Here is a 55,373-nt window from a genome sequence, read left to right as displayed (position 1 = left end):
CGCAGGTGCCGCGGTCGTTCCAGTCCAGCATCCGGGTCAGGGTTTCGGCGCCGATCACCAGCGCGGTTTTCGCCGCGCCGGAACGGATGAACTTGTCGGCGATGGTCAGCCCGTAGATGAAACCGGAGCAGGCGGCGTTGACGTCGAACGCCGGGCAGCCGGCCACGCCCAGCTTGTGCTGGATCAGGCAGGCGGTGGACGGGAAGATGAGGTCGGGCGTGGTGGTGCCGACCACGATCAGATCCAGCTCACTGGCAGCGACGCCGGCAGCCTCCAGCGCGCGCAGCGCGGCCTGGTAGCCGAGGTCGCTGGTGGTCTGGCCTTCCGCCGCGACATGGCGCTCGCGGATGCCGGTGCGTGCGGCGATCCACTCGTCGCTGGTGTCCACCATCTTCGCCAGGTCGTCGTTGGTCAGGACCTTCTCGGGCAGGTAGCTGCCGGTGCCGGCGATGCGGGCGTAGATGCGGCTTTCGGTCTGGCTCATGCGGACGGCAACTCCCCTGATCAAGCGGACAAGATTAGCCGATGCGGGGCGCGGGCGCGGCCGAAGCCATCGCCGCGGCCGCCGCCATCGGGATTGCGGGCGCAGAAACGCCAACGGCCGCGCCATGAGGCGCGGCCGGGCGTGGTGCGTCGTGGCGCCGGCCTTGCGGCCGACGGATCACTCTTCGTCAGCCACCTTGGTCTTCGGCACGATGACCTGCTTGCCGCGGTAGTAGCCGTCGGCGGTCACGTGGTGGCGCAGGTGGGTCTCGCCGCTGGTCGGATCGGTGGCCAGCTGCTTGGCGGACAGGGCGTCGTGGGCGCGGCGCATGCCGCGGCGGGACGGGGAAACGCGGGACTTCTGGACAGCCATCGGACAACTCCAAGAAAAACGTATGTGACGCGCGATGCGGCGATTATCGCACTATTCCTTCTTCCACCCGGCCAACGCCGCGAACGGGTTGGCCTGGGCGGTTTCCTCCACGGTGGGCGCGAAGTCGCGCTCGACCGTCTCGGCATCGGGCGAGACCGGCACCACCGGCAACGCCAGAATCAATTCGTCCTCGACCAGCTCGGCCGGCCGCAGCATGCCGTCGGCGGGCACCAGCAGCGGATCGTAATCCGGCGGCAGGGCCGCTTCGTCGGCCTCGTCACGGATCAAGCCCAGCCGCTGCACCAGCCGCACCGGCTGCACGAACCGCTGCAGGCTGCGCTGGCATTCCAGCGGCAGTTCCGCATCGATCCGCAGCTCGACGTGGGGCACCTTCAGGCTGTCGGTATCGAAGGCCAGCATGTAGCGGACCTCGCCTTCGGCATCGACCAGACTGCCGCGCAGCCGCGTCATCGCCGCCAGCGGAATCCTGCCTTCGAACTCGCGCCGCGCCGCCACCATGCGCCAGGCATCCAAGACTTCTGGCACCCGGCTTGTCGGCTGTTCGGACATAAGCCGCAAAATGCTACGCGTCGCCCCGACCGCTGTCAAATCCATCCGCGCGCGGGCCGCAGCAGCATCCTCGCCGGTTTGCGGGCCCGGGCGGGCTCGCGCAGACTGCGCCGATGGAAATCCTGCTCCCATTGCTCTTCCTCGCGCTCGCTGGCTGCGCGTCCTGGCTGGCGCTGCGCCTGCGCCGCGGCAGCCGTGGCCGCCAACAGGCGATCTCGCAGCTGCTGGACGCGGCCGATGCGCTGGAGTCGCGCCTGCGGGCGGCGCGCGCAGAGATCGAGGCGGTGGCCGGCAGCGACGAGAACCCGGTGCGCACGGCCATGCAGGAGTTGCTGCGGCAGCGGCTGTGGCTGCAGGAAAACGCCGAGCGCGCCAGCCTGGAGCAGCTGCACGGCGTGCGCGATGCGCTGGACGCCGCCCGCGCCAGCATCGAGCGGCAGCTGCAGCAGGTCGATCGCGCCCGCGCCGGGACAGCCTGACCGATGCCCCGGCTGACCCTCGCCTCGACCTCGCGCTACCGCCGCGAATTGCTGGAACGGCTGCGCCTGCCGTTCGACGTCGCGAGACCGGATGTGGATGAAACCGCCCTGACCGGCGAAACCCCGCTGACGCTGGCGACGCGCCTGGCCGAAGCCAAGGCGCAGGCGGTGGCGCGCACCCTGACCGGCGACAGCTGGGCGCTGGGCTCGGATCAGGTCGCCGACCTCGGTGGCCGGCCGCTGGGCAAGCCGGGCGGCCGCGACGCCGCCATCGCCCAGCTGCGGGCGATGTCCGGCGGCGTGGTGCATTTCCATACCGCGCTGTGCCTTGCCCATGCCGACGGCCGCGCGCTTGCCGCCATCGACCTCACCGAAGTGCGTTTCCGCGCGTTGACCGACGCCGAGATCGAACGCTACGTGGATGCCGAACAGCCGTTCGACTGCGCCGGCAGCTTCAAGTCGGAGGGCCTGGGCATCACCCTGTTCAAGTCCATCGACAACCGCGACCCGACCGCGCTGATCGGACTGCCATTGATCGCCACCTGCGCGCTGCTGCGGCAGGCGGGTTTCACCCTGCCTTGAGTGGACGCGGGCACCGTCAGTCGGCGTCGGCGCGGTCGAACGGGGCGAAACCCCATTGCCGCAGCAGCGCCAGCCGCTGCCGCGCGGCGGCGGCGCGGTCGCCGTAGGCCTGCGCCAGCAGCGCGTCGTCCAGCTGCGGCCAATCCGCGCGGATCTGCGCGGCGAACGCGACCGCGCGCTGGTGCGTGGTCCGGGCCTTCTTCGCCAGATGCGCGCCATTCACCGCCGCGAACAGCAGCGTGACAATCAACAGCGGTCGCACCCAGCGCCAGGCCGTCGCGACATCGCGCCAGGCCAGCACCATCAGGCCCAGCCAGCCGATCCAGAACAACAGCGCGAAGCTGGCATAACGGGTCACGAACGCATGGTCCGTGCCGAAGCTGCCGACGCGCCCCAGCGCCGTGAGCAGGGCGCAGCCCAACGCGAACGCCATCAGCGCCAGCCACGGCCGGGCCTGCGCCTGCCGGCGGCAGCGCCCGGCGGCGGGGATCGCCAGCACCAGGGCCAACAACGTCCACCACGGCGCGATGTTTTCGGCGAACCGCAGCACCCCGCCGCCAAGGTAGTTGAGCGCGTACAGCGCCAGCACGCCGGCGCCGGGCAGCGTCACCGGCTGGCCGCGCGCCGCCAGCAGCCATGCCACCAGGGCGCCGCCGGCCAGCAGCCATGGCAGTGCAAAGGCGATGCGCCGCGACCACGGCCACTCGCCGCGCAGCGCCACCAGCGCCAGCGCCACCGGGAACACCGCCAGGGTGGTGGAAAACCCCAGCACGCCGACGATCGCCAGCACCACGCCAGCGAGGTTCAGCACCAGCGTAGGGCGTTCCAGCGTCAGCCAGTGGATCGGCGCCACCGCCCCCAGCAGGCTGATGAACACCGCCACCTGCCAGCCCCACTGCAGGTTGGCCAGATGGCCCGGGTGGGCGATCAGCAGCAGCATCGCCCACCACCAGCCGCGCCCCTCCCGGCCGCCGCGCCAGCCGTTGCCGACCAGCCGCCACAGCGTCCACGCCAGCAGCGCGTAGAACCCCCAACCGGCCACGCAGTCCAGCCACGCCCGCCCACCCGACAGCCAGGTGGTGGCCAGCAGCACCGCATAGGCCGCGGAATGGAAATGGCTGCCGTCGTGGATGCGCCAGAACTGCGAGGCGGCAAGCGCGCCGCGCTGCCAGGCGTCGTAGATCGGGACCAGATCGATGTGGTCCCACAGCATCAATGGCAGCTGCAGCTGCAGGGTGGCGGCCAGCAGCAGGCACAGGGCCAGCGGCAGCGCCGCGGCCGGCAGCGGGGAAAGGCGGGAGGCGGTGGGCATGGGCAGGCTCAACGCAGCTCGACGGGTTGTTCGGGGCCGTCCTCGACCGCGCCGTCGCCGCCGGTCACGCGCAGGCCCAGCCAGTGCGTGCCGGTCGGCAGCGCGCGCGCGTCCACCTCGGCGCTGAACTGCACCTGCGGCACGGCCGGATCAAGCGAGCGGCCCTGCAGGAAGTCGTCGACCACCCATGGGTTGGCGCCGGCGCGTTGCGCCGTGCCTATCACCCGCCCATCCAGCAGCACTTCCAGCCTGCGCACCCCCGCCACGTCCTTGGCCGCCCACGCCGTCACCCTGAAGCGCCGCCCGACCTGCGCACCGGCTGCAGGCGCATCGATATTGGCCAGCGCCGGCGTCACGCACGCCCCGTCGCCGCGCCGTGCCGGCAATGCGAACAACAGGAAGCGCTGGCGGCCGTGGTCGATGTTCAAGACCCGCGGCGGCGGCAGCGGACCGACCTGTTCGCACAGCTGCTGGAAATACGCCAGCTGATCGCGGAACTTCACGTCGGTGGCGGCGGCCACCAGCAGCATCGGCGCATCACGGGCACCGTCGTGCTGCAGCCCCCACAGCGCCAGCTGCGGCGCGCGGCCGTGGTGGTGGTTGAGCGGATGGTCGAGCACGGCGATGCGCGGGTCGGCTAGCAGGAATCCGAGTTCGGCGCCGATCTTGAAATCGCCGGCCAGCAACCGCGTGCCGGCCGGCATGGCGGCACGCTCGGCGCGTACCGCCTCCTCCAGCGCGTTCCAGCCGGCGAAGTTGGCCGGATACAGGCGATGCCCCGCGGTCTGCTCGCGCCATGCCGGCACCGAGGCCATGAGGAAGAAGCCCAGCACCACCGCCAGTCCCGCCGCCGCGGTGGCCAGCGTGGCGATGCGCCAGCCGCGCGGCCAGCCGGCCAGCACCGCCGGCAGCAGCGGCAGCAGCGCGACGAAGCCGGGCAGCGGCCAGTGGAAGCTGACCCGCTCGCGATCGGCGAAGAATCCCAGCAGCAGGAAACCCAGCACGATGCCGCTGCCGCACAGCGCCAGATAGCGCGCGGCCGGGCGTCCCCCGCGCAGGCCGCGCCATGCAGCCACCGCCATCGCCCCCAGCAGCAGTGGCGTGGCCGGCAGGAGCTGCAGTAGGCCCAGCAGCAGGCCGTCGCCACCGAAGTGCCAGGGATGCCGGTCCACCAGCTGGAAGCGCAGGCCGGCATCGGCGTTTCGCAGGTTCCACAGCAGCAGCGGCAGCCAGGCCAGCGCGCCGATGGCCACCGCAAGCCACGGTGCAGGATGGCGCAGCGCGCGGCGACCGTCGCGCAGCATCAACAGCGCGGCAAACCCCATCGCGATCACCGCAACGAAGCGGTAATGGGTCAAACCGCCCAGCAGCAGGCCCAGCGCCAGTTCGCCGACCGCGAATCCATCGTCACCGCGCAGCAGCCGCAACCCAGCATCCAGGCACAACAGCGTGGCCAGCAGCAACGGAACATCGGGCAACCCCAGGATTCCCAGGCTGCCGGCCAACGGCATCAACAGCGCCAGCAGCCCGGCCTGCCAGCCGGTGTTCGCATCGAATTCGCGCGCCGCCATCCGCACCACCAGCCACGGGATCGCCGCGCCGATCAGCAGGAACGGCAGCCGCAGGCCCAGCGCATGCTGGCCGAACACCTCCACGCCCAGCCGCGCCAGCCACGCGGTCAGCGCCGGCAGGTCGGAATAGGCCCAGGCCGGATGCTGACCCTCCTGCCAGTAGAAGGCCTCGTCGACGAACAGCGGCAGCCGCACCGCCAGCGCCAGCTTGAGCACGCACAGCAACAACCAGCAGGCAATGAACCCGCGCCGCGCCGCCGCGCTTCTCGCATCCTGCATTCCCGGCGTCCTCGCTACACTCGTTGCCACTTCCGAGAACCGATGCCCAACGACATGTCCGCGATCCCGGTACCGGCGCCGATGCTAACCGATGAGCTGCAGCAAGCCCTGCGCGACGCGCAGGCGCAGGTGAACACGCTGGTGCTGGGCAAGCCGGTGCAGGTCCGGCTTGCCTTCGTCGCCCTGCTGGCGGGCGGCCACCTGCTGATCGAGGACCTGCCCGGGCTCGGCAAGACCACCCTGGCGCATGCGCTGGCGGCCACGCTGGGGCTGGATTTCAGCCGCGTGCAGTTCACCTCCGACCTGCTGCCGTCGGACATCCTCGGCGTATCGGTGTACGAGGCACAGGCACGCCGCTTCGAGTTCCATCCTGGCCCGGTATTCACCCACGTGCTGCTGGCCGACGAGATCAACCGCGCCCCGCCGCGCACCCAGAGCGCGCTGCTGGAGGCGATGGCCGAACACCAGGTCAGCATCGACGGCCAGACCCGCGCCCTGCCCGATCCCTTCCTGGTCATCGCCACCCAGAACCCGGTGGACCTGTCCGGCACCTACCCGTTGCCGGATTCTCAGCTGGATCGCTTCCTGCTGCGGCTGGCGCTCGGCTATCCCGATGCGGCGGCGGAACGCGCGCTGCTGGCCGGCAGCGACCGCCGCGAACTGATCGCGAACATAGCGCCGGTGCTGGACGCGCCGCGCATCCTCGCGCTGCGCCGCGCGGTGCCGCAGGTGCATGCCGCCGAGCCGCTGCTGGACTACGTGCAGGCACTGATCGCGCGCAGCCGCCAGCAGCCCGGCGTGCGGGTGGGCCTGTCGCCGCGGGCCGGGCTGGCGCTGCTGCGCGCGGCGCGCGCGCATGCGCTGCTGCTGGGCCGCGGCCACGTGGTGCCCGAGGACGTGCAGGCGCTGTTCCCGGCGGTGGCCGAGCACCGGCTGGTGGCGGATGCCGACACCCCGGCTGCCAGCCTGGCCAAGGCGATCCTGCACGCGGTCGCGGTGGACTGAGGTGATCGCCGCGCTGCGCAGGCGCACGCGGGCGTGGATGCGCCCGCGCGCCCCGGAAACGCTGCCGGCGCAGCTCACGCGCCACCGCATCTACGTGCTGCCCACCGCCAGCGGGCTGTTCTTCGGCCTGCTGCTGGGGGCGATGTTGCTGGGCGCACTCAACTTCAACAACAACCCGGCGCTGCTGCTGGCCCTGCTGCTGGCCGGCGCAGCGCAGGCCAGCCTGATCGCCGCGCACATGCAGCTGTCCGGGCTGCGGGTGGACGCGGTGGCGGCCGAACCGGTGGCGGCCGGCGAGGACCTGCATCTGCGTATCGCCCTGGGCGCGACCGATGCACGCCAGCGCCGCGGCCTGCGGGTGGCGATGGGCAGACACGCCACCCATATCGCGCTGGACGCCAGCGGCGCCTCCGCCGAACTGCGCTTGCCCACCACGCACCGCGGGCTGCTGCCGCTACCGCGACTGGAACTGTCCAGCGTGCAGCCGCTGGGGCTGGCGCGGGCCTGGGGCTATGCCTGGCCGGCGCAATCGCTGCTGGTCTACCCGGCGCTGGAAACCCAGGCGCCGCCACTGCCGGTGCCCGCCGGCGGGCAGGACCATGCGCAGGCCGCGCGCTCCGGCGACGACCCGCACCATCTGCGCGGCTACCGCCCCGGCGATCCGCCGCGCACGGTGGCGTGGAAGGCCTCCGCCCGCCACGACAGCCTGCTGGTGCGCGACTACGAACAGCAGCGCGGCGGGGAACTGCTGCTGGACTGGCAGCAGACCGCCGGCCTGCCCTACGAGCAGCGCATCCGCCGGTTGGCGCGCTGGGTCGACGATGCCGAGCGCGACGGCCGCCGCTACGGCCTGCAGCTGCCGGCGCAGCCGCCCATCGCCAGCGACCGCGGGCCGCCGCACCGGCACCGCTGCCTGCGCGCGCTGGCGCTGCTGCCGCATGACCCGCCGGCGTCGGAGCCTGCGCATGGCTGAGCACGCATCGCCGCCGATGACGCCCCGCGCCCGCATGCAGGTGCTGCTGGCGGCCGCCGCCTGCCTGCTGCCGCTGCTGCTGCAGCTGTCGGCCTGGCTGGGGCCGGCCTTCGGCGTCGGCGCGCTGGCGGTGGCCGCGGCTTCGTGGCGGCGGCCGATGCCGGCGCTGCTGCGGCTGCTGCTCAGCGCCTGCGCGCTGCTGGCGGTGGCGGTGGTGGCGCCGGGCATCGGCCGCGACACCGCGTGCGCGGTGCTGGCGGCGATGCTGGCGCTCAAGCCGGCCGAAACCTTCAGCCTGCGCGACGGCCGCAGCCTGGTTGGCTTCGGCCTGTTCGCACCGTTCGCCACCTTCCTGCTCGATCAAGGTCCGGCCAGTCTGGCGCTGGCGCTGCTGGCGGTGCTGCTCGCGCTGCTGGCGCTGCAGCAGCTAGCCGCGGACGAGGGCGAAGTCGCGCAGCCCGCCGGGCGCGGCGCTGCGACCTTCGGCGTGCTGCGCCTGTTCGCGCTCGGGCTGCCACTGGCGCTGGCGGCGTTCTGGCTGTTCCCGCGCCTGCCTTCGCCGCTGTGGGGGCTGCCGCACCGCAGCGTCGCCACGCCGGGCCTGTCCGACACGATGACCCCGGGCAGCATGGCCGAACTTCTGCTGGACGACAGCCCGGCCGCCCGCGTGCAGTTCTTCGGTGCCACTCCCGCGCCGCAGCAGATGTACTGGCGCGGGCCGGTGCTGTGGGATTTCGATGGCCGCAGCTGGCGCCAGGCGCGCGACCTGCAGCGCTTCCCCGCTGCACCGATGCAGCCGGCCGGCGCGGGCTGGGATTACCGTATCGACCTCGAGCCAACCGAGGACCGCCAGCTGGTCGCGCTGGACCTGCCCACCCTGCTGCCGGACGGCGCCTACGCCAGCCGCGACTACACGCCGTGGGCGGAAACCGCGCAGTACAACGTGTCGCGCTGGCGCATGCATTCGGCGCCGCCGGCTGCGTTCGAGACCGAACTCCCGCCGCCGCTGCGCGCGCGCGCACTGGCGCTGCCGCGGGGCTACAACCCGCGCACAGTCGCACTGGGCCGGCAGTGGCGGCACGAAGCCGGCAGCGACGCGCAGGGCCGCAGCGACGACGCCATCATCGGCCGCGCGCTGGCGATGATCCGCCGCGACTTCGCCTACACCCTCAACGTGCCGCTGGCCGGCCGCAACGAGGTCGACGACTTCCTGTTCGACCGCAGGGAAGGCTATTGCGAGCACTTCAGCTCCGCATTCGTGGTGCTGATGCGCGCCGCCGGTATTCCCGCGCGGGTGGTCACCGGCTATGCAGGCGCCTATCGCAATCCCATCGGCGACTACTGGCTGGTGCGCAAGTCGGACGCCCATGCCTGGGCCGAAGTCTGGTTGCCGGCGCGCGGCTGGGTGCGCGTGGATCCCACCGCCGCGGTCGCGCCCGAACGCGTCTACGACACCATCGCCGACCGCCAGCCGGGCCGCATTGCCGGGCTCGACGCGCTGGTGCCGATGTTCAACGCCAGCGACTGGCTGCGCCGCGGCTGGAACGACTTCGTGCTGGGCTTCAACGCGCAGCGCCAGCAAAGCCTGCTCAAGCCGCTGGGGCTGGACCGGCTGGGCGCGGGCGCACTGGTCGCGCTGTTCGCCGCCATCGCCGCGCTGGCGCTGGCATGGATGGCCTGGCTGATCGCCCGCGGCGAACGCCAGCGCGATCCGCTGCTGCGCGCCTGGCACGCGCTGGAAGCGCGCTACCGCAGGCTCGGCCGCGGCCGCGCGGCGCACGAACCGGCGCTGGCCTGGGCCACGCGGGTGGCGGCGGACAGCCCCCGCGCCGGCCAGCACCTGGCCACGCTGGCCGCGCGCTTCAACCAGGCGCGCTATGCGCCGGCAGGCAACCGCGCGGCACTGCAGGCGCTGCTGCGCGACCTGCGCGTGCATCGCCCCTGAGGCACGGCGGGCCGGGCCAGCCCGTCGAAATCATGCCGACCGCTGATCGAGATGCACCGGCCGGCCGCTTCCGCGTGCCCACCTGGATGAAGGCGCGACGGTCGCCCCCCTACTTCTGCGGCGTACCGAAACGCCCCAGCGGCGCCCCGGCCAGCAAATGCAGGTGGATCTGGAACACCGTCTGGCCACCTTCGCCATTGCAGTTCATCACGATCCGGTAGCCGTCTTCGGCGAAGCCCTGCGCCTTTGCATAGCGCGCCGCGGCAGTGGCGAGCCGGCCGATCACCACCGCATCTCCTTCGGGTACGTCATTGAGCGTGGCGAAATCCTGCTTCGGCACAAACAGCACGTGTACCGGCGCCTGCGGCGCGATGTCGCGGAACGCGATCAGCTGTTCGTCCTCGAACACGATGTCGGCGGGAATTTCGCGGCGGATGATCTTGTGGAACAGGGTGTCGGACATGGCGGGCTCCTGTCGGAATTACCGTGCATTGTAGGAGCGCAGCACAGGCCCGATGCCCCTTGTCGATCCACACGCAACGCAACGCGCCGCGCGCTGCGTTGCTACGGGATTTCGCTGCGGCTGCCGAACGCGTGCGAAAGAGTGCCGCGGTCCACGTATTCCAGCTCGCCGCCCAGCGGCACGCCGTGCGCCAGCCGGCTGGGCGCAACCCCGCGCGCGCGCGCCAGCTGCGCCAGGTAGTGCGCGGTCGCCTCACCCTCCACGGTGGGATTGGTGGCGACGATCAGTTCGCGCACTTCGCCCTGCTCCAGCCGCTGCGCGAGCTGGTCCAGGCCCAGCTCGCGCGGGCCGATGCCGTCGAGCGGGCTCAACCGCCCCTGCAGCACGAAATACAGGCCGCGGAAGCCGGTGGCCTGCTCGATCGCCAGGCGGTCGGCCGGGGTTTCCACCACACAGAGCAGCTGCGCGTCGCGGGCGCTGTTGGCGCAAGTGGGGCAGACCTCGGCCTCGCTGAAATCGCGGCAGCGGCTGCAGTGGCGGATCCGCTCCATCGCTTCGGCCAGCGCATCGGCCAGCCGCCGGCCGCCGTCGCGCTGGCGCTCCAGCAGGTGGTAGGCCATCCGCTGCGCGGATTTCTGGCCCACGCCAGGCAGCACCCGCAAGGCGTCGATCAGTTGTTCGAGGAGGGAAACTGTCATGTGTTCTTGATCGTCATTCCCGCGAAGGCGGGAATGACGGCGGGGACTCAGAACGGCAGCTTGAAGCCCGGCGGCAGCTGCATGCCGGCGGTGGCGCCGGCCATCTTTTCCTGCGAGGCGGCATTGATCTTGTTGACCGCGTCGTTGAAGGCGGCGGCCACCAGGTCCTCGGCCATTTCCGGGTCGGAGAACACGGTCGGATCGATGCGCACCTTGCGGCAGTCCATGCGCCCGCCAAGGGTCACGCTGACCATGCCGCCGCCGGCGCTGCCGGTGGCTTCCAGCGCCGCCACCTCTTCCTGCGCGCGCGCCATGTTTTCCTGCATCTGCTGCGCCTGCTGCATCAGCTGGGCGATGTTTCCACGCATGTCGTTCTTCCGTAGTTGCGATGTTGATTTCAGTTCGCGCCGAGCGGGCGGATCGAGTCCGGCACGATCTGCGCGCCGTGCTGCTGGACCAGCCGCTGGATGCCGGGGTCGGCAGCGAAGCCGCTCTCCGCTCCAGCCTGGCGCGCGTCGCGCTCGCGTGCGTTGCGGGCGTTCGCGGTTTCGCCGCGCGGCTGGCCGATCTCGAAGCGGACCTGCACCTCGCCACCAAGCTGCCGACCCACCGCATCGCACAGCTGCAGCACCAGGCTGGGTGACTTCAGGTGCTCCTGCTCGGACGCCAGCGAGAGCCGCAGCACGCCATCGGCATGGCCGACGAAGCCCGCGTTCTCCGCCAGCAGCTTGGCCGGGCCGCGCAGGCCGCAGCCCGCGACCAGCTCCAGCCAGTGCTCCGAATCGGTGACCAGCAGCGCACTGCCCGCAGATGCGTAGGCGTTGCTGGCGGGCACGACGTCCGCCACGCGCGGCTTGGGCGCGGGTAGTATCTCCGCGGGCGCGGAAGCTGGCGCGGGCGGCGGCGGTGCCGGCACCACTTCGGCCATGGCCGCACGCGCCCGGGCGGCGGCATCGGTGCGTGCTTGCGAAGACTGCGGTACGGCCTGCGCGGCAGCGGCCGGCTGCGGCCGCGGGGCCGCCAGCTGCGCGGCGGCATCCGGCCGGAACGCCAGCATCCGCAGCAGGGTCATTTCGAAGCCGCTGCGCGGGCTGGGCGCGTGGCCGAGGTCGCGGCGGCCGTTGAGCGCCATCTGGTACCACAGCTGCACCAGCTCGGGCCGCAGCTGCGCGGCCAGCCTTTCGACGTCGATGGCATCGCTGCCGACATCCACCGACGGCACCAGCTGCTTCACCTGGATGCGGTGCAGCGCATGCGCGAAGGCATCGAGGATGCTCGCCCAGTCCGGGGAGAACTCCGCCAGCTGTGCGGCCTCGTCCAGCAGGCGCTCGCCATCGGCGTCGGCCAGCGCGGCCAGCAGCGCCTGCACGCGGCTGCGGTCCACCGTGCCCAGCATCGCGGCCACGGTCACCCCGTCCAGCCGGCCGCCGGCGTAGGCGATGGCCTGGTCCAGCAGCGACAGGCCGTCGCGCAGGCTGCCGTCGGCGGCACGCGCCAGCTGCGCCACCGCGTCGTCGTCGGCCTCGATGCCCTCGGCGCCAAGGATCTTGACGATCTGGCCGTGGATCTGCGCCTCGTCCAGCCGCTTGAGGTTGAACTGCAGGCAGCGGCTGAGCACCGTGACCAGCAGCTTTTCCGGGTCGGTGGTGGCGAACAGGAACTTGACGTGCCCGGGCGGCTCTTCCAGCGTCTTCAGCAGCGCGTTGAACGCCGGCTTCGACAGCATGTGCACTTCGTCGATCAGGTAGACCTTGTACTTGCCGCGGCTGGGCATGTACTGCGCGTTTTCGATCAGCTCGCGGACGTTGTCCACGCCGGTGTTCGAGGCGGCGTCGATCTCCAGCAGGTCGATGTAGCGGCCGGCGTCGATGGCCAGGCAGGTCTCGCACTCGCCGCAGGGATCGCTCGACGTACCGCGCTCGCAGTTGAGCGATTTGGCGAAAATGCGCGCGATGGTGGTCTTGCCGACGCCGCGGGTGCCGGTGAACAGGAATGCGTGGTGGACGCGCCCGGTTTCCAGTGCGTTGGTCAGCGCACGCACCACGTGTTCCTGGCCGACCAGTTCGGCGAAACGCCGGGGACGCCACTTGCGGGCAAGCACGAGATAGGACATGCCGTCATTGTGGCATGGGCCGCCGGCGCGTCGATGCCCCTGCCCAGGGTTCTGTTGTGGAACGGCCGGGCCACCGCTAGAATGCGCGGTTCCGGAGAGGTGTCCGAGTGGTTGAAGGAGCACGCCTGGAAAGTGTGTAAGCGTCTAAACCGCGCTTCGGGGGTTCGAATCCCCCTCTCTCCGCCAGGTTTCAGGGCAGCGCGCTGCGCGGCCCACGTCTATGGTGGCCCCGTCGGCCCCTCGCGACGCTAGGTCGAAAACTCCGCCAGGGCCGGAAGGCAGCAACGGTATCGACTGACGCGGGCGCCGAGGTCAGCCGGCGGGGTCACCGCCTTTTCGGGCTTTGCCATGAATCCGAAGTCTGCTTCGCAAGCCTTGGGCCGCAGGCTCGTCGTTTCCAATCCCCCGCTCGCTGCGCGAGCCGCCCCTTGCAAAGTGGGCTGAAGCAATCGCTTCGGCCTGCTGCAAAGATTCAGTAACCGCGATCCCACGTTACCGCGTAGGCGGCGCGCAGACGGGCGAAGTCGGCATCCACCTCCTCCGCGCTGCGCATGCCGCGCAGCTTGCGCAGCGAGCGGTGCAGGCGTTCGAGATTGGCTTCGCGCCAGGCGGTGGCGGGAATGCGCAGGCGCGACTGATCGAGGTCGATGAACCAGCCGCGCCCCTGCCCATCGAACAGGATGTTGTGCGCGTTCAGATCGGCATGGTCCAGCCCGGCCCGATGGAACTTCGCAATCAGCTGACCCGCGGCCTCCCAAGGCGCGATGCCGTCGGCCGCCAGCGCGGCCAGCGGGCGCACGTCCTGCAGGCGCTGCATCAGGATCGCCGCGCGGTAATGCACCCCCTCCCGGTGGTACCAGGCGGCAAACGGCAGCGGCACCGGCAGCTTCTTCGCCCGCAGGGTGCGCAGCAGACGGAACTCGGCAAAGCTGCGCACCCGCTGGATGCCGCGCCACAGGTGGCGGTCGCGGTTGAAGCGGGCGACCAGGCCGCCGCGCAGGTAGTGCCGCAGCAGCGCATCGCCTTGGCCGAAATCGATGAACCAGGCGCCGCCGCGGCCGCCTTCAGCCACCCGCTGGGCGGCCATGCCCCAGTGTTCCGGGTCGAACCAGTCCGGCTCGGGTTGCCGCAGCTGCGTGCGGTCGAACAGAATCGCGCCATAGCCGCGCGCGTCGCGGAACGGCGTCAGATGTTCGTTGGCGTCGAAGCCCGTCATTCTTCCGAGTGTAACAACCGCGTGCAAAAACCCCATGCCCCGCGTTCGATCTGCCTGCTGCGACTGTCCGCGCTGGGCGATGTCACCCACGTGCTGCCGCTGGTGCGCACGCTGCAAGCGGGCCTGCCCGGGGTCGAGCTGACCTGGGTCATCGGCCGCGGCGAGCACCGCCTGCTGGACGGCCTGCCCGGCGTGCGCTTCGTCGAATACGACAAGAAGGCCGGGCTGGCCGGGATGCGCGCGCTGCGCCGCGAACTGGCCCAACGCTTCGATGCGCTGCTGCAGCTGCAGGTCTCCGCGCGCGCGAACCTGCTGTCGGCGTTCGTGCCGGCGCGGCGTCGGATCGGCTACGACAGATCGCGCAGCAAGGAAGGCCACGGCCTGTTCGTCAGCGAGCGCATCCCCGACCACGGCGACATCCACGTGCTGGACGCCATCGGCAGCTTCTGCGAACCGCTGGGGCTGGTGCGCGACGAAGTGGTCTGGAATCTGCCGGTGCCGGATGACGCCCATGCATGGGCGCGCGCGCAATGGCAGCACGACGGCCGCCGCACGCTGATGATCTCGCCCTGCTCCAGCCACGCCCTGCGCAACTGGCGCGCCGAGCGCTACGCCGCACTGGCCGACCACGCCGCGGCGCAGGGCTGGCGGATCCTGCTGTGCGGCGGGCGCAGCGAACTGGAACGTAGCACCGGCAACGCGATCCTGGGCGCGATGACCGCGCGCGACGGCGTGCTGGACCTGATCGGCAAGGACACCCTCAAGCAGCTGCCGGCCCTGCTGGCCCGTGCCGACCTGCTGGTCACGCCGGACTCCGGCCCGATGCACATCGCCAATGCAATGGGTACGAAGGTGCTGGGCCTGCACGCCGCCACCAACCCGCACCGCAGCGGGCCGTATTCCGACCGCCGCTGGTGCGTGGACCGCTATGACGATGCCGCGCGCAGGTTCCGCGGCAAGCCGGCGGCGGAACTGAAGTGGGGAACGAAGATCGAGGCCGAGGGCGTGATGGACCTGATCGGCGTGGCCGATGCCATCGGCGCCTTCGAGCGCTTCCGCACGACCTTCGGTTGAGGGCTCAGGCGCCCTGCCCGCTGCCGTAGTCCTGGTAGGACTTTTCCTCGACGTAGGCCGAGCCCAGCGCCAGGTTGATGTCCTTCTTCACCCGCGCGCGGATGTCGTTCTGGAAGTAGACCGAACGGGCCAGCTGGATGAACTCCTCGTCGAAGGCCTGGGCCTTTTCCTTCAGGCGGATGTCGTCCTCGATCACCCACAGGCGCTCGTTGACCGCCTTCAGCTCGGCCCGCAGCGTGACGATGTCCCGACCGGCGGCGGGATGGGCCATCCAGGTCTTCTCCAGCGCGGACAGCTCGGCACGGACGTTGGCCAGCTTGGCCGGGTCCGTCATGCGCTCGGACTTGATCTGCAGGATGGCGATCTTGTCCAGCAGCTCGCCGAACGACACGGGCACCAGGATTTCGGACATCGGGACGCAGCCTCCGGAGGGGCGGCCAGTGTAACGCCTTGCCGACAGGCAGCTGGCCCCGTATCATCTGCGGCCCACTTCCGGAGAGGTGGCAGAGCGGTTGAATGTACCTGACTCGAAATCAGGCGTAGGTTTATAGCCTACCGAGGGTTCGAATCCCTCCCTCTCCGCCAGACATGAAAGCGCCCCCGTCAGGGGGCGTTTTCATGTCTGCGGGGACGCGACGTACGAGCACCCGCGCAGGGTTCGACTGCTCGGCAGGATTGCCGCCGCAGGCTGCCCGCAGGACGAGGGCCATGGATGACCCGAGTCCATCCCTCCCACCGCGACCGACCCAAACGCCGCCCCACGCCAGACTTCCGGCACAGGCGCCCCGTCGCGCCCTCCACAATCATTGCCCAACGGCAGCGCAAATCCGCATTGCCGTCACGTCCGGTTCCTGCGCATGATTCCGTTACTTCCCATGACACCCGGACAAATGCCGCGCGCATGATCGAATTCGGACATCTGACCCATGTCGGCCTGCGGCGCGAGCTGAACGAAGACACCTATTACGGCGACAGCGACCTGGGGCTGTGGCTGGTCGCCGACGGCATGGGCGGCCACGAGTACGGCGAGGTCGCCAGCGCCCTGGCGCGGGAAACCATCGTCCGCCAGGTGCGCGCCGGCAGCACTCTGGCCGAGGCCATCCGCATCGCCGACGAGGAAATCATCCGTTGCTCCCGGCGCCGCGGCGACAGCCTGCCGATGGGCACCACGGTGGTGGTGGCCCGGGTCAACGGCAATCGCTTCGAAGTGGCCTGGGTCGGCGACAGCCGGGTCTACCTCTGGCGGGACAGCACCCTGACCCAGATCTCGCACGACCATAGCTACGTGCAGGAACTGATCGCCCAGGGCGCCATCAGCGCCGACCAGGCCCGCAGCCACCCGCATCGCAACGTGGTGACCCAGGCGCTGGGCGTGACCGCGCCGGAACAGCTCAACGTGGAAACACTCGCGGGCGAGCTGCGCCCGGGCATGCAGCTGCTGCTGTGCAGCGACGGGCTGACCGAGGAAGTGGATGACCGTCACATCGCGCAGGTGCTCGCGCACCGCGAATGCAGCGCGCAGGAATGCGTCGATGGCCTGGTCGCGGCGGCGCTGGATGGCGGCGGCTCGGACAACGTGACGGTGGTGCTGGTTCGGCGGCACTGAGCCGCGATCCGCAACCACCGCCGGGCTTGTCGGCACTGAATCGCTAAGCGGCGCCCGCTTCGGCTTCCGCTTCCAGCTCCAGCCATACGCAGCGCCCGGCCTTCTTGGCCAGGCCGGCCAGCCGCGCGGCGTGGGCTTCGGCCTCCTCGGCGCTGACATGCACCCGTGGGCGCGGCGCAGCTTCGCCCAGCTCCACCACGAACGCCACCTCGGCCGCTGCCTGCGGCGCCGCCTCGCTGTCGAAGCCGATCTCGCCCTGGCCCGAGGTCAGCGCCAGGTACACATCCATCAGGATCTGGGCGTCGAGCAGCGCGCCGTGCAGCTGGCGCTGCGAGTTGTCCACGCCCAGCCGCTTGCACAGCGCGTCCAGCGAGTTGCGCTGGCCGGGATAGCGCTGGCGCGCCATCAACAGGGTGTCTTCCACCGTGCAGCGATCCTGGATGCGTCCCAGACCGTCCAGGCGCGCCAGCTCGGCATTGAGGAAGCCAAGATCGAAAGCGGCGTTGTGGATGACTAGCTCGGCGCCGTCGATGAAGTCCAGGAATTCGCCGGCGACCTCGGCGAAGCGGGGCTTGTCGGCAAGGAACTCGAGGGTCAGGCCGGTGACTTCCTGCGCACCGGGCTCGAACTCGCGATCCGGCTTCAGGTAGCGATGGAAGGTGCGCCCGGTCGGCCGCCGTTCCAGCATTTCCACGCAGCCGATTTCGACCACGCGGTTGCCTTTCTGCCATTCCAGGCCGGTGGTTTCGGTATCGAGGATGACCTGCCGCATCAGCCCGTGTACTCCTTGTGCTTGAGCGCCTGCAGACGTGCCAGCTGATCGACGCGCTCGTTCTCGGGATGCCCGGCGTGCCCCTTGACCCAGCGCCAGTCGACCGCATGCCGGCTGGCGGCCGCATGCAGTCGTTCCCACAGGTCGCGGTTCTTGACCGGATCGCCGCCTGAAGTTTTCCAGCCACGCCGGATCCAGCCGGCCATCCATTCGGTGATGCCTTGGCGGACGTACTGCGAATCGGTGGTCAGCACCACGTTGCAGGGCTCCTTCAGGGTCTCCAGCGCGGCGATCGCCGCCATCAGCTCCATCCGGTTGTTGGTGGTGGCCGCTTCGCCACCGGACAGTTCGCGCTCGACGCCGCGCCAACACAGCAGCGCGGCCCAGCCACCCGGGCCGGGATTGCCCAGGCAGGCGCCGTCGGTATGGATGTCCACGTGCTTGCGTGCAGGACTCACGCCGTCGTCCCCGCCTGCAGCGCCAGCGGCCGCGGCTTGCGCAACGGGGTCATCGGCAGCCTGCGCTTCTCGGCGCGCAACAGGAACGCGGCGCGCAGGCCCACGCCGTCCTGCAGGCGCGCATCCGCGGCGATCTCCCAGACCGGGCCGATCCCCTGGGTCAGCGAATCCGGCGACAGTCCGGCCGCGCGCAGGCGCTTGCGCCAGGTGACCGGCTCGCGCGCATGCAGCCCCTGCCCCCACCAGCGCAGCCGGTAGGGCGACAGCGGGTTCAACGCCAGCAGCCACAGCCAGCCACCGGGCAACAGCACTCGCGCGCATTCGGCCAGCAGCTGGTCCTGGTCGCAGCCGGAGGCGTCGCCATGCTGGACGATGACCACCGCGCAGGATTCGCTGGCCAGCGGCAGCGGCAGGCCGCAGCGCAGGTCGCCGTGGAAGGCGGCGCCGTCCAGGTTCAGGCGCAGCGGCAGCGGGCCGTCGGCAGCCTCCGGCAGCGGCGCAGCCGCTGGCCCCAACCACAGCGCGGCCTGGCCTGGGCGCTGCTGCAGCGCGGCGCCCACGCAGTCGGCTTCGCTATCCAGCAACACCTGCCCCATCGCCCCCGCAAACCAGGCAGCGGCGGCGGGATCGGGTTGTGGGCGGAACGGCGACAGCGGCATGATCGGGATTCTGCGGGAAAGCCCGCATCACGTCACGGCTGGACAAATGCACGCGCTGCCGCTCCCGGCGTTCGACGACAATTACATTTGGCTGCTGCGCGATGGCACCGGCCGCGCGCTGGTGGTCGATCCCGGTGATGCGGCCCCGGTGCTGGCCGCGCTGGGCGATGGCCCGCCGCCGCATGCGATCCTGCTGACCCACCATCACGGCGACCATATCGGCGGCGTCGACGAGCTGCTGGCGCGCTGGCCGGGCACGCCGGTGTTCGCGCCGCGGGACGAGCGCATCGCCAGCGCCAGCCAATGGGTGGAGAGTGGAGACGAGGTGGCCGTCGGGCCGTGGCGCTTCCGCGTGCTGGCCGTCCCCGGCCACACCCGCAGCCACGTGGCCTACCACGGCGAGGGCCTGCTGTTCTGCGGCGATACCCTGTTCAGCCTTGGCTGCGGGCGGATGTTCGAGGGCACGGCTGCGCAGATGCACGCCTCGCTGGCGCGCCTGGCTGCGCTGCCAGGCGACACGAAGGTCTGCTGCGCGCACGAATACACGCTGGCCAACGCGGCGTTCGCACTGGCGGTCGATCCCGAAAATCCGGCGCTGCAGGCGCGGGCGGACGCAATCCGCAGCCTGCGCGCGGCAGGCCAGCCCACGCTGCCGACCCGGCTGGGCGAAGAGCGCGCCTGCAACCCGTTCCTGCGCTGCGCCGAACCGGCCGTGCGCGCGGCGGCGCAGCGCCATGCGGGCCGGCCGCTGGCCAACGACGCCGAGGTGTTCGGCGCGCTGCGCGTATGGAAGGACGGCTTCCGCGCCTGATCCGCTCCGTACGGGCGCGAACACTGGCCGCAGCCCCGCGCGCAGGGCACACTAGAGCATTCGCTCGACGCGCCCCACGCGCACATTCAAGGAGACACCATGGGATTCCTGCAGGGCAAGCGCGCGCTGGTCACCGGCATCGCCAGCCAGCGTTCGATCGCCACCGGCATCGCCGACGCCTTCCACCGCCAAGGCGCCGAGCTGGCGCTGACCTACCAGAACGAAAAACTCAAGTCGCGCGTCGAGGACGCCGCCGCTGGCTACGGCAGCAACATCGTGCTGCCGCTGGACGTGGCCGATGACGCCCAGATCGACAACTGCTTCGCCGAGCTGGGCAAGCACTGGAGCGACGGCTTCGACATCCTCGTCCATTGCATCGCGTTCGCACCGCGCGAGGCGATCGAGGGCGACTTCCTCGACGGCATCAACCGCGAGCGCTACCACATCGCCCACGACATCAGCGCCTACTCGCTGGCCGCGCTGGGCAAGGCCGCGCGCCCGCTGATGAAGGGCCGCAACGGCAGCGTCCTCACCCTGTCCTACCTCGGCGCCGAGCGCGCGCTGGCCAACTACAACACGATGGGCGTGGCCAAGGCCTCGCTGGAAGCCACCGTCCGCTACATGGCGATGGCGCTGGGTCCGGAGGGCACCCGCGTCAATGCGATCTCGGCCGGCCCGATCCGCACGCTGGCCGCATCGGGCGTCGCCAATTTCCGCAAGATGCTGAGCAGCTTCGAAGCCGCCGCACCGCTGCGTCGTGCGGTCACCATCGAGGACGTGGGCAATACCGCCGCGTTCCTGTGCTCGGATCTGGCCAGCGGCATCACCGGCGAGATCACCTACGTCGACGCCGGCTACAACATCATGGGCATGAGCGGGATCGACTGATCGCACTCCGCCGCAACAAAAAACGCCCGGCATTGCCGGGCGTTTTCACATCCGGGCGATGGCGGCGCGATCCACCGCGCCGCCCGCCACGCGTCAGAGCCGGTCTTCCGCCACCTTGATGGTGTACTTGGCGCGCGCCGCGCGGATGAAGGCGTCCTGTGCCTGCATGCCGTGCGCCGCCGACATCTGCTTGCGTAGGGTGTCGCGCTCCTGCGGCGTGACCTGACCGATGTCCGCATCGCGCACCGCGCGCACCGCGAACACCACGTACTGGCCACCTGCCAACACCTTGTTGACCGAAGCCTGCCCGGCCTGCGGACGCGGCTCGTTGAAGAACGCCTGCGCCGCCTGCGGCGACGGCACCGGCATGCCGCGGGTGATGTCGTTCAGGTCCGCCACGGCCAGCCCGGCCTCCTGCGCAGCTGCCGCCAGGCCCTTGGCCTTCGCCGCCTTCACCAGCGCGTCCGCCGCGGCCTCAGCCGCCTTGCGCTGGCGATCCGCACGGATCGCCGCCACCACCGCGTCGCGCACCTGCGCCAGCGGCAGCGCCTTCTCGGCCTCGTGTTCGATTACCCGGACCAGCACCGTGCGCTCCGGGCCCAGCTCGATCGGATCGCTGGCGGTGCCGTCCTGCAGCATGGTCTCGGAGAACGCCACCCGCAGTACCTTCTGGTCGCTGGCAATGCCCGGGCCACCGGCGCGGGTAAACGCCGGCGTGGTCTGCAGCGGCAGGCCCAGCGCCTTGGCGGCCGGCTCCAGCGAGGTCGGCGTGCGGTAGGCCGCGTCCACCAGCTTGCCGGTCAGCTCGTTGAAGGCGCGCTCGCGCGAGCCTTCCTGCAGCTCCTTCTCCAGGTCCGCGCGCACGTCCTCGAACGGCCGCTGCACCGCCGGCTGGACGGCGTTGACCTTGATGATGTGCCAGCCGAAATCGGTCTTCACCGGCCCACGCACTTCGCCCGCCTGCATCGCGAAGGCGGTGTCGTCGAAGGCGCCCGGCATGCCGCCCTTGGCGATCAGGCCCAAGCTGCCGCCGCCGGCCTTGGAGCCGGCGTCGTCCGAGTTGGCGCGCGCCAGCGCGGCGAAGTCCGCACCAGGCGCCTTCGCCTCGGCGGCCAGCTTCTTGGCCTTGGCTTCCGCGGCTTTCTTGTCTGCGTCGCTGGCATTCGCGGCCACGGTCACCAGGATATGCGCGACGTCGCGCTTCTCGGTCGAGGAATACTTGCCGATCTGCTCCTGATAGCGCTTGTGCAGCGCGGCCTCGTCCACCGCCGCGGCCGGCACCGCGCTGCCGTCGACCTCGACGTACTCCAGCCGCACCGTTTCCGGCTTGCGGTATTCGGACTTGTGGGCCTGGTACCACGCATCGATCTGCGCTGCAGTCACTTCGCCGGCATCCGGCGCGACCGGCGGCAGGGCCACGAAGCCGACGTCGCGATGCTCGCCCAGCAGGCGCATCAGGCGATCCAGCTCGGCATCGGTGACGAACGCGGAGCGGGCGATGCCGGACGGAATCAGTTCGTTCTTCAGGCTGTCGCGGATTCGTGCTTCGAAGTCGCGCGGGCTCATCGGCGGGTTCTGCGACGCCAGCAGCAGCTGGTAACGGTCGGCGTTGAACGCGCCGTCCACCTGGAAATCGGGGAACTTGCGGATCGACTCGCGCACTTCGGCGTCGCTGATGACGATGCCGTCGCGTTCGGCGGCCAGCTTCATCAGCTGTTCGTCGATCAGCGCATCGAGGATCCGGCGCTTGTTCTCGACCGACTCGAACGCCTTCGGGTCGAAGTTCTCGCCCTGCTGCTCGCGCATGTTCATGCGGACCATTTCCAGGCGCTCGCGATAGACCTGCGAATCGATGTCGTGGAACGTCCACAGGTAGCTAACCGGCCATACCTGCGGCGCCGACTTCCACCACGAGGGCGGCTGCGCGATGCGCGCGGCGTAGTTGTCCACCTGCTGCGACATGTATGACTCCATGCCGAAGAAGGCGAACGGGACGATCAGCAGGCCGAGGATCACGGTGGCGATCCAACCGGAAGTCTTATCGCGAAGTTTCTGCAGCATGGGCGAACCGGCAGTGAGACGTAGCCGGTTAGTCTAACCCGAGCGAAGCGGCCGACACGCGCGGCGCGACCGGCGCACAGCAAAAAGCCCTGCATCGCTGCAGGGCTCTTGCTTCAAACTGGCGGAGTGGACGGGACTCGAACCCGCGACCTCCGGCGTGACAGGCCAGCATTCTAACCGACTGAACTACCACTCCGCTGTGAGCCCGCAATCATACCTACATTTTTCGTAGGCGCAACACTTTTCTTTCGCGACCTGGTGGGCACTGAGGGGATCGAACCCCCGACCCGCTCCGTGTAAAGGAGCCGCTCTACCGCTGAGCTAAGTGCCCAGGCCGGTGATTATCGCAGCAGGCGCCGCGCAACGGAACCTTTGCGCCGGTTCCAGCCACGAAAAAGCCCGGCTTGCGGCCGGGCTTTTCGAAGATCCCTGAGGGAAACGGTCAGTTGACCGCGTCCTTCAGCGCCTTGCCGGCCTTGAACGCCGGGTTCTTGGAGGCCTTGATCTTGATGGTGTCGCCGGTGCGCGGGTTGCGGCCGGTACGGGCGCCACGCTTGCGGACCGAGAAGGTGCCGAAGCCCACGAGGGTCACGGTGTCGCCCTTCTTGAGGGCCTTGGTGATGGCGGCGACCATCGCATCAACAGCGCGACCGGCATCGGCCTTGGTCAGTTCGGCATTGTCGGCGACGGCTTCGACGAATTCGGCTTTGTTCATTTGCTTGTTGGCTCCGTTGCGGAAAGTGACGCGGAGAATTCTCGTTGACCGGAACCGCGGCGCTCCCCTGCCTTGGTTCCGGGCTTGCCGCGACGCCAGGTCAGACCGCCGCGGTTGCCAACCTTATACCAGCGCCGTTTCCGGCGCGCAACACGAAAGCGAGCAGTGGTGCGGCTTTCAGACACATGTCGGCAATCATGCGCGCATCTTCGCGTGCGGGGCTCAATGCTGCACGGCGGGACGGCTGCCCGCCTTGCCCCTGGATTTGCCCTTCGATGCCGCCGCCGGCTTGCCGCCGCCGCGCGTCTGCGCCGGCAACGGCCGCTCCAGCGCCAGATCCAGCACCTCGTCGATCCACTTCACCGGCACTATCTTCATGTGCTTGGTCACCGTCGCCGGGATGTCGGCCAGGTCCTTGCGGTTCTCGTCCGGGATGATCACCGTGCGGATGCCGCCGCGCAGCGCCGCCAGCAGCTTCTCCTTCAGCCCGCCGATCGCGGTGACCTTGCCGCGCAGGGTGATCTCGCCGGTCATCGCCACGTCGTGGCGCACCGGGATCTTCGTGAGCATCGATACCAGCGCAGTGGCCATCGCGATGCCGGCGCTGGGGCCATCCTTCGGCGTCGCGCCGTCCGGCACGTGCACGTGCACGTCGTGCTTCTGCAGGAAGTCCAGGTCGATGCCGAGCTGTTCGGTGCGCGCACGCACCACCGACAGCGCTGCCGATGCCGACTCCTTCATCACGTCGCCGAGCTGGCCGGTCAGGATCAGCGCGCCCTTGCCAGGCACCAGCGTGGATTCGATCTGCAAAAGGTCGCCGCCGACTTCGGTCCAAGCCAGGCCGGTGACCAGGCCGACCTCGTTTTCAGCCTCGGCACGGCCGAAGTCGTAGCGCTGTACGCCCAGGTACTTGTCGAGGTTCTTGTCGGTGACGGCCACCGTCTTCGGTTTCGCCGGCTTGCCCTTCTTCGGCGCCGGCTGCGGGCCCTTCAGCGCGATGTCCTTGACCACCTTGCGGGCGATCTTGGCGATTTCGCGCTCGAGGCTGCGCACGCCGGATTCGCGCGTGTAGTAGCGCACGATGCCGGTGATCGCGCTCTCGTCGATGCGCAGCTCGCCCTCGCGCAGGCCGTTGGCCTTGAGCTGCTTGGGCACCAGGTAGCGCATCGCGATGTTGAGCTTCTCCTCCTCGGTGTAACCGGGGATGCGGATCACTTCCATGCGATCCAGCAACGGGCCGGGAATGTTCAGCGAATTGGAGGTAGCGACGAACATCACCTCGGACAGGTCGAGGTCGACCTCCAGGTAATGGTCGTTGAAGGTGTGGTTCTGCTCGGGATCGAGCACTTCCAGCAACGCCGAGGACGGATCGCCGCGGAAGTCCATCGACATCTTGTCGATCTCGTCCAGCATGAACAGCGGGTTGCGGGTGCCGACCTTGTTGAGGTTCTGCACGATCCGGCCCGGCATCGAGCCGACGTAGGTGCGGCGATGGCCGCGGATCTCGGCCTCGTCGCGCACGCCGCCCAGCGCCATCCGCACGAACTTGCGGTTGGTCGCTTTCGCAATGCTCTGCCCCAGCGAAGTCTTGCCCACGCCAGGCGGGCCGACCAGGCACAGGATCGGGCCCTTCATCTTGGCCACGCGCGACTGCACGGCCAGGTATTCGAGGATGCGGTCCTTGACCTTCTCCAGCCCGTAGTGGTCGGCATCCAGGGTTTCCTGCGCGCCCTTGAGATCCTTGCGCACCTTGCTGCGCTTCTTCCACGGCACGCCCAGCAGCCAGTCGAGGTAGTTGCGCACCACCCCGGCCTCGGCCGACATCGGCGACATCTGCTTGAGCTTGGCGAACTCGGTGCGCGCCTTGGTTTCCACCGCCTTCGGCATGCCGGCGTTGGCAATGCGGCGGGCGATCTCGTCAAGGTCGTTGGGCGCGTCGTCGAGCTCGCCCAGCTCCTTCTGGATCGCCTTCATCTGCTCGTTGAGGTAGTACTCGCGCTGGCTCTTCTCCATCTGCGTCTTGACCCGGCCGCGGATGCGCTTTTCCATCTGCTGAACGTCGATTTCGCCGTCGACCAGCCCCACCAGCAGCTCCAGCCGGCCGGCGGTGTCCAGCGTTTCCAGCAGCTTCTGCTTGTCGGCCAGGCGCACGCCCAGGTGCGCGGCGATGGTATCTGCCAGGCGGTCGGGTTCTTCGATGCCGGAGAGGGTCTGCAACAGTTCCGGCGGCAGCTTGCGGTTGGTCTTGATGTACTGCTCGAACAGCGACAGCAGGGTGCGCACGATCGCCTGCACCTCGCGCGGCTCGCGCTCGTCGCCCGACGCCACTTCGTGCGCGCTCGCGAACAGCGCGCCATCCTGTGCATGCACTTTTTCGGCGCGCGCGCGCGACAGGCCTTCCACCAGTACCTTGATGGTGCCGTCCGGCAGCTTCAGCAGCTGCAGCACCTGCGCCATCGTGCCGATCTCGTGGAGATCGCCGGCCTCCGGGTCGTCGGTGTCGGCGGCCTTCTGCGCCACCAGCAGGATGCGCTTGTCGCCTTCCACGGCGATGTCCAGCGCGCGGATCGACTTCTCGCGACCCACGAACAGCGGGATCACCATGTGCGGGAATACCACCACGTCGCGCAGCGGCAGCACCGGCAGCACGGGGGATTCGGATCGGGTCGGGGCAGCCATGTGGGGGACTCCGTTGCGGCCGCGGCGCGCCTGCGCCGCCATGCTTCGTTTATGGGGATGTTGCGCCCGGGTTGCAAGCGATCTCCGCCATGAGCGCGCAATCCCAGCCGAATCAATGCGTTGCGGACGCATTACCCGACCCGGACGGGCGTATCTTCCCGCTGAAACGCGAAAGCCGCCCGAAGGCGGCTTTCCACGCATCCGCGGCGGAAGGGGCTCAGTCCGCGGCCGCGGCCTTGGCCGGCGCCGGCACGGTCTGGTAGATCAGGTACGGCTCGGACTTGTGGTCGATCACCGACTCGTCCACCACCACCTTGCTGACGTTCTCCAGCGACGGCAGTTCATACATCGTGTCCAGCAGCACCGACTCGACGATGGTGCGCAGGCCGCGTGCGCCGGTCTTGCGCTTGATCGCCTGCTTGGCGATCGCCGCCAGCGCGTCGGGGCGGATTTCCAGCTCCACGCCTTCCATCTCGAACAGCTTCTTGAACTGCTTGGTGATGGCGTTTCTCGGCTCGGTCAGGATCCTGATCAGCGCCGCCTCGTCCAGCTCTTCCAGGGTGGCGACCACCGGCAGGCGGCCGACGAACTCCGGGATCAGGCCGTACTTGATCAGGTCTTCGGGCTCGACCCGCGCCAGCACCTGGCCGATGTCGGCCTTGCGCTCGGCGCTCTTCACCTTGGCACCGAAGCCGATCCCGCCGGAATCGCTGGAACGCTGCTGGATCACCTTGTCCAGGCCGGCGAACGCGCCGCCGACGATGAACAGGATGTTGCGGGTATCGACCTGCAGGAACTCCTGCTGCGGATGCTTGCGCCCGCCCTGCGGCGGCACGCTGGCAAGGGTGCCTTCGATCAGCTTCAACAGCGCCTGCTGCACGCCTTCGCCGGACACGTCGCGGGTGATCGACGGGTTCTCGGACTTGCGGCTGATCTTGTCGATCTCGTCGATGTAGACGATGCCGTGCTGCGCCTTCTCGACGTCGTAGTCGCACTTCTGCAGCAGCTTCTGGATGATGTTTTCCACGTCCTCGCCGACGTAGCCGGCTTCGGTCAGCGTGGTGGCGTCGGCCATCGTGAACGGCACGTTGAGCATGCGCGCCAGCGTTTCCGCCAGCAGCGTCTTGCCCGAGCCGGTCGGGCCGACCAGCAGGATGTTGGACTTGGCGAGCTCGATGTCGTCCGACTTCTGCCGGCTCTCGATGCGCTTGTAGTGGTTGTAGACGGCCACCGCCAGCGTCTTCTTCGCCCGCTGCTGGCCGATCACGTACTGATCCAGCACTTCGAGGATCTCGCGCGGCTTCGGCAGCGAACTGCGGTTGGACTGCGCCTTCTCCTCGAGTTCCTCGCGGATGATGTCGTTGCAGAGCTCCACGCACTCGTCGCAGATGAACACGCTGGGCCCGGCGATCAGCTTGCGCACCTCATGCTGGCTCTTCCCGCAGAAGGAGCAGTAAAGGATCTTGCTGTTGTCGCCGGTGTTGCGTCCCTGACGGTCTTCGCTCATTCGCCACTCGCTCGCCGCGCAGTGCGGCTTCGGCCCGAGAATACCATACGCCCCCGCCGGGCCCAGCCGGGGCGGTTCTTCGTTGTACGCCAGTTATCGGCCGGCGGGCGGAATCCGTGAGTCCACGGCCCGCCGCACGGTTCAGCTGGTCTGGATCGATTCTTCCGGACGCCGGCTGAGCACTTCGTCGACCAGGCCGTAGTCGCGGGCGGCCTCTGCGCTCTTGAAGTTGTCGCGCTCGGTGTCGCGGGCGATCACGTCGATGGCCTGGCCGGTATGGCGGGCCAGGATCTCGTTCAGGCGCTCGCGCATCGCCAGGATCTCGCGCGCCTGGATGTCGATATCGGTGGCCTGGCCCTGCGCGCCGCCCAGCGGCTGGTGGATCATGACCCGCGAATTCGGCAGCGCGTAGCGCTTGCCGGCGGCACCCGCCGCCAGCAGCACCGCGCCCATCGAGCAGGCCTGGCCGACGCAGATGGTGCTCACGTCCGGCTTGATGTACTGCATGGTGTCGTAGATCGCCATGCCGGCGGTGACGATCCCGCCGGGCGAGTTGATGTACAGGCTGATGTCCTTCTCGGGGTTTTCCGCCTCGAGGAACAGCATCTGCGCGACGACCACGTTGGCCACGTGGTCGTCGATGCCGCCGACCAGGAAGATCACCCGCTCCTTCAGCAGGCGCGAATAGATGTCGTACGCGCGCTCGCCGCGGCTGGTCTGTTCGACCACCATCGGCACCAGGTTGAGGTTCTTGATCGGATCCATTGGTTGCTCGCTCGGCGTTTCCGCCTGTTGAAGTTACTGGTTGATCGCTTCCTGGAAGCTCAGCGCATTTTCGGTGTGCTGGGCACGCTCGGCGATCCAGTCGGTGACCTGCTCTTCCATCACGCGGTTCTGCAGGCCCTGCATCAACTGGGGGTCGTTGCGGTACAGATCAATGACCTGCTGCGGCTGTTCGTAGGTGGAAGCGATCAGGCGCATGGTTTCGTTCAGGCGCTCCGGCTCCAGGCGCAGGTCGTTGCGACGGGCCACTTCGCCCACCAGCAGCGCCACCAGCACGCGCTTGCGCGCCGCTTCCTGGAACGCCTCGGGCGCGGCGGCCAGCTGCTGGCCCTGGCGGCGGGCCTGCTCGGCGGCGTTGGCCATCAGCGCCTGCGCCTCGTTCTCGACCAGGCGCGGCGGCAGCTCGACGTCCTTGTAGACGGTCGCCAGCTGCTCGCCGACTTCGCGGCGCAGGCGGTTCATCAGCGCACCCTTGAGCTCGCGCTCGAGGTTGCTGCGGATGTCGGCCTTGAACTGCTCCAGGTCGCCGCTCTTGACGCCGAAGCTGCGGATGAACGCGGCATCGACTTCCGGCAGCACCTGTTCGGCCACGTCGACCAGCTTGAAGGTCGAGGTGATGGTCTTGCCGGCGAACTGCGCGGCGTGCCAGTCGGCCGGCAGGGTCACGTCGAGGGTCTTCTCCTCGCCCGGCTGCATGCCGGCGATGGCGGATTCGACCTCGGGGTAGATCGCGGCGGAGCCCAGCACGGTGCTGGTGCGCTCGGCGCCTTCGGCCGGCATGCGGGTGCCGTCGACGGTGCTGCTGGTTTCCAGGTTCACCAGGTCGCCGGCCTTGGCGGCGCGGGTGACCTGGGTCCAGCTGGCGCGCTGCTGGCGCAGGTTCTCGAGCATGCGCTCGACGTCGGCATCGGTGACTTCCGCGGTGTGGCGCACGACTTCCAGCTTGCTCATGTCGAGCTCACCGAAGTCCGGCGCCAGCTCCACCGAAGCCACGTACTTCAGCTCGCCCTCGGCGGCGTCTTCACCCGGCATCATCTGCGGCGCGCCGACAACGTTCAGCTCGTTTTCGCGCACCGCCTTGCCCAGCCCCTCGCGCAGCAGGCCGTCGAGGATTTCGGCGCGGACCTGGCCGCCGTAACGCTGCTCGACCACCTTGGTCGGTACCTTGCCCGGGCGGAAGCCCTTGATCCGCACCGTGTGCGCAATCTCGCGCAGGCGGCTGCCGATCTGCGCCTCGACGTCGCCGGCGGGCAGGCTGAGGATGACGCGGCGCTCGAGGTTGCCGATGGATTCGACCGAGACTTGCATGATGCGATGACTCCTGGACGGGTTCGCGAGAACCCGGAATTGTGCGGATGGATGCGGTTACCGGAACAGCCGTCCCGGGCGCGGCCACGACCGCGCGGAACTTGCTAGTTTCCCCGATTTCCGCCCGCCTCGCCACCCATCTGGCGATGACGCGTTGACAGACGGCGCGCGCAGTCGGACAATGCCCGGCCTTTCGTTGCGCTGGCGTGCTCGGAAGACAGTGATCGCAGCAACCGGGCGGGCGCTGGAATGAAATCGGTTCCATCGGGCGGGGTATAGCGCAGTCTGGTAGCGCGCCTGCTTTGGGAGCAGGATGTCGGGGGTTCGAATCCCTCTACCCCGACCATTCCGGTGTCGCCTGGTTCAAGTTCCGGCCCGGGCGCCCGTAGCTCAACCGGATAGAGCACCGGCCTTCTAAGCCGGTGGTTGCAGGTTCGATTCCTGCCGGGCGCGCCAAACAGCGGGACAGTTTTCGGTGGTGGCTGTAGCTCAGTTGGTTAGAGTCCTGGATTGTGATTCCAGTTGTCGAGGGTTCGAGTCCCTTCAGCCACCCCACCCTTTGATGAACGATCGACCGCGGGTATTTGCAGTTGATCGAGTGTTTGCTACAATTTCGCTTCTTCGGGGCCGTTAGCTCAGTTGGTAGAGCAGTTGACTCTTAATCAATAGGTCCAAGGTTCGAATCCTTGACGGCCCACCAAACCCCGAAACGCCCGGCCACAAGCCGGGCGTTTTCTTTTGCCCGACGCGCCAGCGCGGATTCGAACCGGCGGTTCGCCCGCGGTGCCAGCCGGCGCCGCTACAATGCCGGCGCGCGAAAGTGGCGGAATTGGTAGACGCCCTGGATTTAGGTTCCAGTGCCGCAAGGCGTGCGGGTTCGAGTCCCGCCTTTCGCACCATCCTGCAACGGCTGTTATCCTCGCCGCATCCCGGCAGCAGCCGACCAAGCACAGGATGATCCCCATGCGCAGCGGCAATCCCGCACTCAAGGACAACACCTTCCTCGACCTCGGCAGCGGCACCCTGGTGCAGGGCGACGCGGGGGCGATGACGCTCAACGGCGCGGTCAACAAGACCGCCATCCTGCTGGTGCTGACGCTGGCCGGCGCGCTGTTCACTTGGGCGCAGTTCTCCGCCGCGATGGCCGCCGGCAACCCGGGCGCGGTGATGCCCTACGTCTGGGGCGGCGCGATCGGCGGCTTCATCGTCGCGCTGGTGACGATCTTCAAGAAGACCTGGTCGCCCTATACCGCCCCCGCCTACGCGGTGCTGGAAGGGCTGTTCCTCGGTGCGGTGTCGGCGATGTTCGAACTGCGCTTCCCGGGCATCGTGATGCAGGCGGTGGGCCTGACCTTCGGCACCCTGGCCGCGCTGCTGCTGGCCTATCGCAGCGGCCTGATCAAGGCGACCGAGAACTTCAAGCTCGGCGTGGTGGCGGCCACCGGCGGCATCGCCCTGCTCTACCTCGTCCAGATCGGACTGGGCCTGTTCGGCTTCAAGGGCATGAGCTTCATCCACGACAGCAGCCTGATCGGCATCGCGTTTTCCGGCTTCGTGGTGGTGATTGCCGCGCTGAACCTGGTGCTGGACTTCGACTTCATCGAACAGGGCGTGGAACATGGCGCGCCGAAGTACATGGAGTGGTACGCCGCGTTCGGCCTGCTGGTGACGCTGGTGTGGCTGTATCTGGAACTGTTGCGCCTGCTCAGCAAGCTGCAGTCGCGCAACTGATTGCCGATCATTGCCGGACATGAAAAAGGGCACCGCAGGGTGCCCTTTTTCGTTGCGATGCCGGCATTGGCGCCGGCGCGCGATGGATCGCTTACAGGCGTGACGCGATCGCCTTGGCGAACGACATCGTGGTGCCCTCGCCGCCCAGGTCCGGGGTCAGCGAATCCTTGGCTTCCAGGGTGGCGATGATGGCTTCGCGCAGGCGGGCGGCCTGATCCGGCTTGGCCAGGTGGTCGAGCATCTGCGCCGCGCCCAGCAGCAGCGCGCACGGATTGGCGACGCCCTTGCCGGCGATGTCCGGGGCGGAGCCGTGCACGGCTTCGAAGATCGCCACGTCGGTACCGATGTTGGCGCCGGGCGCCAGGCCCAAGCCGCCGACCAGGCCGGCGCAGAGGTCGGAAATGATGTCGCCGAACAGGTTGGTGGTGCAGATGATGTCGAACTGTTCCGGCTTCATCACCAGCTGCATGCAGGTGTTGTCCACGATCATCTCGTTGCACTCGATGTCGGGGTACTGCTGGGCCACTTCGCGCGCGGTCTTCAGGAACAGGCCCGAGGTGGACTTCAGGATGTTGGCCTTGTGCACGATGGTGACCTTCTTGCGGCCGGTCTTGCGGGCCAGCTCGAAGGCGTAGCGGACGATGCGCTCGGAGCCCTTGCGGGTGACCTTCTGGGTCAGCACCGCGGTCTCGCCGTCCTCGGAAACGCTCTGGCCCTCGCCGATGTAGGCACCCTCGGTGTTCTCGCGCACGGTGATCAGGTCGACGCCGCCACTGAAGCGCGACTTGGTGTTCGGGAAGCACTTGGCCGGGCGCACGTTGGCGTACAGGTCGAAGCGCTTGCGCAGCTCGACGTTGATCGAGGAGAACCCGCCGCCCACCGGGGTGGTCAGCGGCGACTTCAGCGCGATCTTGTTCTTGCGGATCGAATCCATGGTCGCCACCGGCAGCAGGTCGCCATGCTTCTCCAGCGCGACCATGCCGGCATCCGCGTACTCGTACGAAAGGCCCAGCTGCATCGCGTCCAGCACGTGCAGGGTGGCGTCCATGATTTCCGGGCCGATGCCGTCGCCGCGGATGACCGTGATCGTTGTCATTTTCCAGTTTCCAGACAGGCCGGCACCGCGCGCCGCGCGATGCCGTGGGTGGGGGCAGATAGCCCGCGATTATCGCAGATGCCGTGCGACGGCGTATGTCCGCCGGTCTTCAACCATGGTCGTGGGTGGCCGGCGCTTCGGCCTCCCCCTGTTCCAGCCGGTCCAGGAAATCCACGGCGCGGCGCAGGTGCGGGATGACGATGGAGCCGCCCACCACCAGCCCGACAGAAAACGCCTCGAACATCTCCTCGCGGGTGACGCCGGCGTCCTTGCACTGGGCCACGTGGTAGCTGATGCAGTCGTCGCAGCGCAGCACCATCGAGGCGGTCAGCCCCATCAACTCCTTGGTCTTCACGTCCAGCGCGCCGGGCTGGTAGGTCTGGGTATCCAGCGCGAAGAAGCGCCGCACCACCTGGTTGGGTTCGTCCAGGATGCGCTTGTTCATGCGCTGGCGGAATTCGGTGAACTGCTTGATCCGGTCGTCGGCGTCGCTCATGCGGGCTTGCCCTCGAGCAGCGGCTCCAGCTTGCCTTCGCGGTGCAGCGCCATCATGTCGTCGTAGCCGCCGACGTGGACGTCGCCGACGAAAATCTGCGGCACGCTGGTGCGCCGGGTCAGCGCCACCATCTTTTCGCGCTCGGCCGGGTCGGTGTCGATGCGGACCTCGGTCCACTCGCGGCCTTTGCTCTTGAGGAAGTTCTTGGCCATCACGCAGTACGGGCAGACCGCCGTGCTGTAGATGGTGATGGCGGGGGTCTCTGCGGCACTCATGGGATCTCCTGAACCTGTGGGCGGGAATCTGGTCGAATATGGGGCCGCCGCGCTGGTTTTCCAGCCGCTCAAGCCCCATTCACGCCCCGCCTTCGCCCAGCCCGCATCCTGTCCGCATGACTCCTTCCCCGCGCCGCCTGTCCACCGCCCTGCTCGCCTGTCTGCTGGCCACCGGCACCGCCGCGGCCATCGCCCAGGACCGCGGCCTGCCGGACATCGGCTCATCCGCCGGCAGCATGCTCTCGCCCGCCCGCCAGGCCGAGTACGGCGCGATGGTGCTGGCGCAGCTGCGCCACGCCGGCTACGTGCTGGACGATCCGCTGCTGGACGGCTGGCTGGACGACGTCGGCCAGCGCCTGTCCGGCGCCAGCGACCGGCCGCAACAGAGCTTCACCTTCTTCATGCTGCGCGACCGCCAGATCAACGCTTTCGCCACCCTCGGCGGCTACATCGGCATGAACGCGGGCCTGGTGCTGGCGGCGGACAGCGAGGACCAGGTAGCCGGCGTGCTGGCGCACGAGATTTCCCACGTCACCCAGCAGCACGTGCTGCGTGGCGCCGAGAAAGCCCAGCGCGAAAGCCTGCCGATCCTGCTGGCCACGCTGGGCGCGATCGTGGCCGCCCAGCAGGCGGGGGGCAACTCCAGCGGCGACGCCACTTCGGCCGCGCTGATGACCGGCCTGGGCGTGCTGCAGCAGCGCCAGATCAACTACACCCGCGACAACGAGGCCGAGGCCGACCGCATCGGCATCCGCACCCTCGCCCACGCCGGCTACGACCCGGAAGCGATGGCGGACTTCTTCCAGACCCTGCAATCGGTGGTGCGGATGAACCAGGGCGACGAGCGCAGCGCCGTGCCCGGCTACCTGCAGACCCATCCATTGACCCTGTCGCGGATCAGCGAGGCGCGCGAACGCGCCGCCAAGCTGGAGCCGACGCTGGCCAATACCGCTGCGACCGGGCCCAGCAACAACCCGCTGCTGCCGCCGGGCCTGCGCATCGCCACCGGCGCGCGCAGCCGCCAGGGCCAGGGCAGCACCGGCGATTTCGACTGGGCGCGCGAGCGCCTGCGCGTGCTCAGCGCGCCGACGCCGGCGCAGGCGATCCGCGAATACCAGCAGATGCGCGCCAAGGCGCCGCTGGACGAGGCGCGCCGCTACGGACTGGCGTTCGCCCACCAGCAGGCCGGGCAGCATGCGCAGGCCCTGCAGGAGCTGGCCCCACTGGCGCAGGCGCGGCCGGACAACCTGTGGCTGCAGATCGCGCTGGGCGAATCCGAGGCCCGCACCGGCCACGCCCAGGACGCCGACCGCCGCTTCGAGGCGCTGCTGGCGCGCATGCCCACCCACCGCGCGCTGGCGCTGGGCTATGCGCGGTTGCTGGGCGAGCGCAATACCCGCGAGGCGGGCATCCGCGCGGTGGCGGTGCTGCGCCCGCTGCTGGGCGGTGCCGGCGACGACCTGCCGTTCCAGCAGGCCTATGCGCGCGCCAACGAGATCGCCGGCGAGCCGGTGCGCGCGGGCGAGGCCTGGGCCGAGGCCGCCTACCTGTCCGGCCGCCCCGAGCAGGCGCTGGTGCAGCTCAACAACCTGAAGAAGCGCGACGATCTGGACTACTACGCCCGCGCCCGCATCGACGCGCGCATCGCCGCGATCACCCCGACCGTGCTGGAGCTGCGCCGGCAGGGCGTGCGCGACGACGAAGCCAGCGGCGGGCGGCTGGGTTTCGGGGTGCGCAGCGGCAGGTGACAGGGTCACGAAACTGTCACCAAACCGTCGTGTAATGATGGGGTGCGCCCCTCCGCGGCGCGACCATCGGACGACATGCAAAAGCACATCCTGATTGTCGAAGACGAACCCGCGATCCGCGACATGCTGGCCTACGCCCTGCGCAAGGGCGACTACGCGCCGCTGCTGGCCGCCGACGCCCGCGAGGCGCAGGAGCGCATCGCCGAGCGCGTGCCCGACCTGATCCTGCTGGACTGGATGCTGCCCGGCACCAGCGGCCTGGAACTGGCCCGGCGCTGGCGTCGCGATGCGCTGACCCGCGACATCCCGATCATCATGCTGACCGCGCGCGGCGAGGAAAACGACCGCGTCGGCGGGCTGGAGGCGGGCGTCGACGATTACGTGGTCAAGCCGTTCTCCGCGCGCGAGCTGCTGGCGCGCATCCGCGCGGTGCTGCGACGCTCGCGCGACGACGACGACGACGGCAGCGTGCAGGTCGGCGCGCTGCGCATCGACGGCGCGGCGCACCGGGTGTTCGCCGACCTCGACGGCGCCTCGCACCCGATCCAGATGGGTCCCACCGAGTACCGCCTGCTGCACTTCTTCATGACCCACGCCGAGCGCGTGTATTCGCGCACCCAGCTGCTGGACCATGTCTGGGGCGGCAGCGTGTACGTGGAGGAGCGCACCGTCGACGTGCACATCCGCCGCCTGCGCAAGACCCTGGAACCGCATCTGCTGGACGCGATGGTGCAGACCGTGCGCGGCGCCGGCTACCGGTTCTCCGCCTCGGCCTGAATCTGCTTCGTGCGCTGCGCGCCCGCGGCACACGCAGCGACGCCACGCGCCGTCGCCCACTTCCCGCCTCCCCGGCAAGCAGGCCGGGGGGCAAACACGGATACTTGCCCGATGTCGCCCGACGCCCGCCAAGCCTGGTTCCGCACGCTGGGACAACTCGCCCTGGTGCTGCTTGCCGGGCTGGGCCTGGGCCTGCTGCTGGGACATCCGTGGCCGGCGCTGGCGATCACCGCGCTGGGCGTGGTGGGCTGGCATTACTGGCGGCTGCACCGGGTGCTGCAGCGGTTGGAGGCGCGCCAGCGGCCGGAACCAGTCGGCGGCAGCGGCGCCTGGAATTCGCTGGACGCCCTGCTGTTCCGCGGCCAGACCGAAATGCGCATGCGCAAGCGCCGGCTGCTGACGATGCTGCGCGCGTATCGCGCGGTAGCCGCGGCGCTGCCCGACGCGGTGGTGCTGGTGGAACGCAACAGCCAGCGCGTGCTGTGGTTCAACGAGGCGGCCACGCCGCTGCTGGGCCTGCACTACCCGCAGCACCACAACGCGCCTGTGGCGCAGGCGCTGCAGCCGCTGCCGATGGCGCAATGGCTGGCGGCCGGGCGCAACGCCGAGCCAATGGAGGACGTGGCCTCGCCGGTCGATCCGGGCCGGCGCCTGAGCCTGCGCCTGCTGCCCTATTCCGACGAGCTGTGGCTGCTGCTGGCGCGCGACGTCAGCAAGCTGCTGCGGCTGGAACACATGCGCCGCGACTTCGTCGCCAACGTCTCGCATGAACTGCGCACGCCGTTGACGGTGATCCACGGCTATCTGGAAATGCTCGACACCGATGACAACCCGGAATGGGCGGCGCTGCTGGCGGAAATGCGCCGGCAGTCGCAGCGGATGACCCGGCTGGTGGAGGACCTGCTGACGCTGTCGCGGCTGGAGGCGCGCGACCAGCTGCCGGAGGAACACGTGGCAATGGCGCCGATGCTGGCCAGCCTGCGCCGCGAAGCCGAGGCGCTGAGCGGCGGTCGCCATCGCGTGCAGGTCGAGGACCTGGCGCAGGTGGACCTGCGCGGTGCGTCGAAGGAACTGCACAGCGCCTTCGGCAACCTGGTCAGCAACGCGGTGCGCTACACCCCCGACGGCGGTGGCATCAGCATCCGCCTGAGCCGCGAAGCCGACGGCGGCGCGCTGCTGTCGGTGCGCGATTCCGGCTACGGCATCCCGGCCGCGCACCTGCCGCGGCTGACCGAGCGCTTCTACCGCGTCTCCACCAGCCGTTCGCGAGAATCCGGCGGCACCGGCCTTGGCCTTGCCATCGTCAAGCACGTGCTGGGCCTGCACGAAGCCCAGCTGCGCATCGACAGCGAAGTCGGCATCGGCAGTACCTTCTCCTGTCGCTTCGGCCCCGAGCGCGTGCTCGACCGCAGCCTCGACCACGACTCATCGGCTATCCATCCGACATGACCACCGATTCCAGCCTGCCGTCGCTGCACGACCCGTCGCTGTACGCCAATCGCGAACTGGGCCAGCTCGATTTCAACTTTCGCGTGCTGGCGCAGGCGCAGGACCCGTCGGTGCCGCTGCTGGAGCGGCTGCGCTACCTGTGCATCTCCTGCACCAACCTCGACGAATTCTTCGAGATCCGCGGCGGCGCGGTGCGCCACGCGGTGGAACTGAACCTGCCCGCGGGCATGGACGGGCTGGCGCCGGCGGTGCTGCTGGAGCGCATCCACGAACGCGCGGCGGCGCTGGTCGATGCGCAGTACCGCTGCTTCTACGAGGAGCTGCGGCCGGCGCTGGCCGAGCAGGGCATCCGCCTGCTGCAGCGCGAGCAATGGACGGCGGAACAGGCCAGCTGGCTGCGCGCGCATTTCCAGGAAGAGATCATGCCGGTGCTGTCTCCGCTCGGCCTGGACCCGGCGCATCCGTTCCCCAAGATCCTCAACAAGTCGCTCAACGTGGTGGTGCAGCTGGAAGGCCGCGACGCCTTCGGTCGCGAGGGCCATCTTGCGGTGGTGCGCGCGCCGCGCTCGCTGCCTCGGATCATCCGCCTGCCCGATGCCGACGGCGATGGCGATGCCTTCCACGACTTCGTGTTCCTGAGCGAGGTGCTGTCCGCGTTCGTGCATGAGCTGTTCCCGGGGATGATGGTCACCGGCGCGCACCAGTTCCGGGTGACCCGCAATTCCGAACTGATCGTCGATGAAGACGACATGGACAACCTCGCGCTGGCGCTGCGCGACGAACTGCTGGGCCGCGGCTACCTGCGCGCGGTGCGGCTGGAGATCGACGAGCGCTGCCCGCAACCGGTGGTGGACAGCCTGCTGGCCAATTTCGAACTGTCGGAAAGCGCGGTCTACAAGATCAATGGCCCGGTCAATCTCAACCGGGTGGTGCAGGTCTACGACATGGTGCAGCGGCCGGACCTGAAGTACCGCCCGTTCCAGCCGCGGCTGCCGCGCGACATGGACGCAATGTTCGAGCTGATCCGCCAGGGCGATGTGCTGCTGCACCATCCCTTCGACAGTTTCACCCCGGTGCTGGAGCTGATCCGCCAGGCCGCCGAAGACCCGGACGTGCTGGCGATCAAGCAGACCCTGTACCGCACCGGCAAGGAGTCGGCGATCGTCGAGCACCTGATCCAGGCGGCGCGCAACGGCAAGGACGTGACCGTGGTGGTGGAGCTGCGCGCGCGCTTCGACGAGGAAGCCAACCTGCGCCTGGCCGACCGCCTGCAGGATGCCGGCGTGCAGGTGGTGTACGGGGTGGTGGGCTACAAGACCCACGCCAAGATGCTGCTGGTCGTGCGCCGCGAGGGCAGCGCGCTGCGCCGCTACGTGCACCTGGGCACCGGCAACTACCACAGCGGCACCGCACGCGCCTACACCGACTTCGGCCTGCTGACCGCGCATCCGGACATCGGCAACGACGTGCACCTGATCTTCCAGCAGCTGTCGGGCCTGGCCGCGCCGCTGACCCTGTCGCGCCTGCTGCAATCGCCCTTCACCCTGCACCCGGGGGTGCTGCAGCGGATCGCGCGCGAGGCCGCGCATGCGCGCGCCGGCCGGCCGGGACGGATCGTCGCCAAGATGAACGCGCTCAACGAACCGGAAGTGGTGCGCGCGCTGTACAGGGCGTCGCAGGCCGGGGTGGAGATCGACCTGATCGTGCGCGGCGCCTGCGCGGTGCGACCGGGCATCCCCGGGATTTCCGACAGCATCCGGGTGCGCTCGGTGGTGGGGCGTTTCCTGGAACACCACCGGATCTGGTGGTTCGGCAACAACGACACGCCGGAGCTGTACTGCTCGTCGGCCGACTGGCTGGAGCGCAACCTGCTGCGGCGGGTGGAGACCGCCTTCCCGCTGCTGGACCCCGGCGTCGCCGCACGGGTGCAGCGCGAAGGCCTGCTCAACTACCTGGCCGACAACCAGAACGCCTGGGAACTGCGCGCCGACGGCTGCTACGAACGTCGCCTGCCGGCGCCCGGCGAGCAGCCGTTCTCGGCGCAGCTGGCCTTGCTGGCCGCGCTGGACGCCTGACGGCGACCGCGCAGGCGATAATGGCGCATGCGCCCCCCTATCCGACCGATCGCATGAGCCCGCTTCCGCCCCGGGCCCCCGCACCGCTGCGCGACGGCGACCTGGTGGCAGCAGTCGACCTCGGCTCGAACAGCTTCCATATCGTGGTGGCGCAGCGGGTGCTGGGCCAGCTGCGGGTGGTCGATCGCCTGCGCGAAACCGTGCGCATGGGCGAAGGCCTGAACGCATTGGGCGGGTTGGCGCCGGAAGTGCGCGAACGCGCGCTGGCCTGCCTGGCCCGGTTCGGCCAGCGCATCGCCGAGATCCCGCCGCGGCATGTGCGCGCGGTGGCCACACATACGGTGCGCCAGCTGCGTGCGCCGGAATCGTTCCTGGCCCCGGCCGAAGCGGCGCTGGGCCATGCCATCGACGTGGTCTCCGGCCGCGAGGAAGCGCGCCTGGTCTATCTGGGCGTGGCCCATGAGCAACCCCCGCAGGAAGGCCAGAAACGGCTGGTCATCGACATCGGCGGTGGTTCCACCGAATGCATCATCGGCGAAGGCTTCATCCCGCTGGAGCGCGAAAGCCTGCAGGTCGGCTGCGTGGCCAGCACGCGCCGCTTCTTCGAGGGCAGCAAGCTCACCCGGAAGCGCTGGAACGCCGCGTTCACCGAGGTGTCGGCGCAGCTGCAGCAATTCGCCGCCACCTACCGCCGGCTGGGCTGGGACGAAGCCATCGGCACTTCCGGCACCCACAAGGCGATCGGCGGCATCTGCGCGGCGATGAAGCTGACCAAGGGTTCGATCACCCCCGAGGGGCTGGCGCAGATCCGCGACCGCATCCTGCAGGCCGGCCGGATCGAGGACATCGTGCTGCCCGGCCTGTCCGACGACCGCCGCCCGGTGATCGCCGGCGGCGTGCTGGTGCTGGAGGCGGTGTTCGCCGCGTTAAGGCTGGAACGGCTGCAGGTCAGCAAGGCGGCGCTGCGCGAAGGCGTGCTGTACGACCTGCTGGGACGCGGCGGCGCCGACGACCCGCGCGACGTGTCGGTGGCCGCGCTGATGCACCGTTATGGCGTGGACGCCACCCAAGCCGCGCGGGTCGAAGCCACCGCGCTGGGCCTGTTCGAACAAGTCGCCGGCGACTGGGGGCTGAGCAACGACGACCGCGCGATGCTCAGCCGCGCGGCGCGCCTGCACGAGCTCGGCCTGGCCATCGCCCACAGCGGCTACCACACCCACGGCGCCTACGTGCTGCAGAATTCCGACATCGCCGGCTTCTCGCAGCAGGGCCAGCGCTTCCTCGCCGCGCTGGTGCGCACGCACCGGCGCAGCGTGCCCAAGTCGGCGTTCGAGATGATTCCCGACCGCCTGCTGGCCAACGCCCGCCGCAGCGCCGCGCTGCTGCGACTGGCGGTGCTGTTGCACCGCTCGCGCAGCAGCGAACAGCCGCAAGGCCTGCAGCTGCGGGCCGATGGCGACCGCCTGCTGCTGCAGCTGGATCGGCGCTGGCTGCAGTCGCGCCCGCTGCTGCGCGCGGACCTGGAGGCGGAGCCGGAAGACATGCTGGGGCTGGGCATCAACCTGAAGCTGGCGCTCGACTGAGCGCTTCAACCCGCCGCCACCGCGCGGGCGCAGGTGCTTGAAAACAAAGGGCCGGCGCATGGCCGGCCCTTCGCATCGCACGCGGCAAAGCGCTTACTTCGTTTCCACGAACGGCTTGCGCGGCAGCTTGGCCGGGCGCATCGCGGTGTTGTAGACGAACGAGGCGACGATCGCGGAAGCCTGCTTCAAATCGGCCGCCACCGCGTGGTCCTGCACGTCCAGATGGGTGTGGTGGACGTGGCTGAAGTAGTCCAGCTGGTCCTGCACGAACTGGAAGCCGGGGATGCCCACCGCGTCGAAGCTGACGTGGTCGGTGCTGCCGGTGTTGCGCTGGGTGACGATGGTGGCGCCCACGTCGTTCCACGGCTTCAGCCATTCTTCGAAGATCGGCGCCACGGCGAGGTTTTCCTGCGCGTAGATGCCGCGGATCTTGCCGCTGCCGTTGTCGAGGTTGAAGTAGGCGGAGATCTTGCCGTGGTCGGCGGTGCGGATCAGCTTGCCCTTGCTCTGGCGGAAGAACGCCGGCAGCGCCTTCTGTTCGGGGTCCTTCGGCTCCTCGAACTTGCCGAAGTGCTTGCCCACGTACGACTGCGAGCCGATCAGGCCCTGCTCCTCGCCGGTCCACAGCGCCACGCGGATGGTGCGGTTGGGCCTGGCGCCCACCGCCTTGAGGATGCGCATGGCCTCCATCATCACCGCCACGCCGGCGCCGTTGTCGTTGGCGCCCGAGCCGGTGTGCCAGGAATCCAGGTGCGCGCCCAGCATCACCACTTCATTCTTCTGCGGCCCGGTGCCCGGGATCTCGGCAATGGTGTTGTAACCGGGCTGGTTGGCTTCGTCGATGAAACGCGCATCGACATTGAGCCGCAGCTTCACCGCTTCCTTGCGCTCCAGCGCGCGCATCACCGTGTTGTAGTGCTCGGCCATCATCACCAGCGCCGGCACGCCGACCGACTCGCCGGCCTTGCGCGAACCGCCCCCCATCACCCGCACGATGCCGTCGTTCCAGCTGCTGATCGACACCGTGGCAGCCACGCCCTCGTCGATCAGGAACTGGTTGACCAGCGGCGCCAGCTCCATGCGCGCGCGGTAGCGCGCCATCATTTCGGGATCGCTGTTGCGCTCCTGCGGCAGCGGGTAGGACAGCAATTCCTCCAGGCTGTCGTGGTCGTGGCGGCTGAAGTCCGACTTCTCGTTCGGCTTGTAAGGGCGCAATGCATCGGTGAAGACGATCTTGCCCCTCAGCTTGCCCTTCCACTTCTCCAGGTCGGCCTTGGACTCGATCTTGGCGAAGATCGCCTCGCCCTCGACCGCGCCGTTGGTGCCGGGCGTCCATGCCTTGGGCAGCGCGTGCAGCGGCATCGCGCGCGGGGACAGCATTTCCATGCTGGCGTCGGTGAACGCCCAGCCGCGGCCGATGTCGGCCACCGCTTCGTCGTGCACGTTGGCCATGCCCCATTCGCTGAACTTCGAACGCGTCCACTGGTTGGCGTTCGCCATCGACGGCGAATTGGTCAGGCGCGGCCCGATCACATCGGTCAGGTGATTGAGCGTGGCCATCACCTGCGAACGCTGGAATGCTTCCTGGCGGATCTGCGAGGTCACGTCCAGGTCCACCTTTTCCTGCGCCTGCGCGCTGCCCAGCGCGGCCACCAGCAAGGCGGCCGTCAACATCAATCGCTTCATCGTCATCCCCGGGGAACTGCGGCAAAGACCGGAGTCTAGCCAGCGCCGTGGCATCGGCACCCGGGCCTTTGGTCATGGCTGCCTCACCTGCAGCCGTGACGGGGCGCACGTTCCGCGCGCCCCGTTCGATTCGGCACGGCCCGGCCTCAGCGCAGCCCGCCCTCGTCGCGGCCGGACAGCTGGTACCAGTCCACCTGCCGGGTCGCCAGCATGATCCCCGCCAGGATCGCGAACAGCAGCCCGGCGCCCAGCGCCAGCGCGTTGTCCTCCGACAACAGCAGCCCGTACAGCGCCGCGTACAGCGCGCCCAGCATCACTGCGAACCCCAGCCCGCGCGCGCGGCTGCGCAGCACCGCCGACAGGTAGAACCCGATCAAACCGATGCAGGCGGCGGCGGCCAGCAGGTAGGACAGGCCGAAAGCGAGGTGCTCGCTCAGGCTCAGCAGCAGCAGGAAGAAGATCGCGATGGCCATGCCCACCAGCAGGTACTGGATGGGATGCACGCGCACCCGCTTGATCAGTTCGAACATGAAGAAGCCGACGAAGGTCAGCAGCACGAACAGCAGGCCGTACTTGCTGGCGCGGTCGGCCTGCAGATAAGGGTTCACCGGGTCGATCAGCGCCACGCTGACCGCATCGCCCGGCGGCGTCCACGGCATGCCGGCGCTCAGCGCCGCGCGGGCCGATTCGGACAGCGCCTGCTCCGGTGCCATCGCCGGCGACTGCAAGTAGCGCCGCTGCGCATTGCTCGCCACCGCGGCGATCTGCCAGCGCGCGCGGAAACCGTGCGCATCGATATCGTGCTGCGGCGAGCGGCCCTCGAACTTCGGGCTGCGCCAGCGCGAACGCAGGCGCAGATCGTTGGCCTCGCCCAGCGGCAGCATCGCGAAAGATTCGGTGCCGCGCAGCGACAGTTCGGCGCGCACATCCAGCCGCAGCCGGCTTCCTGCAGCGGGCACCGCCAGCCGCGCGTGTACGCCGGGACCGTCGGCATGGCCGAGGCCCTGCGCCACCGCCACCGCTGCGCCGTCCACGCTGATCCGCGGCGTGCCGTGCAGGCCACCGACGTCGGCGATCCCGAGACTCAGCCACGGCTGGCCGATGCGGCGCTGCACGCCCTCGGCCTCGGCCGGCACCACCGCATCGAAGCGCGCCAGCGCCTGGCCGTCCCACTGGTACACGCGCACCTCGTGCAGGCCGCGCCGACGCACGTCCGGCTTGAGCTCGCCGTCGATCGACAGGCTGGCCGGGAAGAACGTCCACTGCCCGCTCCTGCGCCGCAGGCTGCGGCGCTCGTTGCCATTCTCATCGCTGGTCACCTCGACCACGCGCTCCTCATAGGGCACCACCAATACCGGCCCGGCGATGGTCTGGCGCGCGCCGAAGCTGGCGCCGATGTCGCGCACCGCCTGTTCGCGATAGCGCTGGCGTTCGTGGATGGTGCCGCGGATCAGCTGCAGCGGAATGAGGATGGCCAGGGTCAGCAGCACCACCATCCCGGCCTTGAATGCCAGTCGCATCGTCTTGCTCCGTCGGAAGATGGCGACAGCCTGGCGCGGCGGTTCGAGGCGACGATGGCGCGATGATGAGGCCGGCGTGAAGCGCGCCTATGCGAGCGGGAACACGACCACGGCGATGGCGCCACCGCCGTCGCGATTGACCAGGCTGACCGTGCCGCCATGCAGCTTGGCGATTTCGGCGACGAAGTTCAGGCCCAGGCCGTTGCCGCGGGCGCCGCCGTCCGGGCGCGGCAGCGAGTAGAAGCGCTCGAACACCCGCTCCAGCGCGAAGTCGGGAAGGCCGGGGCCGCGATCCGCGACCTCGATGCGCAACCCGTTGGATCGGGCATGCAAGCGCACGTCGACCACGCCACCGGCGGACGAGAAATCGATGGCGTTGTCGATCAGGTTGCCCAATAGCTGGCGCAGCAGGAACGCATCGCCTTCGACCGCCGGCAACGCATCGTCCACCTGCAGATTGACCTGCACGCCACGCGCCTGCGCACGCGATGCCGCGTCGTCGAGCGCATCGCCCGCCAGCGCGGCCAGGTCCAGCGGCAGCGGCGCGTCCAGGCCTTCGCGATGCTCCAGCGCGGCCAGCGCCAGCAGCCGGTCCACCATCGCCGCCATCCGCCGGCCCTGGGCGTCGATGCTGGCGACGAAGCGGGCGCGATCGGCCTCCGGCAGCGGCCCTTCCAGCAGCTCGGCCGCGCCGCGGATCGCCGCCAGCGGGCTTTTCAATTCGTGGGTCAGCGCGTGCACGTAGCGCTCGACGTATTGCTTGCCCTCCAGCTGCCGGCGCATGCTTTCCAGCGCGCGGCCGAGGTCGGCGAATTCGCCGGCGGCGTCCGGCAGCGACGCGCGTTCGCCGCGCGCCACCGCGTCGGCATAGCGGCGCAGTGCGGCCAGCTGGCGCGACAGCCACCACGCGGCCAAGCCACCCACCAGCAGCGCGCTGCCCAGCAGCACCCAGCCCCAGCGCAGGATGGTGGTCTGGCTGCGCTCGATGAACGGCTGGATGCTGCGGTTCGGCTTGGATACGGTGAGCACGCCGGCGATCCGGCCACCGGCATCGCGGATCGGCGCGGCCACGTACATCACCGTGCTGGCCTCGTCATCCGGGTTGTCGCGGGTGGAACGCGCGCCGTATTGGCCGCGCAGGGTGCGGTAGACGTCGTTCCAGCGCGAGTTGTCGCGCCCCACTTCCTTGCCGGCGGAATCGAACACCACGATCCCGCGCGCGTCGGTGATGGTCACCCGGTAGCTGGCGCGGCGCTTGGCCTGCCCCCAGATGTCGGCGTCCAGCTCGCGCCCGGTCATCGCCCGTACCCGCGTCGCGAAGCGGCCGTCGGCGATGCGGCCGGCCAGCAGGTCGTCGCTGGCCAGCTCCGCCAGCAGGTTGGCGGTGTCCGCCAGGGTGTCCTCCATCGCTTGGCGCACGCCGGGCTTGACCTGCTGCAGGAACACGTTGACCAGCAGCAGCGCCGCCAGCGCGACGATCAGAAAGTAGCCCAGCAGCACGCGCAGCGCGATCTTCACCGGGATTCAGTCCACCTCGATGGAATAGCCCAACCCGCGATGGGTGCGGATCGGGTCGCGCGCGGGGTCGAGCTGGCGCAGCTTGGCCCGCAGGGTCTTCACGTGGGTGTCGACGGTGCGCTCGCCGGATTCCAGCGCATCCGCCCACACCCGGTCCAGCAGCTGCGCACGGGCGAGGATGGCGCCGGGACGGCGCAGCAATTCGGCCAGCAGCGCGTGCTCATAGCGGGTCAATTCCAGCCAGTGGCCGGCGTAGCGGATGCGGTGGGCCTCGCTGTCGATCTCGAACCGGCCGCGCTGGCGGGCCAGCCCGCCCTCGTGCCGGCGCAGCCGCGCGCGCACCCGCGCCACCAGCTCGCGCGGCGAAAAAGGCTTGGCCATGTAGTCGTCTGCGCCCAGCTCCAGCCCCAGCACGCGGTCGATTTCGTCGCTGCGCGCGGTCAGGAAGATCACCGGCAGCGCGTGGTGTTCGCGCAGCCGGCGGCAGACCTCGAAGCCGCTCGCGTCGGGCAGGCCCACGTCGAGGATGACCAGGTCGATCCCGCCTCGCGCCAGCCGCGACAGCACCTGCCCGCCCAGCAGCACGTGCTCGGCGGTGAAGCCTTCGGCGCGCAGCGCGTACAGCACGGTCTCGGCGATGGCGACTTCGTCTTCGGCCAGCAGGATGGAGGACATGCCGGCATCGTAACCGGGCGTGCGCCGCGGTTTGGGGGGCGAATGTGAAGTCCTGCGACAATGCGCGCATGAATTACCGCCACGCCTTCCATGCCGGCAACCACGCCGATGTCCTCAAGCACGTCGTGCTGCTGGCCCTGTGCGAGGCGCTGACCGCCAAGCCGTCACCCTGCTTCGCGCTGGATACCCACGCCGGCCGCGGGCTGTACAAGCTCGACGGCGAGGCCGCGCAGGCTACCGGCGAGGCGCAGGACGGCATCGCCCGGCTGCAGGCCGAAGCCCCGCGCGATCCGGCAATCCAGCGCTACCTGGCCGCGGTGCGCGCCTGCCGCGGCCAGCATGGCAACGCAGCGTATCCCGGCTCGCCCTGGCTGCTGGGGCACGCACTGCGGGAGACCGACCGGATCGCCGCCTGCGAGCTGCATCCGGAAGAAGCCGCAGTGCTGAAGCAGCACTTCGCCGCCGATCCGCGCATCGCCGTGCACGCCCGCGACGGCTACGCCGCACTCAAGGCGCTGCTGCCGCCGAAACACGGCGCGCAGAAGTTCGCCCGCGGGCTGGTGCTGATCGATCCGCCGTTCGAGGCGCAGCTGGCCGAATTCGACCTCGCGCTGGCGGCGCTGAAGGAAGGCCTGGCGCGCTGGCCGCAGGGCATGTTCGCGCTGTGGTATCCGATCAAGCAGGGCCGCGCGCTGCACCCGTTCCGGCGCGCCGCGGCGAAACTGCCGGCGAAATCGGCGCTGCTGCTGGAACTGCTGGTACGCCCGGACGATTCGCCGCTGCGGATGAACGGCAGCGGCCTGCTGATCCTCAATCCGCCGTGGCAGTTCGACGTCGCCATGCGCCCCACCCTCGACGCCCTGCGCCGCGTGTTGGGCGAACCCGGCGCCAGCGCGCGGCTGGAGTGGCTGCGCGAAGCGGCATAGGCGGAAAGTGGGGTCGGAGTGGCCTTTCCACGCACGGAAAGGCCACTCCGACCCCACTTTCATTCGCGCATGCGAGACTTTCGCTACTGCCCTGACTGAATCCGCCCATGGCCTCCAGCTTCTTCGCCCTCTTCGACGACATCGCCACCCTGCTCGACGACATCTCGGTGATGGCCAAGGTCGCCACCAAGAAGACCGCCGGCGTGCTGGGCGACGACCTGGCGCTGAACGCGCAGCAGGTGACCGGCATCCAGGCCGAGCGCGAGCTGCCGGTGGTGTGGGCAGTGGCCAAGGGCTCGCTGGTCAACAAGGCGATCCTGGTGCCGGCGGCGCTGGCGATCGCGGCGCTGGAGGCGTGGCTGAAATCGCGCGGCATCGGCATTCCGCTGATCCTGCCGCTGCTGATGCTGGGCGGCGCCTACCTCTGCTACGAAGGCGTGGAGAAGCTGGCGCACAGGTTCCTGCACAAGGGCGATGACGCCGAACACCACGACATGCTGGTGCAGGCGGTGGCCGATGAGTCCATGGACATGGTGGCGTTCGAGCGCGACAAGATCCGCGGCGCGATCCGCACCGATTTCATCCTGTCCGCCGAGATCATCGTGATCACCCTCGGCACCGTGGCCACCCAGCCGTTCCTCAGGCAGCTGGGCGTGCTGGTGGTGATCGCGCTGATCATGACCCTGGGGGTGTACGGGCTGGTCGGCGGCATCGTCAAGCTGGACGACCTCGGCCTGCGCCTGACCCGCACCGGCGCCGGCCGCGCCAGCGCCGCGCTGGGTCGCGGCATCCTGGCGTTCGCGCCCCGGTTGATGCGGTTCCTGTCGGTGGCCGGCACCGCGGCGATGTTCCTGGTTGGCGGCGGCATCCTGGTCCACGGCATTCCGCTGCTGCACCACTGGGCGCAGGCCGCGCACGCGCTGCCGCCGGGCTGGTTGTGGGAAAACCTGTTCAACGCCTTCGCCGGCGTGGTGGCTGGCGCGCTGGTGCTGGGCGCGGTGACCGCCTACACCCGTGTGCGCGGCCCGCGACCAGCCGCGACGGGCTGAACGCGCGCCCAGACACGCGCCGTTCATTTTTTTAACGTCGTCCACGCCAAGATGCCCGAATGGCCGCCCGCAACCGCATGCCCCCGTGGCACGAACATGTCCGCCTCGCCAATGGGCGCGACATCCTGATCCGCCCGATCCGGCCGGAAGACGCCGGGCCGATGCAGGCCGCGTTCTCCCTGTTGGAGCCGGACGAGATCCGCCAGCGCTTCCTGCACCCGATGAAGGAGCTGAGCACGCAGCAGGCCGAGCGGCTGAGCCGGCCGGATCCGCGCCGCGATTTCGCGCTGGTGGCCGCCGAGCCGCTGCCGCCGGGCGAGGCGCTGGTCGGCGCGGTGGCACGCATCTCCATCGACGCCAACGGCAGCGACGCCGAATTCGCGATCCTGGTCAGCCACTACGTCAACGGCATGGGCCTGGGCCGCCACTTGATGCGTAGGCTGGTGCGCTGGGCCAAGGGCCGCAAGGTGCGGCGCGTGTACGGCGACGTGCTGGAAAGCAACCTGCCGATGCAGGCGCTGGCCACCTCGCTGGGCTTCCGCCAGGAGGCGACCGGCGAACCCGGGCTGGTGCGGGTGGTGCTGGATATTCCGCCGCCGAAGCCGAAGATCACCCCGCCGCCGATGCCGCTGCTGGTCGGCTGAGCGCTTGGCGCGTCCGTGAGGCGCGAGGTTCGACCCGGTAGAATCGGCCTCCAATTCCATCGACAACGCGCTGGCGCACGCCGTCCGGCGCGGGCGCGTTTTACATGCCTGACCTGCTGCTGCAAGCCCCCGTCCCCCTACCGCGCGCCGGCCAGCAGCGCGCGTACTGGCGCGCACCCGCCTCCGGCACCGCGCTGGCCGCCGCCGCGCTGGCCGCAGCGCAACGCATTGATGGCCCGCTGTTGCTGGTGGCGCGCGACAACCACGCCGCACACCAGCTGGAAAGCGACCTGCGCACCCTCACCGGCGCCGATCCGGCGCTGCCGGTGCTGGGCTTCCCCGACTGGGAAACCCTGCCTTTCGACCGTTTCAGCCCGCACCCGGAAATCGTCAGCCAGCGGCTGGCCACGCTGGCGCGGCTGCCAGAACTCGGGCGAGGCGTGGTGGTGGTGCCGGCCGCCACCCTGATGCAGCGGCTGGCGCCGCGCAGCCACGTGCTGGGCAACCGCTTCAGCGTGCGGCTGGGCCAGCGCATGGACATGGACGCGGAGAAGCGCCGGCTGGAATCGGCCGGCTACCGCAACGTGCCGCAGGTGTTCGATCCCGGCGACTTCGCGGTGCGCGGCGGCCTGCTGGACGTGTATCCGATGGGCGCCGACGCGCCGTTCCGGGTGGAGCTGCTGGACGACGAGATCGACAGCATCCGTGCCTTCGACCCGGAGTCGCAGCGTTCGCTGGAAAAGATCGACGCCATCGAACTGCTGCCCGGCCGCGAAGTGCCGATGGACGATGCCCACGTGCGGCGCGCACTGGAGGCGCTGCGCGAACGCTTCGACATCGACACCCGCCGCAGCGCGCTGGTGCAGGACCTCAAGGCCGGGCTTGCGCCGGCCGGCGTGGAGTATTACCTGCCGCTGTTCTTCGCCACACAACGCGGCGCCGTCGGCAGCACCGAAACCCTGTTCGACTACCTTGCCGCAAACGCGCTGCCGCTGGTCTGCGATGGTGCGCTGGAGGCCGCGGAACACGCGTGGAAGCAGATCGGCGAGCGCTTCGAACAGCTGCGCCACGACATCGAACGGCCGCTGCTGCCGCCGGCCGAACTGTGGCTGTCGCCGGATGCGCTGCGCGAGACGCTGAACCGGGGCGCGCGCATCGAAGTCTGCGGAGCGCAGCATCCGCGCCACGAAGAAGCACAGCCGCTGCCGGTGCAGCCGGCGCCGGCGATGCCGCTGAGCACGAAGGACCAGCCCGCGGGGCAGGCACTGCGTGACTTCCTGTCGAACTATCCCGGCCGCGTGCTGGTGGCCGCGGATTCCGCAGGACGCCGCGAGGCGCTGCTGGAAGTGCTGCAGGCGGCAGGGTTGCAACCCGAAGTGCTGGCGGACTGGTCGGCTTTTGCGGGAGCCACCCAACGCGCGATCGGCCTTGCCGCCGGGCGCGACGGGCAGACCGACCAAGCGAGTATCGGGGAGCGACTCGGGCTGGCCACCGCGCCCGGCGGCAAGGCCGGTCCGCACGCGTTCGCCATCGCCGTCGCCCCGTTCGACGACGGTTTTGCGCTGGACGCACCGGCGCTGTGCGTGCTCACCGAACGCCAGCTGTTCCCCGAACGCGCCGCGCAGCCGCGTCGGCGCAAGCGCGCGGGGCGCGAGCCGGAAGCGATCATCCGCGACCTCGGCGAGTTGACGCTGGGCGCGCCGATCGTCCACGAGGACCACGGCGTCGGCCGCTACCGTGGGCTGGTGGCGATGGACGTGGGCGGCATGCCCGGCGAATTCCTCGACATCGAATACGCCAAGGGCGACCGCCTGTACGTGCCGGTGGCGCAGCTGGACCGCATCAGCCGCTATTCCGGTGCCAACCCCGACACCGCGCCGCTGCACAACCTCGGCGGCGAGCAGTGGGCGAAGGCGAAGAAGAAGGCCGCCGACAAGGTCCGCGACGTCGCCGCCGAACTGCTGGAGATCCAGGCCAAGCGTCATGCGCGGCGGGGCCTGGCGATCGACGTGGACCGGGCGATGTACGAGCCCTTCGCCGCCACCTTCCCGTTCGAGGAAACCCCCGACCAGCACGCCGCCATCGAAGCGGTGCTGCGCGACCTTGCCTCCTCGCAGCCGATGGACCGCGTGGTCTGCGGCGATGTCGGCTTCGGCAAGACCGAAGTCGCGGTGCGCGCCGCCTTCGCGTCGGCAAGCGCGGGCAAGCAGGTGGCGGTGCTGGTGCCCACCACCCTGCTGGCCGAGCAGCATTACCAGAACCTGCGCGACCGCTTCGCCGACTGGCCGCTGAAGGTGGAGGTCCTGTCGCGCTTTAGGTCGAAGAAGGAAATCGAAGCGGAACTGCAGAAGCTGGCCGAGGGCAAGCTCGACGTGATCGTCGGCACCCACCGCCTGCTGCAGCCGGACGTGAAGTTCAGCGACCTCGGCCTGGTCATCGTCGACGAGGAACAGCGCTTCGGCGTGCGCCAGAAGGAGGCGCTGAAGAAGCTGCGCGCCAACGTGCACCTGCTCACCCTGACCGCCACGCCCATTCCGCGCACGCTGAACATGGCGATGAGCGGACTGCGCGACCTGTCGATCATTGCAACGCCCCCGGCCAACCGCCTGGCGGTGCAGACTTTCGTCCACGTCTGGGACGACGCGCTGCTGCGCGAGGCCTTCCAGCGCGAACTGGCGCGCGGCGGCCAGGTGTATTTCCTGCACAACGACGTGGAGAGCATCGGCCGCATGCACGACCAACTGCAGGCGCTGGTGCCGGACGCGCGCATCGGCATCGCCCACGGGCAGATGCACGAGCGCGAGCTGGAGCGGGTGATGCTGGACTTCCACAAGCAGCGCACCAACGTGCTGCTGTGCTCCACCATCATCGAATCCGGCATCGACATCCCCAATGCCAACACCATCCTGATCAACCGCGCCGACAAGTTCGGCCTGGCCCAGCTGCACCAGCTGCGCGGCCGCGTGGGCCGCAGCCACCATCGCGCCTATGCCTACCTGCTGGTGCCGGACGGCCGCAGCATCACCGCGGACGCGAAGAAGCGGCTGGAGGCGATCAGCTCGATGGACGAACTGGGCGCCGGCTTCACCCTGGCTACCCACGACCTGGAGATCCGCGGCGCCGGCGAACTGCTGGGCGAGGACCAGAGCGGGCAGATGGCCGAAGTCGGCTTCAGCCTCTATACCGAGCTGCTGGAACGCGCGGTCAAGTCGATCAAGCAGGGCAAGATTCCCGATGTGGACGACGCCGACCGCTTTGGCGCCGACGTGGACCTGCACGTGCCGGCGCTGATTCCCGACGACTACCTGCCCGACCCGCACGCGCGGCTGACCCTGTACAAGCGCATCAGCGCCGCCCGCGATGCCGATGCGCTGCGCGAACTGCAGGTGGAGATGATCGACCGCTTCGGCCTGCTGCCGGAGGCCAGCAAGCATCTGTTCGCTACCGCCGAACTGAAGCTGGATGCGACGCGGCTCGGCATCCGCAAGCTCGACCTTGGCGGCAGCGGCGGGCGCATGCAGTTCGTCGAGAAGCCCGCGGTCGATCCGATGGCGGTGATCCGGTTGATCCAGGGCCAACCGAAGCACTACCGCATGGACGGCCCGGACAAACTTCGCATCACCCTGGAACTGCCGGATGCGACGACCCGCTTCAGCGCCGCGCGCGGGCTGCTGACCGCGCTGCGGCCGGGATAGCCCGCCATCAACGGAAGCAGACCCGGCAAAGCGGGGCGTCTCCGGCGACGGACCGTACGCGCGGCCTATGATGTGCGGATGCGCCTCCGCCTTTCCGCTCCCATCGCAACGCTGGCCTGCATGCTGCTGGCCAGCTGCGCCTCGATGCCCGCCGCCCGCGATGCCGGCGCCACCTACCTGCTGGTGCGACACGCGGAGAAGGACGTGGCTGCCGGCAAGGATCCGCCGCTGACCGCCATCGGCGCAGCGCGCGCGCAGCGGCTGGCCGCTTCGCTGGCGGATCAGCCACTGGATGCGATCTACAGTTCAGCGACACGGCGCACCCGCCAGACCGCGGAGCCCGTGGCCCGCGCAAAAGCGCAGGAGGTGATTGCCTACGACCCCACCGATGCCGCCGCCTTCGCCCGGCGCCTGCGCGCCGAACATCCCGCCGGCACGGTACTGGTGATCGGCCACAGCGACACCCTGCCGCCGCTGGCGCGCGCCCTGTGCGCCTGCGCCGTGGCCGACATGGACGAGGGCAACTACGGCATCCGCTACCGCGTCCACTTCGACGCAGGCGGCCATGCCAGCCTTCGCGAGTTCCGCGACTGATGGCGGCCACGCCTCCTCCCCCAGCCTCGGCCGGCGACATCGACGCCCTGCACTACCTGCAGCAGCAACTGGTCCAGCAGGTGGAGCTACGCGACCGCTTCGCCCAGCCGCTGCGCAGCATCGCCGGCTTCGTGACGGCCAGTGAGGACGACGGCGCAACCCTACGCGCCACCGCGTTGTTGCTGGACGCAGACACCCTTGCGATCATCGACCGACAGGTGGCGCGATTGCCGGCAGCGATGCCGGAGATTACCGACCTGCAGGGCTTCCGTGTACTGCCCGCACTGCTGGAGGCGCTGGCAATGCTCAAGCACCCGCCGGATCTCGCCTTCGTCGACGGCCACGGCACCGCCCACCCGCGCCGGTTGGGCATCGCCGCGCACTTCGGCGTGGCCACCGGCCTGCCCAGCATTGGCGTTGCCACCTCCATCCTCACCGGCGAGCCGCGGATGGCGCTGCATGAAATGCGCGGCGCCTTCACCCCACTGCGCGACGGCCGCCAGCAGATCGGCTGGGTGCTGCGCAGCAGGCCGGACAGTCCCCCGCTGATCGTCTCGCCCGGCCATCGGGTGGCGATGGCGGCGGCGCCGGAACTGGTGATGCGCTTCACCACCAGCCACCGACTGCCGGAACCGATCCGGCTGGCCGGGCTGGCCGCATCGGCGACCTGAAACGCGACCGCGGCTGAACCCGGGCGGTCGCCGGACACATCGCCTCGATCCGGGTAGTGCTATACCCGTAAACCGTTGCCCCTACCGCGAGCCCGCCATGCGCCGTATCGCCAGCCTCCTCGCCGCCGCCCTGCTCGCAGGTTGCGCCGGTGCTGCCCCTTCATCCCCACAAGCGCCGGATCGCGAGGACACCAACGTGCACGAAACCGCGCCGCAGACCGTGACCCTGGGCGTGGGCGAGCGCGCCACATTGGCCGACGACAGCCAGCTGACCTACCTGCGTCTGGTCAACGACTCGCGCTGCCCGCCCGACGTGCGCTGCGTGTGGGCAGGCGACGCGGAAATCCGCCTGCGCTGGCAGCCTGCACGCGGGGCGGCCAGCGAGCTGTCACTGCACACCAGCCCGTTGCGCGGCCAGGGCCAGACCGATGCGACCGTGGGCGGGCTTCGCATCGCGTTGCAATCGCTGGAGCGCGGGATAGCCCCGAAAGCGACTCTGGCGATCACCGCCGCGCCCTGAGCCTCATCCATCCAGCGGACTGCGCACCCCGCGCCCACCGCGGTTGAGGACGTGGGTGTAAATCTGGGTGGTGGCCACATCCTTGTGCCCCAGCAATTCCTGGATGGTGCGGATGTCGTAGCCGGCTTCCAGCAGATGGGTAGCGAAGGAATGGCGCAGGGTATGCGCGCTGAGCAGCTTTTCTATCCCCGCCTGCGCCCGCGCATTTTTCAAGGCGCGGGCCAGCACCGCATCGTCCACATGGTGACGGTGCAGGCCGCCGCCGCGCGGATCCACCGACCGCCGCTCCGACGGGAACACGAACTGCCAACCGAACTCGCGGCCCGCCTCCGGGTACTTGCGCGACAGCGCGTCGGGCAGCGGCGTCTTGCCGAAGCCCTCGGCAAGGTCCTGCCGATGCAGGACCCGCGTCCGCTCGATCTCGCGCTGCAGCGGGCCTTCCAGCGCACGCGGCAGCATCGTGCGCCGGTCCTTGCCGCCCTTGCCATTGCGGATCAGGATCTCGTTGCGCGCGAAATCCACGTCCTTGACCCGCAGCCGCAGGCATTCCATCAACCGCATCCCGGTGCCGTACAGCAGGCTGGCCATCAACCAAGTGCGTCCCTCCATCATCGACAGCAGGCGCCGCACCTCCTCCACCGACAACACCGTGGGCAACCGGCGCGGCCGCTTCGCCCGTAGCACCGAGGCCATCCATGGCAGATCCACGCGCAGCACCTCGCGGTACAGGAACAGCAGCGCCGACAGGGCTTGGTTCTGGGTACTGGCCGCCACGTTGCGCTCCGTCGCCAGCCGGCTGAGGAACGCTTCCACCTCCGCACCGCCCAACTCACGCGGGTGACGACGACCGTTCGCCAAAATGAATTGCCGCACCCACCCCAAGTAAGCCTGCTCCGTACGCAAGCTGTAGTGTTTTGCACGGATCCTGCGGCGAACAGCCTCCATCAGGCTAACTTTTCTCTCTTGTGCCCGATCACTTGCTACACCCCGTTTTTCAGGCACCTGTGCCATTACGCCCCCGAATCCGCTCCATATACAGAGATGTTCAGCATTCGCCGCACCGCCGCATAGCAGGCAAGGGATTGTTTTTGCGTAGGAAATTGGCTTGACCGCCCCCAACCAACCGCGCAACATCCCGTCCTATACCCCGCTCTTGGGGTCTACTCAGGTGTTAGGCCGCAGATGATCTACTTCGCGCACTCAAGGAATAGCTACGATCAACTTGTAGCCTCGTCGGCTTGGCCTCCTGCTGCCTTGTGGGT

At 69.4% G+C, this 55,373-nt stretch carries 50 protein-coding genes, 9 tRNA genes and 1 other RNA gene (1 of these 60 running past the window's edge); 30 read left to right on the top strand and 30 right to left on the bottom strand.

Annotated features, from left to right (window positions below; translation table 11 throughout):
* From G582_RS0102240 to G582_RS0102230, 3 genes are all read right to left on the bottom strand, one after another.
* Positions 1-484, bottom strand: the beginning of a protein-coding gene (locus G582_RS0102240) for a beta-ketoacyl-ACP synthase III (protein ID WP_038052501.1). 506 nt of this gene lie to the left of the window's left edge; only the first 484 of its 990 coding nucleotides appear in the window; it begins with the start codon at positions 482-484; its stop codon lies off the left edge, out of view.
* Positions 485-661: 177 nt separating this feature from the next.
* Positions 662-856, bottom strand: a complete 195-nt coding sequence (gene rpmF / locus G582_RS0102235) for a 50S ribosomal protein L32 (RefSeq protein WP_028838440.1) — start codon at positions 854-856, stop codon at positions 662-664.
* A 51-nt stretch (positions 857-907) separates the two neighbouring features.
* Positions 908-1,426, bottom strand: a complete 519-nt coding sequence (locus G582_RS0102230) for a YceD family protein (protein ID WP_028838439.1) — start codon at positions 1,424-1,426, stop codon at positions 908-910.
* Positions 1,427-1,539: 113 nt separating this feature from the next.
* Between G582_RS0102230 and G582_RS0102225 the strand changes: the two genes are divergently transcribed.
* Both G582_RS0102225 and G582_RS0102220 read left to right on the top strand, forming a co-directional pair.
* Entirely contained in the window at positions 1,540-1,905 is a 366-nt protein-coding gene (locus G582_RS0102225) for a hypothetical protein (protein ID WP_028838438.1), read from the top strand.
* A 3-nt stretch (positions 1,906-1,908) separates the two neighbouring features.
* Positions 1,909-2,487 (top strand): Maf family protein, encoded by a 579-nt coding sequence (locus tag G582_RS0102220; RefSeq protein WP_028838437.1) that lies wholly within the window; start codon positions 1,909-1,911, stop codon positions 2,485-2,487.
* Between the two features lie 16 nt (positions 2,488-2,503).
* Here the strand turns inward: G582_RS0102220 and G582_RS0102215 are convergent, their stop codons facing one another.
* Together G582_RS0102215 and G582_RS0102210 are read right to left on the bottom strand one after the other, a co-directional pair.
* Positions 2,504-3,799: a hypothetical protein gene (locus tag G582_RS0102215; protein WP_028838436.1), complete on the bottom strand. Its 1,296-nt coding sequence runs from the start codon at positions 3,797-3,799 to the stop codon at positions 2,504-2,506.
* An 8-nt stretch (positions 3,800-3,807) separates the two neighbouring features.
* Positions 3,808-5,649, bottom strand: a complete 1,842-nt coding sequence (locus G582_RS0102210; RefSeq protein ID WP_028838435.1) for a glycosyltransferase family 39 protein — start codon at positions 5,647-5,649, stop codon at positions 3,808-3,810.
* A 54-nt stretch (positions 5,650-5,703) separates the two neighbouring features.
* Between G582_RS0102210 and G582_RS0102205 the strand changes: the two genes are divergently transcribed.
* Genes G582_RS0102205 through G582_RS0102195 form a run of 3 tightly spaced genes read left to right on the top strand, consistent with a single transcriptional unit; the run spans position 5,704 to position 9,572 of the window.
* Positions 5,704-6,654: an AAA family ATPase gene (locus tag G582_RS0102205; RefSeq protein ID WP_051246525.1), complete on the top strand. Its 951-nt coding sequence runs from the start codon at positions 5,704-5,706 to the stop codon at positions 6,652-6,654.
* 37 nt (positions 6,655-6,691) lie between these two features.
* Positions 6,692-7,627, top strand: coding sequence for a DUF58 domain-containing protein (locus tag G582_RS0102200; protein ID WP_051246522.1), 936 nt, complete (start codon positions 6,692-6,694; stop codon positions 7,625-7,627).
* Positions 7,620-9,572, top strand: coding sequence for a transglutaminase TgpA family protein (locus tag G582_RS0102195; RefSeq protein WP_028838432.1), 1,953 nt, complete (start codon positions 7,620-7,622; stop codon positions 9,570-9,572). The genes G582_RS0102200 and G582_RS0102195 overlap by 8 nt, the downstream gene beginning before the upstream one ends.
* 109 nt (positions 9,573-9,681) lie before the next feature.
* On the opposite strand, the gene G582_RS0102190 is transcribed toward G582_RS0102195, so the two are convergent.
* The 4 genes from G582_RS0102190 to dnaX all read right to left on the bottom strand — a co-directional run bounded on the left by G582_RS0102190 (position 9,682) and on the right by dnaX (position 12,846).
* Positions 9,682-10,035 (bottom strand): histidine triad nucleotide-binding protein, encoded by a 354-nt coding sequence (locus G582_RS0102190; RefSeq protein ID WP_028838431.1) that lies wholly within the window; start codon positions 10,033-10,035, stop codon positions 9,682-9,684.
* A gap of 101 nt (positions 10,036-10,136) precedes the next feature.
* Complete coding sequence (recR, locus tag G582_RS0102185; protein WP_028838430.1) at positions 10,137-10,733, bottom strand: recombination mediator RecR; 597 nt, start codon at positions 10,731-10,733, stop codon at positions 10,137-10,139.
* A gap of 47 nt (positions 10,734-10,780) precedes the next feature.
* A complete protein-coding gene (locus tag G582_RS0102180) occupies positions 10,781-11,101 on the bottom strand; it encodes a YbaB/EbfC family nucleoid-associated protein (protein WP_028838429.1) in 321 nt (106 codons plus the stop codon).
* Positions 11,102-11,130: 29 nt separating this feature from the next.
* The gene (dnaX, locus tag G582_RS0102175) at positions 11,131-12,846 is read right to left on the bottom strand and encodes a DNA polymerase III subunit gamma/tau (protein ID WP_028838428.1); all 1,716 of its coding nucleotides are present in this window, start codon (positions 12,844-12,846) and stop codon (positions 11,131-11,133) included.
* A 93-nt stretch (positions 12,847-12,939) separates the two neighbouring features.
* Between dnaX and G582_RS0102170 the strand changes: the two genes are divergently transcribed.
* Positions 12,940-13,032: transfer RNA gene (locus tag G582_RS0102170), tRNA-Ser, on the top strand.
* 43 nt (positions 13,033-13,075) lie between these two features.
* Positions 13,076-13,172, top strand: an RNA gene (gene ffs, locus G582_RS17415) — signal recognition particle sRNA small type.
* Between the two features lie 146 nt (positions 13,173-13,318).
* Here ffs and G582_RS0102165 read toward each other — a convergent pair.
* Positions 13,319-14,062, bottom strand: coding sequence for a 3-deoxy-D-manno-octulosonic acid kinase (locus G582_RS0102165; RefSeq protein WP_028838427.1), 744 nt, complete (start codon positions 14,060-14,062; stop codon positions 13,319-13,321).
* Positions 14,063-14,083: 21 nt separating this feature from the next.
* Here G582_RS0102165 and G582_RS0102160 point away from each other — a divergent pair, with 21 nt between their 5' ends.
* On the top strand, positions 14,084-15,136 hold the full coding sequence (locus G582_RS0102160; protein ID WP_248642640.1) for a glycosyltransferase family 9 protein: 1,053 nt from the start codon (positions 14,084-14,086) through the stop codon (positions 15,134-15,136).
* A gap of 4 nt (positions 15,137-15,140) precedes the next feature.
* Here G582_RS0102160 and G582_RS0102155 read toward each other — a convergent pair whose 3' ends face one another.
* Positions 15,141-15,548 carry a DUF6165 family protein gene (locus G582_RS0102155; protein ID WP_028838425.1) on the bottom strand — a complete coding sequence of 136 codons (408 nt, stop codon included), beginning with the start codon at positions 15,546-15,548 and terminating at the stop codon, positions 15,141-15,143.
* An 82-nt stretch (positions 15,549-15,630) separates the two neighbouring features.
* Between G582_RS0102155 and G582_RS0102150 the strand changes: the two genes are divergently transcribed.
* Both G582_RS0102150 and G582_RS0102145 read left to right on the top strand, forming a co-directional pair.
* Positions 15,631-15,721 (top strand) — tRNA-Ser (locus G582_RS0102150).
* Between the two features lie 316 nt (positions 15,722-16,037).
* The gene (locus tag G582_RS0102145) at positions 16,038-16,742 is read left to right on the top strand and encodes a PP2C family protein-serine/threonine phosphatase (protein ID WP_028838424.1); all 705 of its coding nucleotides are present in this window, start codon (positions 16,038-16,040) and stop codon (positions 16,740-16,742) included.
* Positions 16,743-16,785: 43 nt separating this feature from the next.
* Here the strand turns inward: G582_RS0102145 and dnaQ are convergent, their stop codons facing one another.
* From dnaQ to G582_RS15095, 3 genes are read right to left on the bottom strand one after another with little or no spacing between them, the layout of a single operon-like run.
* Positions 16,786-17,514 carry a DNA polymerase III subunit epsilon gene (gene dnaQ, locus G582_RS0102140; RefSeq protein ID WP_028838423.1) on the bottom strand — a complete coding sequence of 243 codons (729 nt, stop codon included), beginning with the start codon at positions 17,512-17,514 and terminating at the stop codon, positions 16,786-16,788.
* Positions 17,514-17,972 (bottom strand): ribonuclease HI, encoded by a 459-nt coding sequence (rnhA, locus tag G582_RS0102135; protein WP_038052498.1) that lies wholly within the window; start codon positions 17,970-17,972, stop codon positions 17,514-17,516. Before rnhA ends, dnaQ begins: the two co-directional genes overlap by 1 nt.
* A complete protein-coding gene (locus G582_RS15095; protein ID WP_138347911.1) occupies positions 17,969-18,631 on the bottom strand; it encodes a hypothetical protein in 663 nt (220 codons plus the stop codon). Before G582_RS15095 ends, rnhA begins: the two co-directional genes overlap by 4 nt.
* Before the next feature lie 46 nt (positions 18,632-18,677).
* On the opposite strand from G582_RS15095, the gene gloB reads away from it, so the two are divergent.
* Together gloB and G582_RS0102120 are read left to right on the top strand one after the other, a co-directional pair.
* Positions 18,678-19,442: a hydroxyacylglutathione hydrolase gene (gloB, locus tag G582_RS0102125; protein ID WP_028838421.1), complete on the top strand. Its 765-nt coding sequence runs from the start codon at positions 18,678-18,680 to the stop codon at positions 19,440-19,442.
* A gap of 99 nt (positions 19,443-19,541) precedes the next feature.
* Positions 19,542-20,330 carry an enoyl-ACP reductase FabI gene (locus G582_RS0102120; RefSeq protein ID WP_028838420.1) on the top strand — a complete coding sequence of 263 codons (789 nt, stop codon included), beginning with the start codon at positions 19,542-19,544 and terminating at the stop codon, positions 20,328-20,330.
* Between the two features lie 93 nt (positions 20,331-20,423).
* Here the strand turns inward: G582_RS0102120 and G582_RS18540 are convergent, their stop codons facing one another.
* The 8 genes from G582_RS18540 to tig form a co-directional block, all read right to left on the bottom strand.
* Positions 20,424-22,391 (bottom strand): SurA N-terminal domain-containing protein, encoded by a 1,968-nt coding sequence (locus tag G582_RS18540; protein WP_028838419.1) that lies wholly within the window; start codon positions 22,389-22,391, stop codon positions 20,424-20,426.
* A gap of 119 nt (positions 22,392-22,510) precedes the next feature.
* Positions 22,511-22,587 (bottom strand) — tRNA-Asp (locus tag G582_RS0102110).
* Positions 22,588-22,647: 60 nt separating this feature from the next.
* Positions 22,648-22,722, bottom strand: a tRNA-Val gene (locus tag G582_RS0102105).
* Between the two features lie 111 nt (positions 22,723-22,833).
* Positions 22,834-23,106 carry an HU family DNA-binding protein gene (locus G582_RS0102100; protein WP_028838418.1) on the bottom strand — a complete coding sequence of 91 codons (273 nt, stop codon included), beginning with the start codon at positions 23,104-23,106 and terminating at the stop codon, positions 22,834-22,836.
* Positions 23,107-23,328: 222 nt separating this feature from the next.
* The gene (gene lon, locus G582_RS0102095) at positions 23,329-25,785 is read right to left on the bottom strand and encodes an endopeptidase La (RefSeq protein ID WP_028838417.1); all 2,457 of its coding nucleotides are present in this window, start codon (positions 25,783-25,785) and stop codon (positions 23,329-23,331) included.
* Between the two features lie 217 nt (positions 25,786-26,002).
* Positions 26,003-27,292 (bottom strand): ATP-dependent Clp protease ATP-binding subunit ClpX, encoded by a 1,290-nt coding sequence (clpX, locus tag G582_RS0102090; RefSeq protein ID WP_028838416.1) that lies wholly within the window; start codon positions 27,290-27,292, stop codon positions 26,003-26,005.
* 141 nt (positions 27,293-27,433) lie between these two features.
* Positions 27,434-28,057, bottom strand: a complete 624-nt coding sequence (clpP, locus tag G582_RS0102085; RefSeq protein ID WP_028838415.1) for an ATP-dependent Clp endopeptidase proteolytic subunit ClpP — start codon at positions 28,055-28,057, stop codon at positions 27,434-27,436.
* 33 nt (positions 28,058-28,090) lie between these two features.
* Positions 28,091-29,383: a trigger factor gene (tig, locus tag G582_RS0102080; protein WP_028838414.1), complete on the bottom strand. Its 1,293-nt coding sequence runs from the start codon at positions 29,381-29,383 to the stop codon at positions 28,091-28,093.
* 269 nt (positions 29,384-29,652) lie between these two features.
* Between tig and G582_RS0102075 the strand changes: the two genes are divergently transcribed.
* The 6 genes from G582_RS0102075 (at position 29,653) to G582_RS0102050 (ending at position 31,114) form a co-directional block, all read left to right on the top strand.
* A tRNA-Pro gene (locus G582_RS0102075) sits at positions 29,653-29,729 on the top strand.
* Between the two features lie 33 nt (positions 29,730-29,762).
* Positions 29,763-29,839, top strand: a tRNA-Arg gene (locus G582_RS0102070).
* 22 nt (positions 29,840-29,861) lie between these two features.
* Positions 29,862-29,938, top strand: a tRNA-His gene (locus tag G582_RS0102065).
* Positions 29,939-30,007: 69 nt separating this feature from the next.
* A tRNA-Lys gene (locus G582_RS0102060) sits at positions 30,008-30,083 on the top strand.
* A 114-nt stretch (positions 30,084-30,197) separates the two neighbouring features.
* A tRNA-Leu gene (locus G582_RS0102055) sits at positions 30,198-30,282 on the top strand.
* Between the two features lie 64 nt (positions 30,283-30,346).
* Entirely contained in the window at positions 30,347-31,114 is a 768-nt protein-coding gene (locus G582_RS0102050) for a Bax inhibitor-1/YccA family protein (protein ID WP_028838413.1), read from the top strand.
* 91 nt (positions 31,115-31,205) lie between these two features.
* Here the strand turns inward: G582_RS0102050 and G582_RS0102045 are convergent, their stop codons facing one another.
* The 3 genes from G582_RS0102045 to grxC all read right to left on the bottom strand — a co-directional run bounded on the left by G582_RS0102045 (position 31,206) and on the right by grxC (position 32,981).
* Positions 31,206-32,210 carry an isocitrate dehydrogenase gene (locus tag G582_RS0102045; protein WP_028838412.1) on the bottom strand — a complete coding sequence of 335 codons (1,005 nt, stop codon included), beginning with the start codon at positions 32,208-32,210 and terminating at the stop codon, positions 31,206-31,208.
* 109 nt (positions 32,211-32,319) lie between these two features.
* Positions 32,320-32,706, bottom strand: coding sequence for a carboxymuconolactone decarboxylase family protein (locus G582_RS0102040; protein WP_028838411.1), 387 nt, complete (start codon positions 32,704-32,706; stop codon positions 32,320-32,322).
* On the bottom strand, positions 32,703-32,981 hold the full coding sequence (grxC, locus tag G582_RS0102035) for a glutaredoxin 3 (protein ID WP_028838410.1): 279 nt from the start codon (positions 32,979-32,981) through the stop codon (positions 32,703-32,705). Before grxC ends, G582_RS0102040 begins: the two co-directional genes overlap by 4 nt.
* Before the next feature lie 116 nt (positions 32,982-33,097).
* Between grxC and G582_RS15090 the strand changes: the two genes are divergently transcribed.
* From G582_RS15090 to ppx, 5 genes are all read left to right on the top strand, one after another.
* Positions 33,098-34,729: a M48 family metalloprotease gene (locus tag G582_RS15090; protein ID WP_051246476.1), complete on the top strand. Its 1,632-nt coding sequence runs from the start codon at positions 33,098-33,100 to the stop codon at positions 34,727-34,729.
* A gap of 75 nt (positions 34,730-34,804) precedes the next feature.
* Positions 34,805-35,506 carry a phosphate regulon transcriptional regulator PhoB gene (gene phoB, locus G582_RS0102025; protein ID WP_028838409.1) on the top strand — a complete coding sequence of 234 codons (702 nt, stop codon included), beginning with the start codon at positions 34,805-34,807 and terminating at the stop codon, positions 35,504-35,506.
* 111 nt (positions 35,507-35,617) lie between these two features.
* On the top strand, positions 35,618-36,955 hold the full coding sequence (gene phoR / locus G582_RS0102020; protein ID WP_028838408.1) for a phosphate regulon sensor histidine kinase PhoR: 1,338 nt from the start codon (positions 35,618-35,620) through the stop codon (positions 36,953-36,955).
* Positions 36,952-39,030: a polyphosphate kinase 1 gene (gene ppk1, locus G582_RS0102015; RefSeq protein ID WP_028838407.1), complete on the top strand. Its 2,079-nt coding sequence runs from the start codon at positions 36,952-36,954 to the stop codon at positions 39,028-39,030. Before phoR ends, ppk1 begins: the two co-directional genes overlap by 4 nt.
* 53 nt (positions 39,031-39,083) lie before the next feature.
* Entirely contained in the window at positions 39,084-40,613 is a 1,530-nt protein-coding gene (gene ppx, locus G582_RS0102010; RefSeq protein ID WP_038052494.1) for an exopolyphosphatase, read from the top strand.
* 93 nt (positions 40,614-40,706) lie between these two features.
* Here ppx and G582_RS0102005 read toward each other — a convergent pair whose 3' ends face one another.
* The 4 genes from G582_RS0102005 to creB all read right to left on the bottom strand — a co-directional run bounded on the left by G582_RS0102005 (position 40,707) and on the right by creB (position 46,012).
* Positions 40,707-42,287 (bottom strand): M20/M25/M40 family metallo-hydrolase, encoded by a 1,581-nt coding sequence (locus G582_RS0102005; RefSeq protein WP_028838405.1) that lies wholly within the window; start codon positions 42,285-42,287, stop codon positions 40,707-40,709.
* A gap of 158 nt (positions 42,288-42,445) precedes the next feature.
* Positions 42,446-43,819, bottom strand: coding sequence for a cell envelope integrity protein CreD (gene creD, locus G582_RS0102000; protein ID WP_038052491.1), 1,374 nt, complete (start codon positions 43,817-43,819; stop codon positions 42,446-42,448).
* Positions 43,820-43,906: 87 nt separating this feature from the next.
* On the bottom strand, positions 43,907-45,337 hold the full coding sequence (gene creC / locus G582_RS0101995) for a two-component system sensor histidine kinase CreC (protein WP_028838403.1): 1,431 nt from the start codon (positions 45,335-45,337) through the stop codon (positions 43,907-43,909).
* 6 nt (positions 45,338-45,343) lie between these two features.
* Positions 45,344-46,012 carry a two-component system response regulator CreB gene (gene creB / locus G582_RS0101990; RefSeq protein WP_028838402.1) on the bottom strand — a complete coding sequence of 223 codons (669 nt, stop codon included), beginning with the start codon at positions 46,010-46,012 and terminating at the stop codon, positions 45,344-45,346.
* A 68-nt stretch (positions 46,013-46,080) separates the two neighbouring features.
* Here creB and G582_RS0101985 point away from each other — a divergent pair, with 68 nt between their 5' ends.
* The 7 genes from G582_RS0101985 to G582_RS0101955 all read left to right on the top strand — a co-directional run bounded on the left by G582_RS0101985 (position 46,081) and on the right by G582_RS0101955 (position 54,111).
* Entirely contained in the window at positions 46,081-46,938 is an 858-nt protein-coding gene (locus tag G582_RS0101985; protein WP_038052488.1) for a 23S rRNA (adenine(2030)-N(6))-methyltransferase RlmJ, read from the top strand.
* Between the two features lie 107 nt (positions 46,939-47,045).
* Entirely contained in the window at positions 47,046-47,987 is a 942-nt protein-coding gene (locus tag G582_RS0101980) for a DUF808 domain-containing protein (protein ID WP_028838400.1), read from the top strand.
* Positions 47,988-48,046: 59 nt separating this feature from the next.
* Positions 48,047-48,631, top strand: a complete 585-nt coding sequence (locus tag G582_RS15085; protein WP_051246473.1) for a GNAT family N-acetyltransferase — start codon at positions 48,047-48,049, stop codon at positions 48,629-48,631.
* Between the two features lie 104 nt (positions 48,632-48,735).
* Entirely contained in the window at positions 48,736-52,326 is a 3,591-nt protein-coding gene (gene mfd, locus G582_RS0101970; protein WP_028838399.1) for a transcription-repair coupling factor, read from the top strand.
* A 78-nt stretch (positions 52,327-52,404) separates the two neighbouring features.
* Positions 52,405-52,920, top strand: a complete 516-nt coding sequence (locus G582_RS15080) for a SixA phosphatase family protein (RefSeq protein WP_083960904.1) — start codon at positions 52,405-52,407, stop codon at positions 52,918-52,920.
* Entirely contained in the window at positions 52,920-53,591 is a 672-nt protein-coding gene (locus G582_RS15075) for an endonuclease V (protein ID WP_051246467.1), read from the top strand. The genes G582_RS15080 and G582_RS15075 overlap by 1 nt, the downstream gene beginning before the upstream one ends.
* Before the next feature lie 97 nt (positions 53,592-53,688).
* The gene (locus G582_RS0101955) at positions 53,689-54,111 is read left to right on the top strand and encodes a hypothetical protein (RefSeq protein ID WP_156880205.1); all 423 of its coding nucleotides are present in this window, start codon (positions 53,689-53,691) and stop codon (positions 54,109-54,111) included.
* Between the two features lie 3 nt (positions 54,112-54,114).
* Here the strand turns inward: G582_RS0101955 and G582_RS0101950 are convergent, their stop codons facing one another.
* Positions 54,115-55,056, bottom strand: a complete 942-nt coding sequence (locus tag G582_RS0101950) for an integron integrase (protein ID WP_038052485.1) — start codon at positions 55,054-55,056, stop codon at positions 54,115-54,117.
* Positions 55,057-55,373: the final 317 nt, after the last annotated feature.

Source organism: Thermomonas fusca DSM 15424, from assembly GCF_000423885.1.
GTDB lineage: Bacteria > Pseudomonadota > Gammaproteobacteria > Xanthomonadales > Xanthomonadaceae > Thermomonas > Thermomonas fusca.
This window is presented reverse-complemented; position numbering and strand designations above follow the sequence as displayed.

Excerpts from the sequence above, each read along its gene's own strand:
- recR (WP_028838430.1), bottom strand. The coding sequence starts at position 10,733 with ATGACAGTTTCCCTCCTCGAACAACTGATCGACGCCTTGCGGGTGCTG.
- G582_RS0102045 (WP_028838412.1), bottom strand. The coding sequence starts at position 32,210 with ATGACAACGATCACGGTCATCCGCGGCGACGGCATCGGCCCGGAAATC.
- G582_RS0102100 (WP_028838418.1), bottom strand. The coding sequence starts at position 23,106 with ATGAACAAAGCCGAATTCGTCGAAGCCGTCGCCGACAATGCCGAACTG.
- G582_RS0101950 (WP_038052485.1), bottom strand. The coding sequence starts at position 55,056 with ATGGAGGCTGTTCGCCGCAGGATCCGTGCAAAACACTACAGCTTGCGT.
- G582_RS0102215 (WP_028838436.1), bottom strand. The coding sequence starts at position 3,799 with ATGCCCACCGCCTCCCGCCTTTCCCCGCTGCCGGCCGCGGCGCTGCCG.
- grxC (WP_028838410.1), bottom strand. The coding sequence starts at position 32,981 with ATGAGTGCCGCAGAGACCCCCGCCATCACCATCTACAGCACGGCGGTC.
- G582_RS15080 (WP_083960904.1), top strand. The coding sequence starts at position 52,405 with ATGCGCCTCCGCCTTTCCGCTCCCATCGCAACGCTGGCCTGCATGCTG.
- tig (WP_028838414.1), bottom strand. The coding sequence starts at position 29,383 with ATGCAAGTCTCGGTCGAATCCATCGGCAACCTCGAGCGCCGCGTCATC.
- gloB (WP_028838421.1), top strand. The coding sequence starts at position 18,678 with ATGCACGCGCTGCCGCTCCCGGCGTTCGACGACAATTACATTTGGCTG.
- G582_RS0102120 (WP_028838420.1), top strand. The coding sequence starts at position 19,542 with ATGGGATTCCTGCAGGGCAAGCGCGCGCTGGTCACCGGCATCGCCAGC.
- G582_RS18540 (WP_028838419.1), bottom strand. The coding sequence starts at position 22,391 with ATGCTGCAGAAACTTCGCGATAAGACTTCCGGTTGGATCGCCACCGTG.
- G582_RS0102040 (WP_028838411.1), bottom strand. The coding sequence starts at position 32,706 with ATGAGCGACGCCGACGACCGGATCAAGCAGTTCACCGAATTCCGCCAG.
- clpP (WP_028838415.1), bottom strand. The coding sequence starts at position 28,057 with ATGGATCCGATCAAGAACCTCAACCTGGTGCCGATGGTGGTCGAACAG.
- G582_RS15090 (WP_051246476.1), top strand. The coding sequence starts at position 33,098 with ATGACTCCTTCCCCGCGCCGCCTGTCCACCGCCCTGCTCGCCTGTCTG.
- phoB (WP_028838409.1), top strand. The coding sequence starts at position 34,805 with ATGCAAAAGCACATCCTGATTGTCGAAGACGAACCCGCGATCCGCGAC.
- G582_RS0101980 (WP_028838400.1), top strand. The coding sequence starts at position 47,046 with ATGGCCTCCAGCTTCTTCGCCCTCTTCGACGACATCGCCACCCTGCTC.
- G582_RS0101955 (WP_156880205.1), top strand. The coding sequence starts at position 53,689 with ATGCGCCGTATCGCCAGCCTCCTCGCCGCCGCCCTGCTCGCAGGTTGC.
- G582_RS0102230 (WP_028838439.1), bottom strand. The coding sequence starts at position 1,426 with ATGTCCGAACAGCCGACAAGCCGGGTGCCAGAAGTCTTGGATGCCTGG.
- G582_RS15085 (WP_051246473.1), top strand. The coding sequence starts at position 48,047 with ATGGCCGCCCGCAACCGCATGCCCCCGTGGCACGAACATGTCCGCCTC.
- lon (WP_028838417.1), bottom strand. The coding sequence starts at position 25,785 with ATGGCTGCCCCGACCCGATCCGAATCCCCCGTGCTGCCGGTGCTGCCG.
- G582_RS0102145 (WP_028838424.1), top strand. The coding sequence starts at position 16,038 with ATGATCGAATTCGGACATCTGACCCATGTCGGCCTGCGGCGCGAGCTG.
- mfd (WP_028838399.1), top strand. The coding sequence starts at position 48,736 with ATGCCTGACCTGCTGCTGCAAGCCCCCGTCCCCCTACCGCGCGCCGGC.
- G582_RS0102220 (WP_028838437.1), top strand. The coding sequence starts at position 1,909 with ATGCCCCGGCTGACCCTCGCCTCGACCTCGCGCTACCGCCGCGAATTG.
- G582_RS0102190 (WP_028838431.1), bottom strand. The coding sequence starts at position 10,035 with ATGTCCGACACCCTGTTCCACAAGATCATCCGCCGCGAAATTCCCGCC.
- ppk1 (WP_028838407.1), top strand. The coding sequence starts at position 36,952 with ATGACCACCGATTCCAGCCTGCCGTCGCTGCACGACCCGTCGCTGTAC.
- G582_RS0102195 (WP_028838432.1), top strand. The coding sequence starts at position 7,620 with ATGGCTGAGCACGCATCGCCGCCGATGACGCCCCGCGCCCGCATGCAG.
- ppx (WP_038052494.1), top strand. The coding sequence starts at position 39,084 with ATGAGCCCGCTTCCGCCCCGGGCCCCCGCACCGCTGCGCGACGGCGAC.
- G582_RS0102155 (WP_028838425.1), bottom strand. The coding sequence starts at position 15,548 with ATGTCCGAAATCCTGGTGCCCGTGTCGTTCGGCGAGCTGCTGGACAAG.
- G582_RS0102050 (WP_028838413.1), top strand. The coding sequence starts at position 30,347 with ATGCGCAGCGGCAATCCCGCACTCAAGGACAACACCTTCCTCGACCTC.
- G582_RS0102225 (WP_028838438.1), top strand. The coding sequence starts at position 1,540 with ATGGAAATCCTGCTCCCATTGCTCTTCCTCGCGCTCGCTGGCTGCGCG.
- G582_RS0102210 (WP_028838435.1), bottom strand. The coding sequence starts at position 5,649 with ATGCAGGATGCGAGAAGCGCGGCGGCGCGGCGCGGGTTCATTGCCTGC.
- G582_RS0102165 (WP_028838427.1), bottom strand. The coding sequence starts at position 14,062 with ATGACGGGCTTCGACGCCAACGAACATCTGACGCCGTTCCGCGACGCG.
- G582_RS15095 (WP_138347911.1), bottom strand. The coding sequence starts at position 18,631 with ATGCCGCTGTCGCCGTTCCGCCCACAACCCGATCCCGCCGCCGCTGCC.
- G582_RS0102205 (WP_051246525.1), top strand. The coding sequence starts at position 5,704 with ATGTCCGCGATCCCGGTACCGGCGCCGATGCTAACCGATGAGCTGCAG.
- G582_RS0102005 (WP_028838405.1), bottom strand. The coding sequence starts at position 42,287 with ATGTTGACGGCCGCCTTGCTGGTGGCCGCGCTGGGCAGCGCGCAGGCG.
- creD (WP_038052491.1), bottom strand. The coding sequence starts at position 43,819 with ATGCGACTGGCATTCAAGGCCGGGATGGTGGTGCTGCTGACCCTGGCC.
- rpmF (WP_028838440.1), bottom strand. The coding sequence starts at position 856 with ATGGCTGTCCAGAAGTCCCGCGTTTCCCCGTCCCGCCGCGGCATGCGC.
- phoR (WP_028838408.1), top strand. The coding sequence starts at position 35,618 with ATGTCGCCCGACGCCCGCCAAGCCTGGTTCCGCACGCTGGGACAACTC.
- G582_RS0102180 (WP_028838429.1), bottom strand. The coding sequence starts at position 11,101 with ATGCGTGGAAACATCGCCCAGCTGATGCAGCAGGCGCAGCAGATGCAG.
- G582_RS0102200 (WP_051246522.1), top strand. The coding sequence starts at position 6,692 with ATGCGCCCGCGCGCCCCGGAAACGCTGCCGGCGCAGCTCACGCGCCAC.
- G582_RS0101985 (WP_038052488.1), top strand. The coding sequence starts at position 46,081 with ATGAATTACCGCCACGCCTTCCATGCCGGCAACCACGCCGATGTCCTC.
- G582_RS15075 (WP_051246467.1), top strand. The coding sequence starts at position 52,920 with ATGGCGGCCACGCCTCCTCCCCCAGCCTCGGCCGGCGACATCGACGCC.
- dnaQ (WP_028838423.1), bottom strand. The coding sequence starts at position 17,514 with ATGCGGCAGGTCATCCTCGATACCGAAACCACCGGCCTGGAATGGCAG.
- clpX (WP_028838416.1), bottom strand. The coding sequence starts at position 27,292 with ATGAGCGAAGACCGTCAGGGACGCAACACCGGCGACAACAGCAAGATC.
- creB (WP_028838402.1), bottom strand. The coding sequence starts at position 46,012 with ATGTCCTCCATCCTGCTGGCCGAAGACGAAGTCGCCATCGCCGAGACC.
- dnaX (WP_028838428.1), bottom strand. The coding sequence starts at position 12,846 with ATGTCCTATCTCGTGCTTGCCCGCAAGTGGCGTCCCCGGCGTTTCGCC.